This window comes from Gemmatimonadaceae bacterium (assembly GCA_036496605.1).
Classification (GTDB): domain Bacteria; phylum Gemmatimonadota; class Gemmatimonadetes; order Gemmatimonadales; family Gemmatimonadaceae; genus AG2.
The window spans coordinates 57,672-114,610 of the sequence record DASXKV010000029.1; the positions used below are offsets into that span (position 1 = coordinate 57,672).

The 56,939-nt window shown below is 62.9% G+C and carries 61 protein-coding genes (2 of these 61 cut by a window edge); 1 reads left to right on the forward strand and 60 read right to left on the reverse strand.

Features of this window, described 5'->3' with window-relative positions; all coding sequences use genetic code 11:
• The 44 genes from VGH98_09620 to VGH98_09835 form a co-directional block, all read right to left on the reverse strand.
• Positions 1-1,044, reverse strand: the 5' portion of a protein-coding gene (locus tag VGH98_09620; GenBank protein ID HEY2376217.1) for a hypothetical protein. 297 nt of this gene lie to the left of the window's left edge; the window shows 1,044 of its 1,341 coding nt (coding positions 1-1,044); its start codon is at positions 1,042-1,044; the stop codon falls past the left edge of the window.
• Positions 1,045-1,058: 14 nt separating this feature from the next.
• On the reverse strand, positions 1,059-1,625 hold the full coding sequence (gene lptC, locus VGH98_09625) for an LPS export ABC transporter periplasmic protein LptC (protein HEY2376218.1): 567 nt from the start codon (positions 1,623-1,625) through the stop codon (positions 1,059-1,061).
• On the reverse strand, positions 1,622-2,587 hold the full coding sequence (locus VGH98_09630) for a KpsF/GutQ family sugar-phosphate isomerase (protein HEY2376219.1): 966 nt from the start codon (positions 2,585-2,587) through the stop codon (positions 1,622-1,624). Before VGH98_09630 ends, lptC begins: the two co-directional genes overlap by 4 nt.
• Positions 2,584-3,219, reverse strand: coding sequence for an HAD hydrolase family protein (locus VGH98_09635; protein HEY2376220.1), 636 nt, complete (start codon positions 3,217-3,219; stop codon positions 2,584-2,586). Before VGH98_09635 ends, VGH98_09630 begins: the two co-directional genes overlap by 4 nt.
• A complete protein-coding gene (gene kdsA / locus VGH98_09640) occupies positions 3,216-4,085 on the reverse strand; it encodes a 3-deoxy-8-phosphooctulonate synthase (GenBank protein HEY2376221.1) in 870 nt (289 codons plus the stop codon). Before kdsA ends, VGH98_09635 begins: the two co-directional genes overlap by 4 nt.
• Positions 4,069-5,736, reverse strand: a complete 1,668-nt coding sequence (locus VGH98_09645; GenBank protein HEY2376222.1) for a CTP synthase — start codon at positions 5,734-5,736, stop codon at positions 4,069-4,071. The genes kdsA and VGH98_09645 overlap by 17 nt, the downstream gene beginning before the upstream one ends.
• 5 nt (positions 5,737-5,741) lie before the next feature.
• Positions 5,742-6,494: a 3-deoxy-manno-octulosonate cytidylyltransferase gene (kdsB, locus tag VGH98_09650; GenBank protein HEY2376223.1), complete on the reverse strand. Its 753-nt coding sequence runs from the start codon at positions 6,492-6,494 to the stop codon at positions 5,742-5,744.
• A 164-nt stretch (positions 6,495-6,658) separates the two neighbouring features.
• Positions 6,659-8,161, reverse strand: a complete 1,503-nt coding sequence (locus VGH98_09655; GenBank protein ID HEY2376224.1) for a polymer-forming cytoskeletal protein — start codon at positions 8,159-8,161, stop codon at positions 6,659-6,661.
• The gene (locus tag VGH98_09660) at positions 8,158-8,739 is read right to left on the reverse strand and encodes an aminodeoxychorismate/anthranilate synthase component II (protein HEY2376225.1); all 582 of its coding nucleotides are present in this window, start codon (positions 8,737-8,739) and stop codon (positions 8,158-8,160) included. The genes VGH98_09655 and VGH98_09660 overlap by 4 nt, the downstream gene beginning before the upstream one ends.
• Before the next feature lie 39 nt (positions 8,740-8,778).
• Entirely contained in the window at positions 8,779-9,720 is a 942-nt protein-coding gene (gene xerD / locus VGH98_09665; GenBank protein ID HEY2376226.1) for a site-specific tyrosine recombinase XerD, read from the reverse strand.
• A complete protein-coding gene (locus VGH98_09670; protein HEY2376227.1) occupies positions 9,684-10,295 on the reverse strand; it encodes a DedA family protein in 612 nt (203 codons plus the stop codon). Before VGH98_09670 ends, xerD begins: the two co-directional genes overlap by 37 nt.
• Before the next feature lie 3 nt (positions 10,296-10,298).
• The gene (gene ispF, locus VGH98_09675; protein ID HEY2376228.1) at positions 10,299-10,802 is read right to left on the reverse strand and encodes a 2-C-methyl-D-erythritol 2,4-cyclodiphosphate synthase; all 504 of its coding nucleotides are present in this window, start codon (positions 10,800-10,802) and stop codon (positions 10,299-10,301) included.
• Positions 10,799-11,824 carry a cyclic dehypoxanthinyl futalosine synthase gene (gene mqnC, locus VGH98_09680; GenBank protein ID HEY2376229.1) on the reverse strand — a complete coding sequence of 342 codons (1,026 nt, stop codon included), beginning with the start codon at positions 11,822-11,824 and terminating at the stop codon, positions 10,799-10,801. The genes ispF and mqnC overlap by 4 nt, the downstream gene beginning before the upstream one ends.
• A 41-nt stretch (positions 11,825-11,865) precedes the next feature.
• Positions 11,866-12,774, reverse strand: a complete 909-nt coding sequence (locus VGH98_09685; protein HEY2376230.1) for a menaquinone biosynthesis protein — start codon at positions 12,772-12,774, stop codon at positions 11,866-11,868.
• Positions 12,734-13,927, reverse strand: a complete 1,194-nt coding sequence (gene mqnE / locus VGH98_09690) for an aminofutalosine synthase MqnE (GenBank protein HEY2376231.1) — start codon at positions 13,925-13,927, stop codon at positions 12,734-12,736. The genes VGH98_09685 and mqnE overlap by 41 nt, the downstream gene beginning before the upstream one ends.
• A 7-nt stretch (positions 13,928-13,934) precedes the next feature.
• Positions 13,935-15,179 (reverse strand): beta-ketoacyl-ACP synthase II, encoded by a 1,245-nt coding sequence (gene fabF, locus VGH98_09695; GenBank protein ID HEY2376232.1) that lies wholly within the window; start codon positions 15,177-15,179, stop codon positions 13,935-13,937.
• Positions 15,179-15,421 (reverse strand): acyl carrier protein, encoded by a 243-nt coding sequence (locus VGH98_09700; protein ID HEY2376233.1) that lies wholly within the window; start codon positions 15,419-15,421, stop codon positions 15,179-15,181. The genes fabF and VGH98_09700 overlap by 1 nt, the downstream gene beginning before the upstream one ends.
• A gap of 67 nt (positions 15,422-15,488) precedes the next feature.
• Positions 15,489-16,229 carry a 3-oxoacyl-[acyl-carrier-protein] reductase gene (gene fabG / locus VGH98_09705; protein ID HEY2376234.1) on the reverse strand — a complete coding sequence of 247 codons (741 nt, stop codon included), beginning with the start codon at positions 16,227-16,229 and terminating at the stop codon, positions 15,489-15,491.
• Entirely contained in the window at positions 16,226-17,167 is a 942-nt protein-coding gene (gene fabD, locus VGH98_09710) for an ACP S-malonyltransferase (GenBank protein ID HEY2376235.1), read from the reverse strand. Before fabD ends, fabG begins: the two co-directional genes overlap by 4 nt.
• A 1-nt stretch (position 17,168) precedes the next feature.
• Positions 17,169-18,158, reverse strand: coding sequence for a beta-ketoacyl-ACP synthase III (locus VGH98_09715; protein HEY2376236.1), 990 nt, complete (start codon positions 18,156-18,158; stop codon positions 17,169-17,171).
• Positions 18,155-19,183, reverse strand: coding sequence for a phosphate acyltransferase PlsX (plsX, locus tag VGH98_09720; protein ID HEY2376237.1), 1,029 nt, complete (start codon positions 19,181-19,183; stop codon positions 18,155-18,157). The genes VGH98_09715 and plsX overlap by 4 nt, the downstream gene beginning before the upstream one ends.
• Before the next feature lie 2 nt (positions 19,184-19,185).
• Positions 19,186-19,368, reverse strand: a complete 183-nt coding sequence (gene rpmF / locus VGH98_09725) for a 50S ribosomal protein L32 (GenBank protein HEY2376238.1) — start codon at positions 19,366-19,368, stop codon at positions 19,186-19,188.
• Between the two features lie 43 nt (positions 19,369-19,411).
• Positions 19,412-19,984, reverse strand: a complete 573-nt coding sequence (locus VGH98_09730; GenBank protein ID HEY2376239.1) for a DUF177 domain-containing protein — start codon at positions 19,982-19,984, stop codon at positions 19,412-19,414.
• A gap of 133 nt (positions 19,985-20,117) precedes the next feature.
• Positions 20,118-20,549: a nucleoside-diphosphate kinase gene (gene ndk, locus VGH98_09735; GenBank protein ID HEY2376240.1), complete on the reverse strand. Its 432-nt coding sequence runs from the start codon at positions 20,547-20,549 to the stop codon at positions 20,118-20,120.
• Between the two features lie 15 nt (positions 20,550-20,564).
• Complete coding sequence (locus VGH98_09740) at positions 20,565-21,434, reverse strand: CBS domain-containing protein (GenBank protein ID HEY2376241.1); 870 nt, start codon at positions 21,432-21,434, stop codon at positions 20,565-20,567.
• A 7-nt stretch (positions 21,435-21,441) separates the two neighbouring features.
• Positions 21,442-22,314, reverse strand: a complete 873-nt coding sequence (gene sucD, locus VGH98_09745) for a succinate--CoA ligase subunit alpha (GenBank protein HEY2376242.1) — start codon at positions 22,312-22,314, stop codon at positions 21,442-21,444.
• Positions 22,311-23,456, reverse strand: coding sequence for an ADP-forming succinate--CoA ligase subunit beta (gene sucC, locus VGH98_09750; protein HEY2376243.1), 1,146 nt, complete (start codon positions 23,454-23,456; stop codon positions 22,311-22,313). Before sucC ends, sucD begins: the two co-directional genes overlap by 4 nt.
• On the reverse strand, positions 23,453-24,442 hold the full coding sequence (locus VGH98_09755; protein ID HEY2376244.1) for a carbamate kinase: 990 nt from the start codon (positions 24,440-24,442) through the stop codon (positions 23,453-23,455). Before VGH98_09755 ends, sucC begins: the two co-directional genes overlap by 4 nt.
• A complete protein-coding gene (locus tag VGH98_09760; protein ID HEY2376245.1) occupies positions 24,439-26,916 on the reverse strand; it encodes a UPF0182 family protein in 2,478 nt (825 codons plus the stop codon). The genes VGH98_09755 and VGH98_09760 overlap by 4 nt, the downstream gene beginning before the upstream one ends.
• 10 nt (positions 26,917-26,926) lie before the next feature.
• A complete protein-coding gene (locus VGH98_09765) occupies positions 26,927-28,309 on the reverse strand; it encodes a phosphomannomutase/phosphoglucomutase (GenBank protein HEY2376246.1) in 1,383 nt (460 codons plus the stop codon).
• 28 nt (positions 28,310-28,337) lie between these two features.
• Entirely contained in the window at positions 28,338-29,873 is a 1,536-nt protein-coding gene (locus VGH98_09770) for an NADH-quinone oxidoreductase subunit N (GenBank protein ID HEY2376247.1), read from the reverse strand.
• The gene (locus VGH98_09775) at positions 29,870-31,534 is read right to left on the reverse strand and encodes an NADH-quinone oxidoreductase subunit M (GenBank protein HEY2376248.1); all 1,665 of its coding nucleotides are present in this window, start codon (positions 31,532-31,534) and stop codon (positions 29,870-29,872) included. The genes VGH98_09770 and VGH98_09775 overlap by 4 nt, the downstream gene beginning before the upstream one ends.
• A gap of 2 nt (positions 31,535-31,536) precedes the next feature.
• On the reverse strand, positions 31,537-33,750 hold the full coding sequence (gene nuoL / locus VGH98_09780) for an NADH-quinone oxidoreductase subunit L (GenBank protein ID HEY2376249.1): 2,214 nt from the start codon (positions 33,748-33,750) through the stop codon (positions 31,537-31,539).
• Complete coding sequence (nuoK, locus tag VGH98_09785; protein ID HEY2376250.1) at positions 33,750-34,043, reverse strand: NADH-quinone oxidoreductase subunit NuoK; 294 nt, start codon at positions 34,041-34,043, stop codon at positions 33,750-33,752. The genes nuoL and nuoK overlap by 1 nt, the downstream gene beginning before the upstream one ends.
• Positions 34,033-34,584, reverse strand: a complete 552-nt coding sequence (locus VGH98_09790; GenBank protein HEY2376251.1) for an NADH-quinone oxidoreductase subunit J — start codon at positions 34,582-34,584, stop codon at positions 34,033-34,035. Before VGH98_09790 ends, nuoK begins: the two co-directional genes overlap by 11 nt.
• Complete coding sequence (locus tag VGH98_09795; protein ID HEY2376252.1) at positions 34,585-35,079, reverse strand: NADH-quinone oxidoreductase subunit I; 495 nt, start codon at positions 35,077-35,079, stop codon at positions 34,585-34,587. It abuts the gene before it with no gap.
• The gene (gene nuoH / locus VGH98_09800) at positions 35,079-36,398 is read right to left on the reverse strand and encodes an NADH-quinone oxidoreductase subunit NuoH (GenBank protein ID HEY2376253.1); all 1,320 of its coding nucleotides are present in this window, start codon (positions 36,396-36,398) and stop codon (positions 35,079-35,081) included. Before nuoH ends, VGH98_09795 begins: the two co-directional genes overlap by 1 nt.
• Positions 36,395-37,960: a 2Fe-2S iron-sulfur cluster-binding protein gene (locus VGH98_09805; GenBank protein HEY2376254.1), complete on the reverse strand. Its 1,566-nt coding sequence runs from the start codon at positions 37,958-37,960 to the stop codon at positions 36,395-36,397. The genes nuoH and VGH98_09805 overlap by 4 nt, the downstream gene beginning before the upstream one ends.
• 9 nt (positions 37,961-37,969) lie before the next feature.
• The gene (gene nuoF / locus VGH98_09810) at positions 37,970-39,283 is read right to left on the reverse strand and encodes an NADH-quinone oxidoreductase subunit NuoF (protein HEY2376255.1); all 1,314 of its coding nucleotides are present in this window, start codon (positions 39,281-39,283) and stop codon (positions 37,970-37,972) included.
• Positions 39,284-39,832, reverse strand: a complete 549-nt coding sequence (locus VGH98_09815; GenBank protein ID HEY2376256.1) for an NAD(P)H-dependent oxidoreductase subunit E — start codon at positions 39,830-39,832, stop codon at positions 39,284-39,286.
• Complete coding sequence (gene nuoD, locus VGH98_09820; protein ID HEY2376257.1) at positions 39,829-41,142, reverse strand: NADH dehydrogenase (quinone) subunit D; 1,314 nt, start codon at positions 41,140-41,142, stop codon at positions 39,829-39,831. Before nuoD ends, VGH98_09815 begins: the two co-directional genes overlap by 4 nt.
• An 8-nt stretch (positions 41,143-41,150) precedes the next feature.
• Positions 41,151-41,855, reverse strand: coding sequence for an NADH-quinone oxidoreductase subunit C (locus VGH98_09825; GenBank protein HEY2376258.1), 705 nt, complete (start codon positions 41,853-41,855; stop codon positions 41,151-41,153).
• The gene (nuoB, locus tag VGH98_09830; GenBank protein HEY2376259.1) at positions 41,852-42,475 is read right to left on the reverse strand and encodes an NADH-quinone oxidoreductase subunit NuoB; all 624 of its coding nucleotides are present in this window, start codon (positions 42,473-42,475) and stop codon (positions 41,852-41,854) included. The genes VGH98_09825 and nuoB overlap by 4 nt, the downstream gene beginning before the upstream one ends.
• Positions 42,466-42,873, reverse strand: coding sequence for an NADH-quinone oxidoreductase subunit A (locus VGH98_09835; protein ID HEY2376260.1), 408 nt, complete (start codon positions 42,871-42,873; stop codon positions 42,466-42,468). Before VGH98_09835 ends, nuoB begins: the two co-directional genes overlap by 10 nt.
• A gap of 256 nt (positions 42,874-43,129) precedes the next feature.
• Between VGH98_09835 and dcd the strand changes: the two genes are divergently transcribed.
• Entirely contained in the window at positions 43,130-43,684 is a 555-nt protein-coding gene (dcd, locus tag VGH98_09840; GenBank protein ID HEY2376261.1) for a dCTP deaminase, read from the forward strand.
• An 81-nt stretch (positions 43,685-43,765) separates the two neighbouring features.
• On the opposite strand, the gene VGH98_09845 is transcribed toward dcd, so the two are convergent.
• From VGH98_09845 to aroE, 16 genes are all read right to left on the reverse strand, one after another.
• Positions 43,766-44,014, reverse strand: coding sequence for a hypothetical protein (locus VGH98_09845; GenBank protein HEY2376262.1), 249 nt, complete (start codon positions 44,012-44,014; stop codon positions 43,766-43,768).
• A 47-nt stretch (positions 44,015-44,061) separates the two neighbouring features.
• Complete coding sequence (locus VGH98_09850) at positions 44,062-44,835, reverse strand: succinate dehydrogenase/fumarate reductase iron-sulfur subunit (protein ID HEY2376263.1); 774 nt, start codon at positions 44,833-44,835, stop codon at positions 44,062-44,064.
• Positions 44,836-44,913: 78 nt separating this feature from the next.
• Complete coding sequence (locus VGH98_09855) at positions 44,914-46,827, reverse strand: fumarate reductase/succinate dehydrogenase flavoprotein subunit (protein ID HEY2376264.1); 1,914 nt, start codon at positions 46,825-46,827, stop codon at positions 44,914-44,916.
• Between the two features lie 12 nt (positions 46,828-46,839).
• Complete coding sequence (locus VGH98_09860) at positions 46,840-47,520, reverse strand: succinate dehydrogenase cytochrome b subunit (protein HEY2376265.1); 681 nt, start codon at positions 47,518-47,520, stop codon at positions 46,840-46,842.
• A 20-nt stretch (positions 47,521-47,540) separates the two neighbouring features.
• On the reverse strand, positions 47,541-48,470 hold the full coding sequence (mdh, locus tag VGH98_09865) for a malate dehydrogenase (GenBank protein HEY2376266.1): 930 nt from the start codon (positions 48,468-48,470) through the stop codon (positions 47,541-47,543).
• 87 nt (positions 48,471-48,557) lie between these two features.
• Positions 48,558-49,541, reverse strand: a complete 984-nt coding sequence (gene moaA, locus VGH98_09870) for a GTP 3',8-cyclase MoaA (protein ID HEY2376267.1) — start codon at positions 49,539-49,541, stop codon at positions 48,558-48,560.
• The gene (locus tag VGH98_09875; GenBank protein HEY2376268.1) at positions 49,538-49,990 is read right to left on the reverse strand and encodes a molybdenum cofactor biosynthesis protein MoaE; all 453 of its coding nucleotides are present in this window, start codon (positions 49,988-49,990) and stop codon (positions 49,538-49,540) included. The genes moaA and VGH98_09875 overlap by 4 nt, the downstream gene beginning before the upstream one ends.
• Position 49,991: 1 nt before the next feature.
• Positions 49,992-50,234 carry a molybdopterin converting factor subunit 1 gene (gene moaD, locus VGH98_09880; protein ID HEY2376269.1) on the reverse strand — a complete coding sequence of 81 codons (243 nt, stop codon included), beginning with the start codon at positions 50,232-50,234 and terminating at the stop codon, positions 49,992-49,994.
• Positions 50,235-50,332: 98 nt separating this feature from the next.
• Positions 50,333-50,671, reverse strand: coding sequence for an HU family DNA-binding protein (locus VGH98_09885; GenBank protein ID HEY2376270.1), 339 nt, complete (start codon positions 50,669-50,671; stop codon positions 50,333-50,335).
• Between the two features lie 91 nt (positions 50,672-50,762).
• Positions 50,763-51,878, reverse strand: a complete 1,116-nt coding sequence (carA, locus tag VGH98_09890) for a glutamine-hydrolyzing carbamoyl-phosphate synthase small subunit (protein ID HEY2376271.1) — start codon at positions 51,876-51,878, stop codon at positions 50,763-50,765.
• A gap of 14 nt (positions 51,879-51,892) precedes the next feature.
• Entirely contained in the window at positions 51,893-52,306 is a 414-nt protein-coding gene (gene secG, locus VGH98_09895; GenBank protein HEY2376272.1) for a preprotein translocase subunit SecG, read from the reverse strand.
• A gap of 68 nt (positions 52,307-52,374) precedes the next feature.
• On the reverse strand, positions 52,375-53,121 hold the full coding sequence (gene tpiA / locus VGH98_09900) for a triose-phosphate isomerase (protein ID HEY2376273.1): 747 nt from the start codon (positions 53,119-53,121) through the stop codon (positions 52,375-52,377).
• Positions 53,118-54,335 carry a phosphoglycerate kinase gene (locus tag VGH98_09905; protein ID HEY2376274.1) on the reverse strand — a complete coding sequence of 406 codons (1,218 nt, stop codon included), beginning with the start codon at positions 54,333-54,335 and terminating at the stop codon, positions 53,118-53,120. Before VGH98_09905 ends, tpiA begins: the two co-directional genes overlap by 4 nt.
• Before the next feature lie 73 nt (positions 54,336-54,408).
• Complete coding sequence (gene gap, locus VGH98_09910) at positions 54,409-55,425, reverse strand: type I glyceraldehyde-3-phosphate dehydrogenase (GenBank protein ID HEY2376275.1); 1,017 nt, start codon at positions 55,423-55,425, stop codon at positions 54,409-54,411.
• Positions 55,426-55,443: 18 nt separating this feature from the next.
• A complete protein-coding gene (locus VGH98_09915; protein ID HEY2376276.1) occupies positions 55,444-55,971 on the reverse strand; it encodes a phosphoribosyltransferase family protein in 528 nt (175 codons plus the stop codon).
• A gap of 233 nt (positions 55,972-56,204) precedes the next feature.
• A protein-coding gene (gene aroE, locus VGH98_09920) for a shikimate dehydrogenase (protein ID HEY2376277.1) crosses the window boundary here: on the reverse strand, positions 56,205-56,939 show its 3' portion. The gene runs 69 nt beyond the window's last position; the window shows 735 of its 804 coding nt (coding positions 70-804); the start codon falls outside the window, past its right edge — the gene reads right to left on this strand; its stop codon occupies positions 56,205-56,207.

The window sequence follows — 56,939 nt, forward strand, 5'->3', positions numbered from 1 at the left end:
GACGGGGGGTATCGTATCAAACAAGGCGACGATGGTATCACCGCGAAGCCAATTGGTCGTGTCGGGCTTGAACGCCGTCGAATCGGCACGGCCCTCCGCAAATGCCTTGTGCAACGCATGCACCTCATGCACTCGCTGACCCGGCATCTGCACGTCGAGTGAATCGGCGATCATGTTTTGCGTTGGCGACAAGGCCCGCGCCCGGCTCTTCCCCCATGCGAATGCGCGCTCGAGCGAATCTGACTTGATGCGGAGGTCGATCGTGTCGGCGGTGAGCGTAAGATCCTGGCTGTTTGCCTGCGCGCGGGCGCGCGCGATGACGCGCTCGAGCTTCTTGTCCTTCGAGAAGAGATCGATGTTCACGCCGATGAGCCGAAAGGGCCGGCCGTGTGTGCCGTTGACGATCGGGTTGCGCATCAACTGCATGATCTCGGTGCCGGTGTTGATGAAAGATGAATCGGCGCTCGCGTTGACCTCCGGCCGGGTGATGACGACGTTGCCGGAGCCGTAGATCAAGCTATCGCCGTCCATGAAGATCGTGTTGGCGACGACATCGATGGGAGGCTGCTCTTTTCCCGACGTGTCGCGCTGGACGATCGTCACCGTCGGACGACCAGTGGCGAGCGTTTGGGCTCGCGTGCGAATACGTGGAACGAGACGCTTGTAGTCGACCTGTGGCCCCTTGAGCGTCGATCCACTTGGGAGCCGAGCATTCACGTTCCCGGCGGCGACGATACGCTCCTCAGCCGTGTAGTAGGTGAGGTAGTCCGACGTCATGCTGAGGCGCGGCTCGTCGTAGCTGACGTGCCCGACGAGGAAGTCGCGCTTCTCGTCGCCATAGAGCTCGGCGCTGTCGGCCTTGAGGGTGATCTGCCGGCTGGGGCAGACGACCAGCAAGCCTCCCCCGACGAAGGTGTTGTACTCCTTGCTCGGCAGCTGAAGGTTGTTGACCCGCGTGTTCGGCAGCTGCTTCATCGTGCAGCGCGTTCGCTCCTGTGCGCGAGCTGTCGTCGCGAGTAACACGAGCGTCGCTGCGATGGACACTGACGCACAACGCATCAGGAGCCGGGCAGCGTAATCGGCGCGCTGCCGCCGCACATTCGCAAGCACTTGAAGTGCGTGAGATTCGGATCCGCCGTAAACCCTATTCCGCGCTGCTCCCGTTCACCCGCTTTGACTTCGAACGTCGTATCACTTGTGACTTCGTTGCCGAGTTGATTGAACTTGACATGCGGCGACTTAAGCGTTTTTCCATCGAGCGTCGTGATGACGACGTTGCCGAAACCTTCGAGAATCTGCGTGCGGGTGTCGTAGATGCCGCGATTCGCGCGCATCGTACCGTTAGGCACACCCGTTTCGGTATTGAACTTCACGCGCGCGTTGCGGAAATCGAATTTCGTCTGGTCGTTGTAGACGTACATCGTATCCGCTTGCAGCTCGCCTTTCTGAACGCCGTTCGCGGTCAGCAAAGTACGCACGCCATAGCCAATTTGCTCGGCCGTGTCGGCGTCGCCACGGGGACTCACCGGTGGACCTTTGGGCTCGTTGCAGGCTCCGGCGGCACCCACCGCACATCCGACGGCGAGACATAGGGTAAGGTGCCCAACGCGCGTCGACTGCATCATACCACGCGCGCTCGCATCATATCGTGCAGATGTACGACTCCCACCAGTTCCTCTCGCTCGTTCACGACTGGCATTGCCATGATACCGATTTGCTCCATGCGATAGACGACGGCGCTTGCGAGCTCGCCGGTACGCGCCAGCTTTGGAGTGCGAGTCATGACACCGCGTACCGGAGCCGACAGGAAGTCATCGCTGCGCTCGACCAGCCGGCTAAGGTCTCCGGCGGTCAATACCCCGTCGACGTGAGTTCGTGCGTCAACGACTACAGCGATCCCGCGGCGCTCCGCAATCATGACGATTGCCTCCCGCATCGTGTCTCCGTTGCGGAGAATAGGCAGTTGATCCCGCAGCATCACTTCCTCGACCTTGGTGACGAGGGAGCGACCCAGGGAGCCTCCCGGGTGGATCCGCGCGAAGTCTTCGCGGCGAAAGCCCTTTTCCTGGAGGAGAGCGACGGCAAGGGCGTCCCCGAGGGCGAGCGCGGCGGTCGTGCTCGTCGTCGGGGCGAGGTCGTGCGGACAGGCCTCCTCTCTGACGCTGGCGTCGAGGACGACATCGGAGTGCCGAGCGAGAGCAGATTTCACGTCTCCGGTGATCGCGATGGTGCGAACGCCAAAGCCCTTCAGGTGTGCCAGGAGAGCGAGCAGCTCGTCGGACTCCCCGCTCTTGGAGATGAGGATCGCGACGTCCTCGTTGCCGACGATGCCGAGATCGCCGTGGACGCTGTCGACAGGATGAAGGAAGGTCGCCGGCGTTCCGGTAGACGTTAGCGTTGCGGCGATCTTACGGCCGACGAGACCTGACTTCCCGACGCCACACACTATCAAGCGGCCCTTGCACGCGTGCATGAGCTCCACGGCGCGCGCAAATTCGTCGCCGAGGCGCTTCTCCATCGCGGCAAGCGCGTCCCGTTCGAGCCGAAGCACACGTCGACCGCGCTCGAGAATCTCGTCGCGTTTCATCGTCGCTGACCACGACCAGCGCGAGAGCGACGCTTCGACTTCGCGCCGCGCCGGCCATCGCTTCCTTCCACTGACCGTTCGGCGACGTACGCCTCGGTCAGCGTTTCCCACTCACCGCGCGCTTTGAGCAGTAGCTCGGCGAATTCACGAACGGCTCCGCGGCCGCCACCTCTCGAGAGCTGAAATCGAGAGACGCTCAACACTTCGGGAACCGCGTTAGCCACAGCGACGGGCAACCGCACGGTGCGCATGATCGCCAGGTCGGGAAAATCGTCGCCGATGAACGCCGTTTCGTCTGCGCCGATTCCGTGACGCTCGAGGATTCTGCGCAGGGCGGGCAGCTTGCGGGCGTACGAATCCTGGGCGACATCCTCGATCTCGAGTTCGGAGGCGCGAAGCCTAACGCTGTCCGAAACGCGACCGGTGACGATGGCGACGCGAATGCCTGCTTTGCGGAGGAAGTGAATCCCCAAGCCATCCTGAATATCGTAGCGCTTGAATTCGAGCGGCGTCCCGTCGACCGCGCCGAGGTAGATGCCACCATCGGTGAGTACGCCGTCGACGTCGATACCGACGAGACGAATCGCTCGCGCGGTCGCGGCGTCGACCGCCGATGCCGTCTGCGGAGTCATCGCTTTGCGAGCTCCCACAGCTGAATCAGTCGGTGCACGAGTGCATCGAGCTTGTCGAGCGGGATCATGTTCGGGCCGTCGCTTGGTGCGTGGTCCGGATCGGGGTGCGTCTCCATGAAAAGGCCATCGGCTCCCGCGGCGACCGCGGCTTGCGCGAGCGGTGGAATGAACTCCCGCGCGCCGCCACTGGCTCCGCCGAACCCCTTGCCCGGCTGCTGGACGCTGTGCGTTGCGTCGAAGACTATGGGCACGTTGCACGCGGAGCGCATGCGAGCGAACGAGCGCATGTCGACGACGAGATCGCCATAACCGAAGAACGTGCCGCGTTCCGTGAGAGCGATTTCAGGAGTGGCGAGTGGCGAGTTGCGAGTGGCCAGTGCTGCGGACTCGCCTAACGCGGCTGCTCTGACTTTCTCGACGGCGCCCTTCATTCCCTCCGGGTGCATCCATTGTCCCTTCTTGATATTCACCGGTTTTCCGGTCGCGCCAGCGGCGACGAGGAGGTCGGTCTGGCGGCAGAGGAAGGCCGGTATCTGCAGGACGTCGACAACCTCGGCAGCCGCCGCGCATTGCTCGGGGAGATGCACGTCGGTCAACACGGGGAGTCCAGTCTTGTCACGTACGCGCGCCAGCGCTGCGAGACCCTCATCGAGGCCTGGCCCGCGCGTGGCATCCTGATTAGAGCGGTTCGCCTTGTCGAAACTCGCTTTGTAGATAATGCCACCCGGGACGCGCTCGGCGAGGCGGGCTAGGTGCTCGCCGACGCGAAGATTCAGCGCGTCGGACTCGAGTACGCACGGACCGGCAATGAGAAATAGCGCATCGCTGCGAAAGCGGACCATTGCCGCGTCAGTCTGCTGCTTCAACGAGTGGGCGTTCTCCAGCGCGGCTCTCACGACGTCGGCTGGCCTTCGCGGCGGCGGCGATGAAGCCGGCGAACAGCGGGTGCGGACGCGTCGGTCGCGACTGCAGCTCGGGATGGAACTGACAGCCGATGAACCAGGGATGCGAGACGAGCTCGAAGATCTCGACCAGCTGGCCATCAGGTGAGAGTCCACTCAACCGCATTCCATTCTGAACGAAGAGATCGCGATAGCGATTAGAGACTTCGTAGCGATGGCGGTGGCGCTCGCTCACCTCAGCCACGCCGTACACTTCGGCGGCGCGGGAGCCACGCGCGAGGCGGCAAGGATACGCACCGAGGCGCATCGTCCCGCCCATGTCGGTGACGTGCTGCTGCGACTCCATCAAAGAGATGACGGCGTTATCGCATTCGGGAGCGAACTCCGAGGAATGACTGTCCTCGAGATGGCACACGTTGCGGGCGAACTCGATGATGGCGGTCTGCATGCCGAGGCAGATGCCGAAGAACGGAAGTCCTGTCTCGCGGGCAGTGCGAATGGCCTCGACCATCCCTTCGACGCCACGTACGCCGAAACCGCCCGGCACGAGGAGTCCATCATAGCCAGCGAGTAACGACGCGGCGACATCAGGTCCGGTGAACGCCTCGCTCGAGATCCAGTTCACTTCCACGCCGACGTCGTTCGCGATGCCGCCATGAATCAGGGCCTCCAGCACGCTCTTGTAGCTGTCCGCGTAGTCGGTGTATTTCCCGACGACGGCGATACGAACTTGCTTATGCGGCGTGAGTACACGCTGAACCAGCTCGCGCCAGCGGGAGAGGTTCGGCTCCGCGGTGTCGAGGCCGAGCTTCTGCACCACCTTCGCGTCGAGCCCCTGTTCGTGAAAGACGAGGGGAATCTCGTAGATCGTGCGCACGTCCGGACTCTCGATAACGGCCCCGAATTCGACGTTGCAGAACAATCCGATCTTGCGCTTGATCTCGTCGGAGATCGGCCGCTCGGTGCGGACGATGAGGAGATCGGGCTGAATTCCGATCTCCATCAGCTCACGCACCGAATGCTGCGTCGGCTTCGTTTTGAGCTCGCCCGCGGCGGCGATGTATGGCACCAGCGTCAGGTGAATGAAGATCGCGTTCTCGCGGCCGATGTCGTGACGGATCTGACGAATTGCCTCGAGGAACGGTTGGGACTCGATGTCGCCGACCGTGCCGCCAACTTCGACGATCACGATATCGTTCTCGGGCCCCACGCGACGGGCCGCCCCTTTGATCTCGTCGGTGATATGCGGGATGACTTGTACCGTAGATCCGAGATACTCGCCGCGACGCTCCTTCGTTATGACGTTGAGGTAGATCCTGCCGGTCGTCACGTTGTTCGCTTGCGAGAGCGATCGGTCGATGAAACGCTCATAATGTCCCAGGTCGAGATCGGTCTCGGCGCCGTCGTCCGTAACGAAGACTTCACCGTGCTGGAACGGCGACATCGTACCGGGATCGACGTTGAGATATGGGTCGAACTTGAGCATGGTGACGCGCAAGCCACGGTCGACGAGCAATCGCCCCAGCGATGCGGCGGCGATGCCCTTGCCGAGCGATGAGACCACGCCCCCGGTCACGAACACGTATTTCGTCGTCTGCGATCGCGTCGAGTTCATCAGGGTTATTCCTCGAAATCGTTCCAATCAGCGTTTGCTCGTGTTAGATCGTCGGCCGTATCGATACCGATGCGCGGCGCTTCATCTACTAGGGCGACACCCATCGCCAAGCCGGCAGCGAGCGGGCGAAGCTGCTCGAGGCGCTCGATCTGTTCGAGCGGATGCGGCGGTAGAGAGACCCATCGCGCTAGCGCGTCACGCGCGTAGGCGTAGACGCCGATGTGCTGCCAGACTCGTGTGCTGCGCAGGTGTGCCTCCGCCGCGTCACGCAAGAACGGAATGGCCGCCCGCGAAAAATACATCGCTCGGCCATCATCGGCAGCGACGACCTTCACGACGTTGGACTCGTCCAGAATGGCTTCCGGTGCGAGTGCCGCCGCGGTTCCCAGCGGAAACGCGCCTGAGGTGATTTGCCGCACCGCGCCGCGCACCGCCTCCGCGCTCACGAACGGCTCGTCCCCCTGCAAGTTGACGATCGCCTCGAAGCCGCGAAACTCCGGACGTGAAGCGACTTCGGCGACGCGGTCGGTACCGGACGGATGATTCGGTGAAGTGAGCAGTGCCTCTGCACCGTGGGGCCGAACGGCTTCGGCGACCTCGTCACTATCGGTGGCGATGACGCACCGGTCGGCGAGCTGCATGGACTGAACGCGCTGCCACACTCTGACGATCAGTGGGAGTCCAGCGAGGAGTCGAAGGGGTTTTCGGGGGAGGCGGCTCGCACCCAGTCGGGCTGGGATCACGGCGAGCGTCTTCACGCGCGGCGCTCGGGGCGGATTGGGGCCGCGTCAGTCACGATGGGCAATGTATTTGAGAGGGACGGGGGATGCAAATCCGCCTTGTCATTTGTTAGCGGCCAGCCACCAAGCAGGGGACGTTGGATACATCGGCCGCTACGCTCCCTCAGGACGACCGTGGTATCTCATCTCGCCATCGACAACCCAAATCCAAAATCCCACGTCCGCGTCGCGGGATCGACGACGCCATCGAATCGCAGAAAGCTCAGCGCGAGTCTCAATCCGAGATTCTGCTCGAACGACGGCAATCGGCCAACGCCGGCCGAGCCAATCATGTGCCGCAGTGTGATGCTTGGCGCGCCGACGATCGGGAGGTCAATCCAGGGAATCGGCGCGTAGTAATTGCTCTCGATGTAGACGAGCCGATCGCCGCCTAGCGAGAGGAGTGGCAGCGTCGTAATTGTTCCTGATCCACCGAGATAGCTCCAGCGCTGCGGCGGCGCGGTATCACCGAAGGTGTACACGACGTGTGTGCTGAGATAAAAGAATTGCGCGCCGAACGTCGGAAAGCGGACGACACCGTCGAGTGTGGACTGCAGAAAGCGGAGTGAGCCGACGTCGAACGCAGCGGCTTCATTCGTCAGATTGAACGACGTGCGCACGCCCTGCAACTGCCAGTCGAACAAGACGCCGAAGAGTACCGACTCGAGCGTCCCAGGAACGATTGGAGGATTTGGACGCAACATGTCGTCGGCGGCGCGTCGTCCAAAGAAGCTCCACGGCCCGCCGGTAGCGAATGAATCGGGTCGGATCGAGCGATCGCGCTCGGCGCGCAGACCGACGAACGGCGCGAGTTCCGTCATCGACGTCTCGAGGAGCCGATGCAGCGTCACCTCGCCGCGATCGCCACGATAGTAGTTGCGCGTGTCGAGACCCAGCCCCAACACCGCCGAGGAATTCACGAGGTCTGTCCAGATCCAGTCGTCATTGCTGAGCGTCGTCCGTCCGAAGTACGCATGCACTCGTGTGCGCCGGTCGAATGCGAATTCACCGTCGAGCGATGGGTCGAAGGCGCCGATGTTCGAGCGGTACGTGACGATCGGATTGATCTCGAGGTAGCCGGTGTCGAGAGAGATTGTCGGTCCGAACGGCAGCGACAGGCCGTCGGAGCGATCGTACCCAGGAATACGAACTCCATAAACTCCCGGCAGTGACAAGGGCGACGACGGGTGCTCGCGCACGAGCCGGTAATCGAGCAGGTAGCCCTCGCTCGTGCCGTTGGTGCGCGCATCGTAGGTGAAATCGCGATGGCTCTCCACGCCATTTCGCGTGATGGCCAGTCGCGATTCGTATACCGCGCCGCCCACGGCAATGACACGTCCGTCAACGACGGCGCCGGGGCGAAGGAAAGCGTCGCCGCCGACGACGATCACGTCGCCGTGCACGCGTCCTTCGATCACGACGTCGCGATGGAGTACGACGACGGTTTGAGCGTACGCGGAATCGCGCGGCAAGATGGCCGGCGTAGCCGCGGGTCCAATGAGGCGATGTGGCGACGCGAACATCTCGGCAAGCCGGTGTCCGAATGATCCCGGTCCCGCGTCACGGACGATGATCCGTTGAGCATCGAGCCGCGCAGCATTCATCGCGCCGGCGAAGAGCAGCAAGGGCGCGAGGCGTGCGTTCAATGTGACCGCGCGAGCTCTAGAAAATTCCTCAGTAGTGCTTTGCCATGTTGCGTCATTACTGACTCCGGGTGGAATTGAACGCCGTACACCGGATGTTCGCGGTGCCGAACGCCGTGAATTTCGTTTGCGTCGCCCGCTGCTCGGGCGACCACCTGAAGGGAGTCAGGAAGCGAAGTTCGTTCCACGACGAGAGAGTGGTAGCGCATCACCTCGAGCGGCGATGGCAGACCCGCAAACACTCCTGTCCCATCGTGCTCGACCTGCGAGGTTTTTCCATGCATAACGCGGTCGGCGCGCACGACGCGGCCGCCATATGCCTCTCCGATTGCCTGGTGTCCCAGACAGACGCCGAGAGTCGGGATGCTGCTTCCCCATCGCCGAATCGCCTCGACCGTGATCCCGGCCTGTGCGGGCGCGCACGGGCCTGGCGAGAGCACGATCGCCGAGGGATTCAGCGCGCCGATCTCGTCGACTGTGATGGCGTCGTTGCGGCGCACGTCTATCTCCGCTCCGAGTTCGCCGAGGTACTGGACGAGGTTGTACGTGAATGAGTCGTAGTTGTCGATGACGAGCAGCATGATGCCGTTACCCTGTTAGCAACCGCGGTGCAATCACCGTCAGCCCCTCGGATGATATTGCTTGTGCACGGCCCTGAGATACTCGCGGTCCACGTGCGTGTAAATCTGAGTGGTGGAAATATCGGCGTGGCCGAGCATTTCCTGAACGGCGCGAAGATCTGCACCTCCCTCGAGCAAGTGCGTCGCGAACGAGTGTCGTAGTGTGTGCGGAGAAACGTGCTTGGTGATCTGCGCCTTCTCGACGTGATGCCGCAGTATCTTCCAGGCGCCCATGCGCGTGAGGGGCCGGCCTCGCGCGTTGAGGATCAAGACGCCCTTCCCCTCACCTTTTTCGAGCCGCGGTCGCAGTTCACGCAAGTAAATCGCGACGGCACTGATTGCCGAACGGCCGATGGGGACGAGGCGCTCCTTACTTCCCTTTCCAAAAACGCGCACCAGGCCCTCTTCGAAGAGCACGTCACGTACGGCGAGCGTGATCCATTCGGAGACACGCAGGCCAGCGCCATACGCCACCTCGAGCAGCGCGCGATCGCGAAATGTAAATGGCTCGTCGAGGCTCGGTGCGGAGAGCAGCCGTCCGACCTCATCGACGCTCAACACATCGGGAAGTGAGCGCCACCTCTTCGGCGTCTCGAGGCGTTCACTGGGGTCGCGTACGACGAGACCGTCAGCCAACAGGAAACGGAAGTACGTCCGGGCCGAGGACACATTGCGTCGTATCGACGCCGGGGCGAGTCCGAGATCCTTCAGGTGATACACGAACTCACGGAGCAACCGGCTCGAAATATCGGTAGGGACGCGCGCGCCTTTCGTTGTCGCATAAATCGCGAGGCGCTCGAGGTCGCGCCGATACGCCTCCGATGTGCGCGGCGAGGATCCCTGCTCCAGCGCGAGAAAGTCAGCGAATCGCTCGATGAAAAATGCTCGAGCGATGTTTGGATCGATCAGAGCTCGCTGATCTTTCTGCTGCGTGTCCGCCATATCACCGCGCCGACGAGGAGCACGACGGCGGCCATTATCGCGAGTATGCGCCCGTAATCGGTGATCAGGCGCTGGACGCGCGGCCAATTACCGCCGATGGTGAATCCAAGATAACTCACTGTGCCGTACCAGATCGCGGAGGCGGCGGCGATCGCGATTCCCGCGCGTACCGGCGGAACGCGCAGCGCGCCAGCGAAGGGCGGAACGATCGCGCGTACACCTGGAATGAATCGGCTCGCAAAGAGCGCGGCGACGCCGTAGCGACCGTACAGGCGCTCGAGTCGAGACTCGGCCTGTGGCCCTCTCGCCCCGAGGAACCGTTGGTCGAAGCGCGCGGCGCCGTAACGCCGGCCGACGCCATACATGACCATGGCACTCGTCACGTTGCCTAACCACGTAGCGGCAAAGGCCGCGACCACACTCCCCCGACCGCGCGCGGCGAGAAAGCTGCCGAATGCGACGACGGTATCGGCCGGAATGGGTGGAAAAATATTCTCGATCGCCGCGACGAGGGCGAGCGCAACGTAGAGTGTGCCGATCGGCACCGCGGTAAGCCACGCGATGAGCGAATCCACCGCTTACCGTTCTTGTTCGTTAGGTGCGAGACTCGCGACGGCGAGACAGGCGATCCCCTCGCCACGTCCGATCCACCCCATTCCTTCGTTCGTCTTTCCCTTGACGTTCACCGATGTCGACGGCACGCAGAGCACGCGCGCCAGCGTGGCGCACATTGCATCACGATAGGGCGCGATGTGCGGCGCTTCGGCGACGACCGTGACGTCGACCTGCGACACGCTGTAGCCCGCGCCGCGAGCGCGGCCGACGGCGACGCTCAGCATCTCCAGCGAGTCGCGGCCGCGATTCGTCGGATCTCCATCAGAAAAGAGCTGGCCGATGTCGCCGGCGCCGACGGCGCCGAGAATGGCATCAGTGACGGCATGAGCCACGGCGTCGCCGTCCGAGTGTCCAACGAGATGTCGATCGAATGCGATGTCGACGCCGCCGAGCTTGAGAGGTCCGCCGGCACCGAACCGATGTGAGTCGTAACCTAGTCCCACGCGGATGATAGTGGGGCCAATCACGCGGCCGCGCTCGAGATGATTGAATAATCCTGCCGACGACGAGCAGGAGTGAAGCCGGCGTCGCGAATCAGGCGCTGCATCTCGTCCGTTGTGGTTCGGTACGTCGTGTTCGCGGCGGAGACGACGTTCTCCTCGATCATCAACGATCCGAAATCGTTGCAACCAAAACGCAATGCAAGCTGACCGATCTTCATGCCCATCGTTACCCAGCTCGCCTGGAGATTCGGCACGTTGTCGAGGACGACACGCGCAATCGCCACGGTGCGGAGATAGTCGATGGCGTCGGTCTTGGGTTGGTTGCGCATCGACGGCGTATTCTCCGGCTGGAGCGGCCAGCAGATGAAGGCGGTGAAGCCACGGGTTCGCGACTGTACCTCGCGCACGCGTTGGAGATGCTCGAGGCGTTCGGCAAGCGTCTCGCCGATCCCGTACATCATCGTCACCGACGTTTTCATTCCCTCCTGATGGGCGAGCTCCATGATCTCGAGCCAGCGATCTGCCCCCGCCTTTTTCTTTGCCACGAGATCACGAACGCGCTGAACAAGAATCTCTCCGCCGCCACCAGGAATGGAATCGAGCCCGGCTTTCATCAGCTCCCGAATGACGTCGCGTGCGTCCATGCGGAATGTTTTCGCGAAGAAGTCGATCTCGGATGGGCTGAAGCCGTGAATGTGGATCGGATGAAACGTCTTGATGTACTTGAGCAGGTCCAGATACCACTCGAACGGGATATACGGATTGTGCCCGCCCTGCATCAGAATCTGAACGGCACCGAGCTCCTTCGCTTCGTCGATCTTCTTGCCGATGTCCTCATAGGAGAGCGTCCAGCCTTCCGTGTGCTTCGGCCGCCGATAGAACGCGCAGAAGCCGCAATCGGCGACGCAGACGTTGGTGTAGTTGATGTTCCGATCGACGATGAAGGTAACGATGTCGCGCGGATGCTTCTCGCGCCTAACGCGATCCGCCTCGGCGCCAAGCTCGAGGAGCGGTGCGTTGGTGTAGAAGTCGAGAAGGTCCGACATGGGACTTAGGGGCTAGGGATGAGGGCTCGAGCGCACCCGGACTATGCTGCGGGAAGAAAAGCCAATGAGCCGTTGGGTACGCGGCCGGCGAGAACAAGTCGACGGAAGAACTCCGTCAAGCCGGCCAGGTGATGATACGAAAGTCCGTAATCCAGGCCGGATAGGTACTCGAGACAGCTGTGGTGATCGACACCGGTCGTTACAGAAGCCTGCTCCGCCAGCATCTCCAGATGACGCAGGCCCCAGTCACGTGACTCGATGAGCGTGGCGTGCACGCCTAACGCATCGGCGACCGGCGTCGTTCGCTGCGCAACCCACACTGCGAACACGAACGGGAGTCCCGTCCAGCGCTTCCACTGCTCGCCCAGATCGTAGGCGTGTTGATAGCCAGCCGGGACACGGCGATGGGCGCGCAGGCGCGAGCCGAGCAGCAGCGCTGCGTCGCCGATGACGAGGCGTGCGTCGTGCTCGTCGTCACCGAAACGCTCGACGTCGATGATTTCCGCGTTCGCCGGCACGAACTGCGGCTGCACGTCCCATACGTGCTCGAACAACAGCTCGAGGAGTGCAACACTCGTCATCGAGCTGCGGCTCACGAGCACGCGACGGCCGTCCAGCTCTTCAGCCGGCCGCTTGGAGAACAGCAGCACGCTGCGCACCGGTCCGTCGCATGAGATCGCGAGATCGGGGAGCAACACGTAACGCTTCGCTTCGCGCGCGTACTCGACGGCGGACACCACACTGACATCCAGCGCGCCCGCCGCCATCTGCAGATTGAGTTCCGTTGGCACGCCATCAACGAGCGTCGCCTCGAGGCGGACGGCGCCACGATCGACGGCACCGTAGACGGGATAGCAGTTGATGTATGGAATGCGACCAACGCGCAACCGGACGTTAGGCATCGTCATCCTATGCGGCGACTGGAGCGCCGGCATGCGGGGCGACGCCATCGGGCGACGGATCGCCGTCGAACGTGCGGAGGACGCGATAAAACGAATCACGCTCGACCGGCACCTTCCCAGCGCCACGAATGAGGCGCAGAATCGCGTCGAGCGTCATCGCCTGAGCGGTATGCGCACCCGCCTCGTGATAGATCTTCTCACGGACCATGGTCCCCTCCATGTCGTTGACGCCGAAATGCAGTGACGTCTGCGAAATGAACGGAGTGACCATGACCCAATGGGTCTTCACGTGGTCGATGTTGTCGAGAAAGAGGCGGCCGACGGCGAGGTTCTTGAGGTCATCGAAGCCGCTCGTCGCCGTTCCCTCGCGATGCAACGCATGTCCGAGCTCGTTATTGTCCGGGTGGTACGCGAGCGGAATGTACGCAAGGAATCCGCCAGTCTCGTCCTGGAGGTCACGAAGCATGGCCAGGTGCGCTATGCGATCGGCGAAGGTTTCGACGTGGCCGTACAGCATCGTGCAGTTACTGCGGATGCCCAATTGATGTGCGACTCGGTGTACGTCGATCCATTCTTCACCCGCCAGTTTTTTGTCGGCAATCGTCGCCCGCACGCCCGCGCTGAAAACTTCAGCGCCGCCACCGGGCATCGTATCGAGCCCCGCCTCGCGCAGCGCGATGAGCGTTTCACGAATGCTCATCTTCTCGATACGTGCGATGTGTGCGATCTCGACGGCCGTGAGCGCCTTGATGTGCACGTGCGGGAAATTGGCCTTGAGCGCGCGGAACATTTCCGAGTAATACGCGAGCCCGGCTTTCATATCGAGCCCACCGACGATATGAAACTCACGGGTCAGTGTGCTATTGGCGGTCGCCGCTTCTTCCAGCACCTGCTCCAGCGTATAGCGATACGCGCCATCCTCCTTCGGCAGACGCGCATAGGAGCAGAACACGCACGTCCTGCGCAGCGTGCAGACATTCGTCGGATTGATGTGTTGGTTGGCGGCAAACAAAACGCGGTCGCCGTGCTTCGCACGGTTGACCGCGTTCGCCATCGCACCAATCGCGACGATATCGGGCGACGCGAAGAGCGCCACGCCGTCGTCGACCGTCAGCCGCTCGCCCGATTCGATCTTGTCGGCAATCCGGCCTAACGATTCATCGCCAATCAGCTTCCGGTCGAGCGGCACAGCGGCTGGCATCGCGTCCTCAGCCTCGGAACCGCCGCACCGCCAACGTAACGTTGTGGCCGCCGAAGCCAAAGCTATTGCTCAGGGCGATCTCGACGTCGCGGCGCACGGCACGGTTCGGCGTGTAGTTCAAATCGAGCTCCGGGTCCGGATGCTCATAGTTGATCGTCGGCGGTACGACGCAATCGCGCACCGCGAGTGTGCAGATGATGAACTCCACCGCGCCGGCGGCCCCGAGCATGTGACCCGTCATCGATTTCGTCGAGCTGACGTTGATGTCCGGCGCGACATCACCGAAGACGGCCTTGATCGCCTTCGTCTCGTTGAGGTCATTGGCGGGCGTCGACGTGCCATGCGCGTTGATGTAGTCGATGTCCGTGGCTTCGAGGTTGGCGTCGGCCATCGCACGGCGCATCGCACGCTGCGCGCCTTCGCCGTCCGGCGCCGGCGCAGTGAGATGATAGGCATCGCCAGTCGCACCATAGCCGACGATCTCGGCGTAGATGTGCGCGCCGCGCTTCTTCGCGTGCCCCAAGTCCTCGAGCACGACGACGCCCGCACCCTCCCCCATCACAAATCCGTCGCGCGTTTGATCGAAGGGCCGAGACGCCGTCTCCGGCGCGTCATTCCGCTCGGAGAGGGCTTTCATATTTGCGAATCCACCAATCGCCATCGGCGTCACCGTCGCTTCCGATCCGCCGGTGATGACGACGTCTGCGTCCCCATACTGGATCGTCCGGAAGGCATCGCCAATCGCGTGAGCGCTCGTGGCACACGCCGAAATCGTCGCGTAGTTTGGCCCCTTCGCGTTGTATCGCATCGAGACGAGACCGGCCGCGATATCGGCGATGAACATCGGGATAAAGAACGGGCTGATCTTACTTGGCCCGCGCTCGCGGTAGATGTCGTGCTGCTCCTCGAAGCTCTTGAGACCACCAATCCCACTGCCGAGGATAACTCCAACACGGTCCGGGTCGTACATCCCGGGATCGGTGAGCCCGGCGTCTGCCATCGCCTGCGCCGAGCCGGCGAGCGCGTACTGCGCGTAGGCATCGGCGCGCTTTGCCTCCTTGCGATCCATGTACTGCAACGGGTCAAAGCCCTTCACCTCGCACGCGAAGCGCACCGGGAATTTCGAGGGGTCGAACTTCGTGATCGGACCCGCCCCGGGAACGCCGTCGATGAGCGCACGCCAAGCCGCCGCCACGTCGTTGCCGACGGGCGTGATCGCCCCTAGGCCGGTGACGACGACCCGACGCTTCATCAGACCGCAACCTTGTCGTTGAGGTATTTGATCGCGTCGCCGACTGTCCGAAGCTTCTCGGCATCCTCGTCCGGGATGTCGATGTTGAACTCCTTCTCGAACTCCATCACCAGTTCCACGATGTCGAGGCTGTCCGCACCAAGGTCCTCGATGAAGCTTGCGTCATCGGAGAGCTTCTCGCGTTCGACGCCGAGCTCCTTCTCGATGATGTCGCGGACTTTCTGCGCGTTGTTGTCGGCCATGGGCGTGCGTCCTCCCCTCTGCGGTTGACGGTATTACGGGAAATCTACTGTGCCATGAAGGCGGATGTCACATGACCATCCCGCCATCCACTACGATGACTTGTCCGGTGATGTACGCCGCGTGATCCGAGGCGAGAAAACCGACAATTCCAGCAACGTCGTTGGGAGTGCCCAGACGCTCCAGCGGTATCTGGTGCGACAATGCGGTGCGGGCTTCTGGCGTCATTGCCGCCGTCATGTCCGTCTCGATAAATCCGGGCGCGACGACGTTAGCCAAGATATTGCGCGACGCCAACTCCTTCGCCACCGATTTCGTGAGTCCGATCAACCCAGCCTTGCTCGCGGCGTAGTTGGCTTGGCCCTTATTGCCGACGATGCCGACGACGCTCGCGATGTTGATCACCCGTCCCCAGCGGCGCTTCATCATGCCCCGCGTTGCCGCGCGAATCGCGACGAATGCCCCGCGCAGATTCGCGTCGACGACGGCATCCCAATCATCGTCTTTGAGTCGCATCAGCAGGTTGTCGCGCGTGAGCCCCGCATTATTGACCAGAATATCGACAGCGCCCAGCGATTTCTCGACGTCGCTGACGAGCTGCATGACTGATTCGACGTTCCCAACGTCGCACGCGAACCCCTGTGAAGTGCCGGTTGGAAGCTCCGTCGCAACAGCGTCGGCACGCGCCTTATCCCTGCCGACGACCGCGACCTTCGCACCGCTGTGCGCCAACGTCTCAGCGATGGCCCGGCCGATGCCGCGCGTGCTGCCGGTGACCAGTGCCGAGCGGCCGGAGAGGTCGATCTTCACGACGTTACCAGCCCGAGAAGCTGCTCCACTTCGGCGACTGTCCCGCACGACGCAGTCTTCACCGATGGCGCAATCTTGCGTACAAGACCAACGAGGACGGTGCCTGGGCCCATTTCGACGAACAGCGCATTCGGGAAGTCGCAGGCGATCGACTGTACTTCCTCGGTCCATCGCACGGGACTCGTGAGTTGGCTGACGAGCCGCTCGCGTGCATCGGAGGCCGCTGTGACCGGCTTACCGTCCAAATTCGCGTAAACAGGAAATGCGGGATCCGCGACGGCGGTAGCCTCGAGGATCTCGGTGAGCCCGCGCTCGGCGCTCTTCATGAGCGGGGAGTGGAAGGCGCCGCTCACGTTCAAGCGCATCGCGCGCTTCGCCCCGGACTCCTTCGCGAGCGCCATCGCCCGCTCGACGCCATCGATCTCGCCACTGATGACGATCTGATCGGGCGTGTTGTAGTTCGCCGGCACCACGAGCCCCGCGTCCTTCGAGGCGCGCGCACAGAGGTCCTCGATCGGGTCACGGAGCGTACCGAGGATTGCCGCCATGGCCCCGGGTCGTTCGGCACCGGCCTGATACATCAGCTCGCCGCGGCGCCTAACGATCCGGAAGGCGTCGTCCAATGGCAGCGCGGAGGCGGCGTGATACGCGGAGAATTCACCTAACGAGTGACCAGCGGCGGCGCGAACTCGCGAGCCGATGCGCTCGCGGGCCACCGCCCACAGCGCCGCGCCGTGGGCGAGCAGCGCCGGCTGCGCGTTGTGCGTGAGCGTGAGCTGCTCGGCGGGACCCTCGAAGCACAACCGGCTGAGGCGCGCGCCTAACACCTCGTCAGCGCGATCGAAGACCGCGCGAGCCTCTGGAAAGGTCTCGGCGAGATCCTTCCCCATGCCCGGCTTCTGCGATCCCTGGCCGGGAAACAGCAGGACGATGTCCATGCTAGAAGCGCAGTACCATCGACGCCCACGTGAAGCCAGCACCAAACGCGACGAGGAGAACGTTCATGCCCTCCTTGATGCGTCCGTTTTCGAGCGCCTCGTCGAGCGCGATCGCGACCGAGGCCGAAGACGTGTTACCGTAGCGGTCCACGTTGACGTAGACCTTTTCCATCGAGACGTTCGCGTGCTTCGCGGTTGCCTCGATGATACGAACGTTGGCCTGGTGCGGAATGAGCAAGTCGATGTCCTTGCCGGTGAGCTTGGCGCCATCGAGGGCGCGATCGCAGGCATCGGCCATCGAGCGCACGGCGTGCTTGAACACCTCGCGACCGGCCATCTTCACATACTGGCTGCGCGCCTGCAGCACTTCATCCGAGAAGGGCATGCAAGCGCCACCCGCCGGCCTATAGAGCAGATTCGCGAGCGTGCCGTCGCTGCGCATGTACGTGCTCAGAATCCCCTTGTGATGCTTCGCGCGGCGCAGCACCGCTGCGCCCGCGCCATCGCCAAAGAGCACGCACGTCGAGCGATCCTGCCAATCGATGATCGAGCTCATTTTCTCGGAACCGACCACGAGCACTGTCTCGGCGGTTCCGGTCGAGATCATTCCCTCGCCAATCGCGGCGGCGAAGATGAAACCAGCGCAAGCAGCGCCGATGTCGAAGGCCGCGGCTCGAGTCGCGCCGAGCTCCGCTTGCAGGTCGACAGCAGTTGCTGGGAGCAGCCGGTCCGGCGTCGCGGTGCTGAGCACGATCGCGTCGATCTCGCCCTCGCTGACGCCGGCACGGTGCATTGCCTGACGAGCGGCGGCAGCGGCCATCGTCGTCGTCGATTCGCCCTGACGCGCAATGTGTCGCTGCTTGATGCCCGTACGCTCGGTGATCCACTCGTCGGTCGTTTCGATGCCGATCTTCGCGAAATCGAAGTTTGTCATCACGGTCGCGGGGAGACCGCGGCCAGTGCCAGCGATCGCTGCAATGGGACGTCTCATGCCGCTTCTCCCTCGCCGGCAACGGATTGCAGGCCACGTCCGATGTGCTCGTTCATGTGTGACTCCACGGCGCGCACGGCGACGCCGATTGCATTCTTGATCGCACGCGGTGACGACTTGCCGTGTGAGATAATACTCACACCGCGGACGCCCAGGAGCGGTGCGCCACCATGCTCGGAGTAATCGAGGTCCTTGAGGGCAGCCGTTAGGCGCTGGGGCTCGACCCCGGCGCGTTTGAGGATGCCGAGCATCATCGGCGCAACGGCCTCGTAGAACTTGAGCACGACGTTGCCGACAAAGCCGTCGCACACGACAACGTCGATCGCGCCGCGATCGCATTGGCCCGCGGGCAGGTCACGACCTTCGACGTTCCCAACGAAGTTGAGCCCCGCACCCCGAAGCAGCTCATGGGCCTCCTTCACGACGGCGTTTCCCTTCTCCGGCTCTTCGCCGATGCTGAGCAATCCGACGGCGGGGTTGTCGCGGCCGAGGATGTCTTCGACGTACACGGCACCGAGGCGCGCGAACTGCACCAGCTCGTCCGCCGAACAGTCGACGTTCGCGCCGGAGTCGAGCACGACGATGGGCTTGCGCGACGTCGGAAAGATCGTGGCGATCGCCGGTCGCTTCAGCCCTTCGTGCAGCTTGAGGATGATCATCGACGCGGCCATCTGTGCGCCGGTATTCCCGGCCGACACAAAACCGTCCGATTGGCCCTCGGCCTGGAGTCGCAGCCCCACGACCATCGAGCTGTTCGGCTTACTGCGCACCGCCACGCCAGGCTTATCGGCCATATCGATGACCTCCGGCGCCTCGACGACCTCGATGCGACTCCGTAAGTCCCGCGAGTGACCAGCAAACTCGCCGGTGAACAGGTCGTGCAGCTCGCGCTCAACGACGCTCGTCTGCCCAACGAGCTGAATCGTATGAGCCGCCTCGAGCTCGGTGAGCGATTGGAGCGCCCCGGCGACGGTTGCGCGTGGGGCAAAGTCGCCACCCATGGCGTCCAAGGCGATCCGAGCCAAGGCTACGCTTCCCGCGCTTCGACCCGCTGCTCACCGGCGTAGTAGCCGCACTCCGGACAGACGTGGTGCGGGCGCTTCATTGCCTGGCACTGGGGACACTTCTGAAGCGCAATCACCGGCGCCGTCTTGTGCGTGTTGCGGGCGCGCTTCTTTCGCTTTGAGGTGCGTCTCTTCGGAACGGCCATCGTCGTGGAGGTAGTTAGAGAATCGATAATCGAGAGGGAGCGCTCAGCGCGACTCGCCACCGCTCCGTCGCTTCTGCTTCGTCTGCTGCATCGAGGCGTCGTCAGCGTTACCCGTCGTTATGGAACGTAGCGCGTCCCACCGCCCGTCGACCGAGACCTGTGGTGGGCAGGCGCAGTCACCAAGATTGAGATCGGCGCCGCACGTTGGGCAGAGTCCTTTGCAGTTTTCCTTGCAAAGAACAAAGCCGGGAACCGCGAGGAGCCACTGCTCGCGCACTGCAGGCCGGAGATCCACTTCATCGGCTCGCGCGTCGAGCGCGTAGACGTCGGGATTGTCCGCTTCCTCGTCATCGGCGTCGACGAAGATCACATGTTCCTCGGCCGCCACGTGCGCCGATGCGTCCGAGAGACACCGGCGACACGGCATGACCACATCGCCCTCGATGCGGCCGTGCCAGTAGTATCTCCCGGCGCCGGCGGTAGAGAGCCGTCCCGTGACGTGCAGCGGTCCCGACGGTCGTGGGTCCTCGCCCTGCCAAATCGCGTCGTCAGGCGCGAGCATGGCATCGACCGCGACGCCGTGGTGCTCGAGGGACCGAATGTCAAAGGACAGCATAGCCGGGAAAACTATCCACGCGCGGCGCGAGTTACAAGTGAATGAGGGACTAGAGTTTAGGGGCTGAAGGTTAGGGCAGAATTCGGAACGAAGCGTTTCATTCGGTAAATCGCTAGGCCCTAGTCTCTAGCCATTAGCGCCTCGCCCTGATCAGCTCCGTCTCCGAGAAGAAGAATCTGGCCTCCCGCGCGGCATTCTCGTCGCTATCGGATGCGTGAATCGCGTTTCTCTCCTTTGACTCCGCGTAGAGCTTTCGCACAGTGCCTTCGGCTGCCTCCTTCGGATCGGTCGCGCCGATCGCGGCGCGCAACGACGCGACGGCGTCGCGCTTCTCGAGGACCATCGGCATCGCGGGGCCGGAAGTCATGAACGCGACGAGCGGTCCATAAAACGGCCGCTCTCGATGAACGGCGTAGAACTCCTTTGCCTCGTCATCGGTGAGCAGCGTGACGCGCGCGGCGCGCACGCGAAAGCCCTGTTGCTCCAGGTGCGCGATGATCTTTCCTGCCTTGCCGTTGCCAAATGCGTCGGGCTTGATGATCGCGAGCGTGAAATTGCCGGCCATTGTGGGTTCTCGAGATCAGGGTGCAATGAGTTTGCGAACGATGTCGCCGCGCGTGAGAAAGCCGACGAGGCGCCCGCCGCGGACGACAGGTACCCGTTCGACATCCTTGTTGGTCATGAGCGCGGCCACTTCGGCCAACGATTGCTCGGGGGCGACGCAGAGCACCTGACGCGTCATTACGTCGCGCACGGTGCGCGCGCCAGACGCGCCAGGTGGTGTGAAGCGCGAACTCCGCGTGAGCATCGCCGTCGATATGAAATGGCGCATCAGCTCGCGCTCGCTGAGGAGGCCGAGGAGGCCATCGTCTTCGTCGACGACCGGCAGCGCGCTCAATCCCGAGGAGAGCATCTCGCGCGCAGCATCGGGGAGCGGCATATCTGGCGTCGTCGTGCGCGGACGCTCTGTCATGAGATCGCGCACGGTGAGCTCCTCCGGGAGATTGAACTCCTCGAGCGCGCTCAGCGCGGCGAGCTCTTCGGCGCTTTCGGCGGCGAGAATCGAATCGACGGCGTCGGGCTGCGAGAGCAACAGCGCGAACGCACGGACCACTTGCAGGTGCCGGGCCGCCTCACGAGGCGGGGCGACAACGAGTACAACGACACGGGCGTGTGCGTCGTCCGTGCTTCGAACAATCGGCTCGGGCGCGACGCCGAGCGCGACTCGCAATGCGCCAACGCAATCCGCGCGAAAGTGCAAGAGAAACGCACGATCGCCGACGACGACGAGATCCTTGTCGCGGGATTCGTCGAGACGTCGCCGAAGCTTGGCGGCGTCGCGCACCGCCGGCTCGTCCACGCGCGCGAGCAAAGCGTCGGCCGCTTCGACAAGCGTGGATGGGAGCGGTACGACAACGCGCTCGGCGGAAACAAAATCGCCCAGCTTCATGAAGTCGTTAGGCGAGTCGTTCCCGCAGCAAGTCGACGAAGTCCTTCGGCCGCTTGGCGACGCCCATCCCTGCCTGCTCGAACGCGGCGACTTTTTCTGCTGCCGTGCCGGACGAACCCGAAATGATGGCGCCGGCGTGACCCATGCGTCGACCGGGCGGCGCCGTCTGTCCGGCAATGAATCCGACGACCGGCTTCTTCATCCGTTCCCTCACGAAGCGCGCGGCGTCTTGCTCGTCGGTGCCACCGATCTCGCCCATCATCGCGATGGCCTGCGTTCCAGGATCTGCCTCGAAGGCAGCGAGGCAATCGATGAAATTCGTCCCGTTGATCGGGTCACCGCCGATGCCGACGCATGTCGACTGCCCGAGGCCTGCGCGCGTGAGCTGATATACAACTTCGTAAGTCAGCGTTCCCGAGCGGCTCACGACACCGATGTTGCCTGGCGTGCAGATGCGACCAGGTATGATCCCGACTTTCGAGCGACCAGGTGTGATGAGGCCTGGACAGTTCGGTCCAATGAGCCGAGCGCCGTGCTCCTTCACGAACGGATAGACTCTGGTCATGTCGAGGACGGGAACGCCTTCGGTGATGGCAACGATCAGCTTGATGCCGGCGTCCGCCGCTTCCATGATCGCGTCGGCGGCAAACATCGGCGGCACGTAGATCACCGACGTGTTCGCGCTCGTCTCGGCGACGGCGCTCGCCACGGTGTCGAAAACGGGCACCGTGTTCTCGAATCGCTGACCGCCCTTCCCGGGCGTGACGCCAGCGACTACACAGGTGCCGTACTCGAGCATCTGCTTGGCATGGAACGAGCCGTCGCGGCCGGTGATCCCCTGCACGACAAGCGTCGTGCCGCTGTCGATGAAGATGCTCACGCGGCCTTCCCTCCCTTTGCCAGTTCCACGGCGCGCCTCACGGCTTCGTCCATGTCGGTCATCGCGGAGAAGCCATTCTCCTTGAGAATCTTGACCGCGATCTCTTCGTTGGTGCCCGTTAGGCGAATGACAATCGGGAGCTTGAGTGGATTCAGCTTCGTCGCCATGACGATGCCATTCGCAACGTCATCTGTCCGAGTGATTCCGCCGAAGATATTGAAGAGAATTGCTTTCACGCTCGGGTCACTTGTAATGATGCGGAGCGCGCTGACGACCTTCTCCGGATTCGACGAGCCCCCGATGTCGAGAAAGTTCGCGGGCTCGCCGCCGTAGTACTTCACCAGGTCCATCGTTGCCATTGCGAGTCCTGCGCCGTTCACGCAACAGCCGACGTTTCCGTCGAGCTTGATGAACGTCAGCCCTGCCTCACGCGCCTGCACCTCACTCGGCGCCTCCGCCGTTGGATCGCGCAGCGCTTCGATTTCCGGATGTCGCTCGAGCTCGTTGTCGTCGATCACCATTTTCGCATCGAGCGCGACGACGTCGCCGGCCGGCGTCGTGACCAGCGGGTTGATCTCAGCCAACGAACAACCGCTCTGCATAAACGCCATGTAGAGCTGCTGCATGATTTTGCCGGCGGCTCTCACCTTCTTTACGTCTTCGAACAGAAAGAAACCGAGCCGCGTCGCCTGGAACGGCAACAAGCCATAACGCGTATCGACCGGCAGCTTGAGAATCTTGTCGGGCGTCGAGGCGGCGACTTCTTCGATATCGATACCGCCCGCAGGGCTCACCATGAACACCGGTTTCTTCGCCGCGCGATCGACGATGATCCCGACATACGCTTCCGACGCGATGTCGGCGGCGGGCGTGACGAGCACTTGGTGCACCGTCAACCCCTTGATCTGCATGCCGAGAATCTTGGTCGCGATCGCCTTCGCCTCGTCAGGCGTCTTCGCGAGCTTCACGCCGCCAGCTTTGCCGCGGCCCCCCGCGTGCACCTGCGCTTTGACGACGACGGTCCCGCCGAACTCGCGCGCGATCGCCGCGGCCTCGTCAGGCGTCCTTGCTACACGGCCTGGTGGAATCGGCACGCCTACGCGCCGCAGAATGTCTTTCGCTTGAAATTCGTGAATGTTCACACGTGCTCCGCACTCGGTGCTGTTGTCGTAATCGTCGTTCCTGCTTCTCCCCGCACAGCTTCCCGGCCCTTCTCCAACGCGGTGATGATCGCACGGCCGCCCGTGCGGCGCGCGAAATCCACCGCCGCGCGAATCTTCGGCGCCATGCTGCCCTCGCCGAAGGCGCCATCACGGTCCATCTGCACCGCTTCTTCAATTGTGAGGCGCGGCAGCGCCCGCTGTTGCGGCGTGCCCCAGTCGGCGTATACCGCGTCGACATCGGTGAGGATCAGCAACAGGTCGGCGCCGAGATCGCGCGCGAGTACGGCTGCCGCCAGATCCTTGTCGACGACCGCGTCGAGCCCCTCCCAACCTAGTCGAGGATCGTCGTAAATGGGTGCCCCGCCGCCACCGCCAGCGATGACCACGGTGCCCGCGTCGAGCAGCCGACGTATGGATGGGAGCTCGTGAACGGCGAGCGGCCTCGGGCTACCGACGACGCGTCGCAAGCGACCGTGACCGTCAGACTTCACGGCGAAGCCAGCGCGTTGGAGCTCGTCGGCGCGTTCTTCCGGCAGCTCGCGGCCGATGAACTTGGTTGGATTCTGCAGCGCGGGATCGTTGGGATCGACGACGACCTGGGTGACGATGGTCGCGACATCACGCGGAGTGCCCGCCCGGCGAAGCGCGTTGTCGATCGACTGCTGAATCATGTAGCCGATCCACCCCGCCGTGGCGGCGACGAGCACGCCGAGGGGAAGCGGCGGCGCATCGTACCTTGCGATCTCGTTCCGAACGAGCTCATCTCCGACTTGCGGCCCATTTCCGTGAACGACGCAGACGCTCCAGCCGGCGTTCACAAGGTCGACGATCGGGCCAAGGCTGGCGCGCGCGTGCCGGAACTGATCATAGACGTTCGAACGCTCGCCGGCCGGTGCGAGGGCGTTGCCGCCGAGCGCAATCACGGCTGTGCTGACTGACTCGTTAGGCGAGTCAGACTCGCTCATCGCGCTCCATTGCCCGCAAGCAACTTGCCCAGCTCATCGAACGCCTGGCCGAAGCCGGACCAGTCGCCGCGGCGCAAGGCTTCTCTCATCCGCGCGTAGAGCGCCGCGGCACGCGCGCGGACGTCGGTCGCCGTCGAGGTCCTCGCCGCTGCCGGTGGTGCGACCGGCGTGCCCGCCACCTGTGCGAGCGACGCGCCCGTGCGCACGCTGTCGTCCATGAGCACTCCGACGTGAAGGAGCGTGGGCGAACTCTGCGCGCGCCACGAGTACGTGGGCTGTGCAAATGCCACGGTGCCCGGCAGTGGGAGCGCGCGAATCGGCCCGTGAGCAATCGTTGCGTCGCGAACGCTGCCCCCTGACGCGCTATCGACGACATGCAAACGATCGAGCACGGCCGCCCACTTGAGACCGAGTTGCGGGGATTCGTGCCAGAGCGTGCGATGGTCGCTCCCGCCCATGCCGATAATGATTCCGCGCACGCGGTCGTTCGCGTCGACGACGACGAGGCTGACGGCAGTCACCCCGGCACGCGGTAACACGAACTCGGGTGTGCCTCCGGCGAGGGCGCTATCGGCGCCGTCGATCGCGACGAGTCGTCGAGGGACGTCGCTGTCAGCGCGCGTGCCATATTCCGCGAACGCTTCGCCCTGTGCGCGAAGGCCATCGATGGCCGGCGGCACCGCACTGCGCAGGGAGGCGGGCAGCACCGACCACGTCACGAACAAGGTCGGGAAGCGCCTGATCCAGGTCAGGGCGAGCGCCCCAGGGTTCGTGTCGGCGACGACGAAGCTCTCGCCCGTTGCCGCGTATACGATCGCGGTGGCGGCGTGCTGGAAGTATGTGCGCTCGTCGCCTGCGGCCGATATGTGCCGACTCAACGGATATGACGATGACGCGGAGTATAGATCGAGTGCCCAGAAAAGCGAGTCACCGAGCACGATCGGCGTCACGGTTGTGCCTTGCGTGAAGAAGGGCATGAGCGCGCGCAAGCGATCACGTAGATCGCGTCGGCTGACAACCGTCGGTCGCGGGCGCGGCAGATCGCTCGACGCCCAGCGGAGGCGCTGAAAGCTCAACGCGTGCGCGAATCGCGCGCCATCGCTCTCGATCGGCGCACCGACAATGCGCGCGAGTGAGTCCGAGACGATCACGTAACCTCGCGCCCCGGGAAAGACGATGGCGTTCACGAGCTGCGTTTCCTCTTCGCCAGCACGCGTCGGCGGCGCGTGCACCAGGCCGCCATGATCGTCCACCTCCCAGGCAAGGATCCGGGTCAGGCCGAACGTCGCGCGCGTGGTGTCGCTTCCCGCGCGCGGTGGACGTTCAGGCACGTCGGCGACGACTCCCACTGCGGATCCGTGCCAGCCTAACGAGCCTACGTCGGCATGTGTCGTCGTCTCGAGGGACCGGGAAATGGCAGATGCGTCCCAGATCGCGACATTGCGCGAGAGATCGCCGAGCGAAGAAAACATCGTATTGCTGTCGGTCCGGCGGACGGCATCGGTCGCGTACGCGCGACGCGAATACGCGACGCGTGCGTTCTGATACGGCATCTCGCGACGCTGTGGATCCTGCTCTTCGGCGATATGCTCGCCAATGAATGGCGCGACCTCTCGGGTGAGTAACGCGAGAACCATGATGCCGAGGATCGCGGCGCCCGCAAGACGGCCCTGCCCGGTCCATCCCGCCCAGACCACGACGAGCGCCGAGCCGAGTGTCGCGATCGAGAGAATCAGATTGCCAGGAATCAGTACTTTGTGATCGACATATCCGAACGCGCCGTCCGGCCCGCTCCCGCTCGTCAGCACGGCATACATGTCGAGCCGGAAGCTCCACGCGAGGACGAGGAGCACCACCCCGGCGAGTACCGTGAGGTGTCGTCGCACATAACCGGAGATGTAGAGCCGTCCGCGATCCCAGCGGAGACTCGGCGTCAACGCATAGAGGAAGACGACGAGCGCGGTGACGATGAGCAGGGCGATGAGCGACCAGTAGTAGAGCGTTTGCTCAAATGGCAGCCAGTAGACGAAGAACCCAAGGTCGGCGCCGAAGTACGGATCGGTCTCGTTGAACGGAACGTTAGAAAACGCGGTCGTGAACGTGGTCCAGTCGTCCTGCGGCAGACTGAGCACGCCGCCGAGCACGATCGCGATGACGATGACCGCAACCATCAGGTAGCGGCCGGAGACGCGCTCGCGAATCTCGAGGTTTGCCACTTTGCGCGGCAGATCCACCGAGACGATGGAATAGCGAACCGCGTAGAGGTTTACAAAGACGAACAGACCGGCGGCGAAACCCGAGAGCAGGCGCATAACGAGCCCCGCCGCCGTGCGAGCGCGCCACAGCTCGAGCGCGCCTGCGGCCTCGAACCATTGGTAGTCGACGTAGACCTGGGCGACGGCGCGCGCCGCGAGAAGGAGAATCGCCGCGCCGAATACGGCCAGGAGCACCCATCGCCGCGGAGGAGCCGCCATCAGCCGTCCGTTACACGCTCACGCCCTGCGACCGCAGCCACCCTTCCATCTCGCCCCGGATTGCCGCGAGCCGCTGAGGCGATGATGCTTCGTATCGCGCGACGAGCACCGGCTGCGTGTTGGATGCGCGGATGAGACCCCACCCATCGCCGAAGAGTACTCGTACGCCGTCCACATCGATCACGTCGTGTTGCGCGCGAAAATGTTGCACCGCCTTGTCGACGAGCCCGAACTTCTTCTCCTCTGGCACCTCGACACGAATTTCCGGCGTCGATACGAAGTTCGGAACGTCGGCGAGGAGCTGACGCACCGTTTTCCCCGAATCCGCGAGAATGCGCAGCAGCCGCGCGGCGCCGTAGAGCGCATCGTCGTGGCCGTAAAAACCCTCGCTGAAGAACATGTGGCCGGACATCTCGCCGGCAATTGGCGCATGCGTCTCCTTCATCTTGTCCTTGATGAGGGAGTGACCCGTCTTCCACATGATCGGCTTCCCGCCCGCGCGTTGAATGGAATCGGGCAGCGCCTGCGAGCATTTCACGTCGAAGATAATGGGTTGGCCGGCACCCGTACGCGCCAGCACATCACGCGCGTACAGAATGAGGATTCGATCGCCCCAGACGATCTCGCCTTTGTCGTCGACGACGCCGATGCGGTCGGCATCGCCATCGAAGGCGATGCCGATCTCGGCGCCATCCTTATTCACCGCGGCAATGAGATCCTCGAGATTCTCCGGCACCGTTGGATCCGGATGATGATTCGGGAACGTGCCGTCACTCTCGCAGAATAACCCGCGTCCCCCGCCCGTGAGCCCGAGCTTCTCGAAGAGTGTGGGCGCGACAATAGCGCCGGCGCCGTTTCCACAATCGTAAACTGCCTTGATCTTTCGCGAGAGCGTACCGATGCGCCGCACGACGTCATCGATGTAGCGATCCACGATCGAATCGTTACGGACGGCACCCTTGCCACTCGGGATGTCACCCGACTGAATGATCTGATAGAGTCGTTGAATCTCCGCGCCGTGCATCGAGCTTTTGCCGACGGACAATTTGAATCCGTTGTACTCGGGCGGATTGTGCGACCCGGTAATCTGAATCCCGCCGACCACGTCGAGGTGATGCAGGCTCCAATAGTTCAGCGGTGTCGGAACCACACCAATATCGACGACGTCCGCGCCCGCCGCCGTGAGTCCCTCGACTAGTGCGTCGCGAAGCTCCGAGCCGCTCGGCCGGTTGTCGCGCCCGACGGCGATCGCACCAATGCGACCGCTGGCACCCTTCGCGCGAAGATACGCAGCGTAAGCGCCGCCGATCGCGCGTGCTGCTTCGGTCGTTAGGTCACGGCCGACGATGCCGCGAATATCATACTGTCGAAAAATCCCTGGTGCGACGGCCATGCGAGTTCTCCGTACGTCATCCTGAGCATTATCTCGAATAGAGCCGCTCAGCCGTTGTTGTCGCGAGCTGCGGCCGGCCCGCCCACGTCAGTCGAACGACATAATCCGGAACGATGCCGAGCACGAGGAGCAGTATCACCGTCGCTACCAAAACGAGGCGCGTCAAGCCACCCGAGCGTGCCGGTACAGGCAGCCCGTCGAGTCGTGGCCGCATGAACATCACCATCACGACGTACAGGTAATATCCTGCCGAGACAACGGTGGTGAGCACGAGCACGACGACGAGCAGTGTCTGCGGTGCCGGCGACTGAAGCGCGGCCTGAATGACATACCACTTTGCGAAAAAGCCCGCGCCGCCGAAGATCGGAAAACCGAGGAGCGCCAACATCAGGACGGCCATCGAGAACGCTGTCCACGGCTTCACACTCCAGAGTCCGGCGAGCTCGTCGAGCACCACGGTGCTCGAGCCGCTCCGAGTCAGCGAGCTGACGACGGCAAAGCAGCCGAAAGTCGCCAGCGTGTAGATGAGCAAATAGAAAATCATCGCCGACGCGCCCTGCGTCGTCCCCGCGGCCAGAGCAACCAACAGATAGCCGGCGTGGCCGATGCTCGAGTAGGCGAGCATCCGCTTGATGTTCTGCTGCCAGAGGCCAATCGCGTTGCCCAACACCATCGTTGCAATGGCGATTCCCACCACGGCGGGATGCCAGGCATTAAACGCTGCGGGAAACGCCTCGAGCCAGGCTCGCAAGAACGCCGCGAACGCCGCCGTTTTCACTGTCGCCGCCATGTACGCCGTGATGGGCGACGGTGCGCCGTCATAGACGTCCGGTGCCCACATGTGGAACGGCACCGTTGCGACCTTGAAACCGAACCCGACGAGCAAGAGCGCGATGCCGATCAGGAACAGCGGACCGCCGGCGATGGCGCCGCCATCGGCGAGCGCGCGCGCCCCGATCGTCGCCAGGTTCGTTGCTCCGGTCGCGCCATACACGAGCGCGATACCGTACAGCAGGAACGCCGTCGAAAAGGCGCCGAGCAAGAAGTACTTCAGCGCTCCTTCGGCGGAGCGAATGCTGCGGCGATTGATGCCCGCCAGCGCGTACACCGAGATCGACATCAGCTCGATGCCGAGGAAGACGATCATGAGATCGCGCGCCGCGGCGAGCAACATCATGCCTGACGAGGCGAGCAAGACGAGGACGTGCGTCTCCGGTGCGGTAATCAGCTCGCGATCGTTGTCGTCGATCGCAAGCATCAAAGTGAGCATCGTGCCGAGGAGAATGACGATGTCCACCATCCAGCGATAGTTGTCGACGGCGATCGGTCCCGGGCCCGCGCCATAGCCGCCGAGCAGGAAGTAGATCACGGCAACGAGCGACAGCAACGTGACGAGAATGCTCGCCCAGCCAATCGCCCGCTGGTGGCTTGGGCTATCGGGACGCCAAGCTGCCGCGATGACCAGAATCATCGCGCCCGCCACGAGCACGAGATCCGGGATCAAAGCCGCGGTCAGCTCGAGCGGCTTCGAGAGATCGAGCATCGACGGGATCGCGAGCATCATCGCGGTCCTCCCGGTATGCTCGCGTACGACGTCGATGAGCGCGACTGCACCGTCGTCACAAATCGCTCAGCCGAGCTTTGCATGCGGCGGAGCACGGGAGCAGGATATACGCCGAGCCAAACGATCGCCGCGACGAGCGGCGCCATGATCAACAGCTCGCGCACATTGAGATCCGCGATATGCTCGTTTTCCGCTTTACTCAACGCGTTGAAGAGGATGCGCTGAATGGCCCAGAGGAGATAGGCGGCGGCGAAGATGACAGCCGTCGTCGCGACGACGGTGAAGATCGGAACCGTTTTGAACGATCCAATGAGCACGAGGAATTCGCCGACGAATCCATTGGTCCCCGGCAAGCCGATGCTGCTCAACGAGACGAAGGTCAGTATGGCTGCGAACATCGGTACGACGCGCGCGATGCCGCCGTACGCTGCGATCTCGCGCGAATGCCTACGCTCGTAGATCATGCCGATCAATAGAAAGAGAGCACCCGTCGAGATGCCATGGTTGATCATGACCATCAGCGCGCCCTGCACACTCTGTACAGTCAGCGCGAAGATGCCCAGCATGACGAAACCAAGGTGGCTCACCGACGAGTACGCGACGAGCTTCTTGAAGTCCGGCTGCACCATCGAGACGAGGGCGCCGTAGACGATACCGATCACGGCCAGGCCGAGGATGATCGAACGCACCGTGTCGTTGAGCGCCGCCGAAGGAAACAGCGGCACAGCGATCCTGAGGAATCCGAAAGTGCCGAGCTTCAGCATGATGCTCGCCAGCACCACGGATCCTGCCGTTGGTGCTTCGACGTGCGCGTCGGGCAGCCACGTGTGGAACGGGAACATCGGCACCTTCACCGCGAATGCCATGAAGAAGGCGCCGAACAACCAGAGCGCCGCACGGGGCGACACGGCGACATTTCGCAAGATGTAATCGTACGAGAACGTCGGGATTCCAGTCATCGGGTTCTTCGCGGCGAGGCCGATATAGACGATGGCGGCCAGCATCAGCATCGAACCGACCATCGTGTAGATGAAGAACTTGAGACTGGCATAAATCCGCCGTTCCCCGCCCCAGATGCCGATGATGAAGTACATCGGCACAAGCATGACCTCCCACATCACGTAGAACAGGAAGAGGTCGAGACTCATGAAGACGCCGAGCATGCCGGTCGTCAGCACCAGCATGAGGACGTAAAAGCTATGCGTCCGCGTGCGAATGTAAGTCCAGCTACCGAGCGACGAGAGCACCATGATGAACGTCGTCAGCAGGATCATCATCATGGCCATGCCGTCGACGCCGATCGTGAAGCGCACGCCCCACGCCGGGATCCAGGAATGATCGAAGGCGAATTGCCAGCGCGGATCGCCCGGATCGAACGCCCACCACAAGCCTAACGATACAATGAACTCGGCGAGGAAAGTCACGAGCGCAATGATGCGCGGCACCGAGGCGACACCGGTCGCGACCTCGTCCACGGCCGTCCGCGGGTCGACGCCGGCGCGCGCGGCCGCCGATTCCTCGGGCGCCGCCACCGGCGCCGCACCTGCTCTCGAGCCGAACGCGCCGTGAAGCCAGATCACGAGCGCGCCTGCCACCGGAATGGCGAGCAACGCCGTTAAAACCCAGCGATCGTAAGCGATGGAGCTCAAGAAACCGTTCATGATCACCGGATCGTGAAAGCGCCAAGCACGAACAACACACCAACGATCAACACCCAGGCATACGTGCCCACCTGACCGGACTGCAATCGCGAACCGATCCAACCGACGAAGCGCGGAACTTGTCCACCGACGAAGCGCACCATGACGCCGTCGATCAGCCCGTCGTCGATGCCCTCCCACAGCAGCCCACGCGAAACACCAACCGTCGGTTGCACGACCGCGTCGTCATAGATCTCGTCGACGTAATACTTGTTCGCGAGCACGCGCTCGAATCCCTCTTCCGGCTTCGCGTCGCGCTTCGGAAGGAGCCGCCCTGGCTCGAGGACCGTCCACGCGACGATGATTCCCGCAATCGCGATTGCGAGCGCGACACCGATCAGCGCGTACTCGAGCGTCTGGTTCACCTCGGGTACTGTGCCGTGAGTAATTCGCAGCGTGGATTCACCGACGACCGGCTCGAGCCAGCGGTCCAGCAGGCCGATGCGTCCGAGCTTGATCGTTTCCGGCAGGTTGAGCCATCCTCCGACGACGCTCAACGCGCCGAGGACGACGAGCGGCCCCGTCATCACCCACGGCGCCTCGCCGAGAAACTCTCGCTCACGCTCACCGGAGCGGTTCGGCCCGAGGAACGTGTAGATGAGCATGCGCATCATGTACACGGCAGTCATGAACGCGGCTGCCAGACCGAGCGCGTAGCACGCGTAGAGCACGATTCCGCCGGGAATGCCTAACCAGTGCGCGTCCGCCAGCGTCGACCCGCGGGCGCGCAGAAACAGCGTGCCCAGGATCTCGTCCTTCGAGAAGAACCCCGCAAAGGGGAAAATACCCGCAATCGCGAGCGTGGCCGCGAGCATCAGCAGGAACGTCCACGGCATGTACCGCCGCAGGCCGCCCATGTTGCGCATGTCCTGCGCATCGTCCTCGTTGTGCGTCGCATGATAGGCGCGATGCATCGCGAAGATCACCGAGCCCGAGCCGAGGAAGAGGAGTGCCTTGAAGAAGGCGTGCGTCACGAGATGGAACACACCGGACACATAAGCACCTGCCCCAACGCCGACGAACATGTAGCCGAGTTGTGAGACCGTGGAATACGCCAACACCTTCTTGATATCCCACTGCTTGAGTCCGATCGACGCCGCGAAGATCGCGGTGAGCGCCCCGATCACCACGACCGTTAGGCTCGCCGAGGGCGACAGCGCGAAAAGGAAATTGCTGCGCGCGATGAGGTACACACCCGCCGTCACCATCGTTGCGGCGTGAATCAGCGCCGAGACCGGCGTCGGGCCGGCCATGGCGTCAGGCAGCCAGGTGTAGAGCGGGATCTGCGCGCTCTTGCCGGTGCAGCCCAGGAAGAAGAAGAGGCAGATCCAGGTGACGACGTTCGGGGCAAGACTGGCCGCCTGTCCCCGCACGCCCTCGAACTCGAGCGTGCCGACGTTCGCCCACAGCATGAACATGGCGACAAGAAACCCGAAGTCGCCGATCCGGTTCATGATGAATGCCTTCTTGCCGGCGTTCGCATTCGCCTCGTCCAAATACCAGAAGCCGATGAGCAGATACGAACAGAGGCCGACGCCTTCCCAGCCGACGAACATCACCGGATAGCTCGCGCCCATTACGAGCACGAGCATGAACGCGACGAACAGGTTCAGATACGCGAAGTAGCGCGGGTAGCCCGGATCGTCCTGCATATATCCGACGCTAAAAATGTGGATCAACATGCCGACGCCAGTAATGACCAGGATCATTACCATCGACAGTTGGTCCAGCTGAAATGCGGCGTCGATACGGAGATCGCCGACCGGCATCCACTCGTAGTACCGCTGGACGAATGGCGCGTGCAGCTCGGCGCCAGCGCCTCGCATCGCCATGAAGATCGCGACCGCAAGAACGAAGGCGAGCACCATCACGCCCGGTCCAACGATGCTCGTTAGGGTCGCGAAGCGATGGCGGACAATGACGTGATGATCGTCGCCGTGACCGCCGCCGCCGGTGACATCATGGCCCGTGTGTGCCTCGTGCGCTTCCTCTGCCGACGGTTGCGGATCATGCGGATGGGCTCCCGGGTCGGCCGGACCCGCATGATAGGCGCTGAAGATCGATAACGCGCCGTTGAGCACGAACCCCAGCAGCGGCAACAACGGCAACGCCGACATCCAGCGGGCAACTGTGCCGGCGAGCGGCTGCGCGATACCCGTGACGTCCTGGAGAGACATCAGCCCTTCAGCAAGTTGATGTTCTGCAGATCGACCGTCTGTCGATGACGGAAGAGCGCGATAATGATCGCGAGGCCAACGGCGGCTTCCGCCGCCGCCACGGTCATCACGAAGAACACGAACACCTGGCCGCCGACGCCATACACCTGCGAGAAGGCGACGAAGGTCAGGTTCACGGCATTGAGCATCAGTTCCACGCACATGAAGACGATGATCGCATTGCGTCGCGTGAGCACGCCGACGACGCCAATCGTGAATAGCACCGCCGAGAAGAAGAGCGCCTCAGCCAGCATCGGTCACCGACCTCCTTCTTCCGAGCACCACTGCCCCGACAACCGCCGCGAGCAGCAGCACGCTCGTCACCTCAAAGGCGAGGAGATATTCGTTGAAGAGTGAACCCGCGACGGGCGCGATGACGCCGGTGTACTGGATCTGCCGTGCGAGGTAGCCAGGGGCGATTCGCGGCTGCACATGCACGCGCGTGAGCGCGAAGATCTGCGCGAGGAGCGCGATGCCCACCGCGCCGGCAACCAGCCTCCAACCCCGACCACGTGCGTCAGCCACCTCGGACGGATGGCCAAGGTTGAGCAACATGATGACGAACAAGAAAACCACCATGATCGCGCCGGCGTACACCAGTACCTGGATGGCGCCAATGAACTGGGCGTCGAGCATGACGAACAGCGCGGCGAGGGCGAACATCGTCGTCACGAGCCACATTGCCGCGGCGACGGGACTCCGTCGCGTCACGAACAGAATCGCCGCGACGACGGCAACGATGCCGAAGACGTAGAAGTTGAAGGTGTAGAAGAGAGGAAGGTTCTCGTGCAACACTCACTCTCCTTTCGGGTCCGCCGGGTCCCACATCTCGCACACGGGATGCGTCTGCGCCATCAACCGCTCGAGGTCATAGACAAACCCCTCGCGGCTGTATTCAGAGTTCTCGTAATGCCGACCGACGTGAATCGCTTCCTCGGGACACACCTCCTGGCAGTACCCGCAGAAGATGCACCTGAACTCGTCGATCTCGAACAGCAGGGGATACCGATTGCCCTGCTCGTCTTCGCCCGGCACCAACTTGATGCAGTTCGCGGGACACACCGTCGGACACAGTCCGCACGCGACGCATTTGGCTTTCCCATCCTCGGTGGTGAGCATGCGATGCGTCCCACGCCAGCGCGGCGAGAGCGCCCACTTTTCCTCCGGATACTGCACCGTCACCTTCTCCGAGAAGAGATGCTTCAGCGTCAACGCCATGCCGTTCAGCGTCGCGCGTACGTAACTCGTTTGCTCGATCGGACGCTCGAGCACCTTCACGCCAATAGACATCAGTCGCCCGCCTCCGCGGGATGAAAGCGCGCTCGGTCGAGTGCCGCCTGACGCAACTTCTCGAGGTTGCGCCTATCGAGCCGCGAATACGCCGGACTCACGATCCGTCCGCGGTCGAGAATCAGGAACACGATCGCGACGATCAGGATGTTGAGCGCGAGCAACGCGGCGCCGAACTGCCAGGACCCGCGGTAGTAGCCGCCGTAGTTGAGCCCGACGATCGCCCCCGCCATCGCGACGATGTACGTGAGCGCGAGCGGCAAGAGAACCTTCCACCCAAGCGCCATTAGTTGGTCGTATCGAAAGCGCGGCAGTGTCCAGCGCACCCACATGAAGATGAAGACGAAGATCAGGATCTTCACGAAGAAGAACGCTGCGGTGAGCAAGGACGCGACCAGGCTGTGGGCGTAGTTGTCCCACAGTGTGAATGGAATGTCCCATCCGCCGAAGAAGAGCGTCGTCATCAACGCGCTCGCCGTCACCATGTTTGCGTACTCGGCGATGAAAAACATCGAGAACTTCATCGCGCTGTACTCGGAGTGATAGCCCGCGATGAGCTCCGACTCGGCTTCCGGCAGATCGAACGGCAGGCGATTCGTTTCGGCGAACGCCGAGACGAAGAAGATGAAGAAAGCGAACGTACAGCCGAAGATGTTCCACGCGAGCGGCCACTGTCCCGACGTCTGCTGGGAGACGATTGCGCTGAGCGAGACGTTGCCCGAGAGCAGCAACACCGGGATCGTCGCCATACCCATCGCGATCTCGTACGAGATCATCTGTGCGCTCGAGCGCAGGCCGCCCAGGAGTGCGTACTTGTTGTTCGAGGACCACCCGGCGAGCACGATACCGTAGACGCCTAACGACGATATTGCCAGGATGTAGAGGAAGCCGATCGGCAGGGGCGCGATTGACATGTCGATCAGTCCCCAGCGCGAATACCACGGAGCCCCGAACGGGATCACCGCCATCGTCATCAGCGCCGGTATGAACGAGAGCGCCGGCGCGAGGATGAACAGCGGCTTGTACGCCGCGCTGGGGTACGTCTCCTCCTTCATGATGTTCTTGAGACCGTCTGCGGCCGGCTGCAGTAGGCCACCCGGTCCAACGCGATTCGGCCCGAGGCGGTCCTGGATCCATCCGGCGATTTTCCGCTCGAGGAGCGTGAGCATCGCGACGCCAACGAGATAGATACTGAACAACAGGATCATCTTGATGATCGTCGCGATCAGCCAGGCCTTGAAATGTTCGGGCCCTGGGACGATCACCAGTCCCGGCTGCGTCGACGCGGTCTGAAGCGCGAACGGAAAGCTCAGGATCATGCGGACGCCTCTGCGATCGCGCCCGCGATCATCGCGCCCTTCATGCCCAACGCATCGTACGACATCCCGCTGAACTCGGGACGCGCCGCGGCGAGCGCCGCAAATACGTCACTGGGCAGCCCGCCGCCAGCCGAACCGCCTAACGCGGCGAGCAGATCCGAGAACACGAACCAGCTTGGTCGAGCGAAGCCAGGCGCTGCTTTCGCCTGCATGAAGCGCTGGACCCGCCCGCGCAAATTGGTGAACGTGCCCTCTTCCTCGCTCATGTTCGCGATCGGGAGGACGACGGCCGCCGTGTGACGCGCCCAGAACGGAAGCGTGGTACCGACGACGATCGTCGTCGCGGCGCGCGCCGCGCCCGCGGCATCTTCACCAGCAAGCTCCTCGTCGGCGACGAGGAGCACGTCACCAGCGGCGACCTTCTCGAGTGGACGATCACTGCGCGTGAAGCCGAGGACCTCTGCGCCGCGCACGTTCGCGGCGCGATCGGCGCGCAACGAGAGATCGTCGACCCCGGGCAACGGCACCTCCGGCCCCCTCGTGACGCGGAATGCCCCGGCGCCGCCAGTGCGCTTCACGATCTCCGACAACACGAACAGCGCTTCGTTCGAAAGCATCGGCGACGCGAGCACGAAGACGCGCTTGCCGGTGATGAGCTTCGTCGCATCGGCGAGCGCGCGATCCCAATCGCAGCCCGCGAGCGACGCCCCATTGCGCACCATCGGCACGTCGACGCGATCGCGGCGATTCAGCCACCGATAATTCAGGCGGCCGTGGTCGCACATGAAGTACTTGTTGACATCCTCGTTAGGTCGCGGCCGCATACGCACGACCTGATTGTCGCGCGTTTCGATCATCATGTTGCAGCCCTGCGAGCAGTTTGGGCACACGGATGCGGCGCGATCGAGCTCCCACGCGCGCGCCTTGTTCAGCGCGTCCTTGGAGAGCAGCGCACCGACCGGACAGAGATCGATGACGTTCCCGGCCCATGGGTGCGTCATATCCTCGCCCTCGAACTTGCCGATCACCGCGCGATCCCCGCGCTCCGAGACGTTGAGGATCGGATGATGAGCGACATCATCCATGAAACGCACGCAGCGTGTGCACAGAATACATCTATTCGCGACGTAGATAACGTCGCCGCCGAAATCCTCGACGGGATTGAATCGCTTCGGCTCGCGGTAGCGTCCTTCGGGACGCCCTTCCTGATACGTGTAGTCCTGCAGCTCGCACTCGCCGGCCTGATCGCAGATCGGACAATCGAGCGGATGGTTGATGAGCAACATCTCGAGGACGCCCCGCCGCGCCTCGAGTGCCTTGTCGGTGTGCACGCGGACGACCTGCCCTTCGGCGACTGACGTCGCGCACGATGGCGCGAGCTTCGGCGCCTTCTCGACCTCGACAAGGCACATGCGGCATACGCCGGCAACCGGAAGCCCCGGGTGATAGCAATAGTGCGGGATCAGCACGCCCGCCGCTTTTGCCGCCTCGAGGATCGACGTCCCCGCCGGCACTGACACCGCGCGCCCTTCGATCGTTACGTTGACCAGCTTATCTGCCATCGGGCGGCCTCAAGCCACGGCGGGCACGAGATGATGAGTCTTCTTCTTGATCAGCGACTCGAAGTCATTCCTGAATTTCTTCAGGCCCGAGACCACCGGCGTCCCGCACGAATCGCTCAAGACGCAAATCGTCTTGCCTGTCATGTTGTCGGCTATCTCGAGCAGCGTATCGAGATCTTCTGACGTCCCGTCACCCGCAGCGATGCGCTCGAGAATCTTCGTCGTCCACGCGGTGCCTTCGCGGCACTGCGTGCACTGCGCACAGCTCTCGTGCGCGAAAAAGCGCGCCGCCCGCGCGATGAACTTCACGAGATTCTGTGCGTCGTCGATGACGATCACGCCGCCGGAGCCGAGCATCGTGCCTTGAGCGACGAAGCCCTCGTAGTCCATGAGCGACGCTTCCGCCTCGGCGAGGTTCTGAATCGGCACCGAGATGCCGCCTGGAATAATCGCTTTGAACTTTCGCCCTGGCAGCGGGCCGCCGCACAGATCGTACAAGAAATCCCTGAACGGAAATCCCATCGGGACCTCGTAGTTCCCCGGGCGCGCGATGTTGCCACAGACCGAGTAGAGCTTGGTGCCGGTCGATTTCGGGTTGTCGGAACGTGAAAACCTCTTGTACCAGTCGGCGCCGTTGTTGAGAACATGTGGAACGGCAACGAGCGTTTCGACGTTGTTGATCGTCGTCGGCTGCCCGAAGACGCCTGCGACCGCAGGGAATGGCGGCTTGATGCGTGGATTCCCGCGGCGCCCTTCCAACGAGTTCATCAGAGCGGTCTCTTCACCGCAGATATAGGCACCGGCGCCGCGGTGGACCCACACGTTCACTGTTTTGCCCGTCCCCATCGCGTCTTGTCCAAGGATACCGGCGGCATAGGCCTCCTTGATTGCTGCTTCCATCCGTTCGATCGGCTCGGTGAACTCGCCGCGAATGTAGATGTACGCCGTTTCCGCGCCGATTGCCCACGCGCCGATCGCGCATCCTTCCACGAGCGCGTGCGGCGTCCACCGCATGATCTCGCGGTCCTTGAACGTGCCGGGCTCCGATTCGTCGGCGTTGCAACACAGATAGTGAGGCTTGCCATCGCCGGGCTTCATGAACGACCACTTGACGCCAGTTGGGAAGCCGGCGCCGCCGCGACCGCGGAGTCCGGAGTCCTTGACGATATTCACGATGTCGCCAGGCGCCATGCCTAACGCGCGCTCGAGCGCGACGTATCCGCCGCGCTTACGCCAACCTTCGAGAGTGGTCGCGCCTATGTCGCCAAAATGCTGCGACAGGACCGTCGTCTCGCGATCGTGCGGCTTGTGGGGATAGCCCATTTACTTGTATCGCGAAAGGAGCTCGGGGACACCTTCCGGCGTCACCGACTCGATGAAATCCTCATTGACCATTACCGGCGTCGCGAAACCGCATGCGCCGAGACATTCGACCTCGATGACCGTGAAACGCTCGTCAGGCGACGTGACGCCGAGCTCCTGACAGCCGGTATGGCGCAGGAAGGCGTCGACGACTTCTTCGGCGCCGCAGATCTGGCAGGGCGAGGTCGTGCAGACCTGCACGAAATATTTCCCGACCGGATGCTGGTGGTACATCGTGTAGAATGTGACGACGCCCTTCACGTAAGCAGGCGTGAGCTCGAGCAGGTGTGCAACTTCCGTCATCCCCTCCTCGCTCACCCAGCCTCGATCGTGCTGCACCATCCAGAGCGCGGGAAGCAGCGCGGCCATCTTCGACGGATAGCGCGTGAGGAGCTCATCGAGCTCCTGCTTCCGTGTGCCGACGAAGACCGGCTTGTATGGCTCGCTGGAATGACGGCCGTGTACGGTATCCGCGGGGGCCTCGACGCCGCCCATTTCGTGAATACTCATCGATCGATCTCGCCCATCACGATATCGATACTCGCATTGATCGCGATCACATCCGACAACAGATGCCCTTCGACCATCTTCGCGATCGCCGAGAGATTCACGAAGGACGGTGGACGGATGCGCCAGCGTACCGGCTTCGACGTGCCGTCGGAGACCATATAGTAGCCCTTCTCGCCCTTCGGGCTCTCGACGGCGACGTACGACTCACCGATCGGCGGACGCGGACCTTCCATCACTTGCTTGAAATGATGGATCATCGACTCCATGTCGCTCGTTGCCTTGCTCTTCGGCGGCAGAATCACGCGATGATCGTCGATGTTGACGGGTCCATCGGGTAATCGCTTGATCGCCTGTTCGAGGATTCGCGTCGACTGACGCAGCTCCTCCATGCGAACGAGATACCGATCGTAGACATCGCCGTTCGTGCCGACCGGCACATCGAAGTCATACGTCTCGTAATCGAGATACGGGAAGTCTTTGCGTACATCGTAGGCGACGCCGGACGCGCGCACCATCGGACCGGAGAGTCCGTAGTTCACCGCTTCGTCGGCGCTCATGACCCCGAGTCCGATCGTGCGGCCGACCCAAATCCCGTTCCTGGTGACGACGCGGTCGATCTCCTCGACGGTCTTTGGGAAGTCCGTCAGGAAGCCGCGCAGATTCTCCAGCCAGCCATCGGGAATGTCCGCGCCCAGTCCCCCAACGCGGGTGAACGTCGTCGTCAGGCGCGCGCCGATCCAGGACTCGAACAGCTCGTAGATCTTTTCGCGTTTCTCGAACGACCAGAGGAACGGCGTGAAGGCGCCGATGTCGATGCAGGTCGTTCCGAGCCAGACGAGATGTGAGATGATGCGCGAGAGCTCCATCAGCATCACGCGCAGCACCTTGCAGCGTTCCGTGATCTCGATCCCGAAGAGCCGCTCCGCGCCTAACGCAAATGCAACGTTGTTTCCGGGTGAGTTGAGATAATCCTCACGATCGGTCCAGGGGATGATCTGATTGTACTGGCGGTACTCGCCGATCTTCTCGAAGCCGCAGTGCAGGTAGCCGATGTGCGGAATGCACCGCACGACGGTCTCGCCGTCCAGCTCGAGCACGAGGCGGAGCACGCCGTGCGTCGCCGGATGCTGTGGACCGAGATTGATGAGCATGTGCTCACCAGTGAGATCCGGCTCGAGCGACGGCGGTGCCTCGAGCGCGACCGGTGAGCCGCCATCATCGACAACGAGAGGCACGCGCTGCGGCCGCCCCTGCGCGTCCACCCCGCTCGTCGATAGCTCGACTTCGACCGTGCGTTTGGTTGTCGCCATGTCGCCGTCTACTCTCCCGTCTTCTCGCCCGTGCTCAGACGGCGCCGCATGTCGTCAGGTAGATCCTCGAACGCTTGCGCGATCGTCAACTCCTCCTTCGAGTAGCGCGCCTCCGGATTCGCGGCCAACGCCTGCCGCAATTGTTCCGAGCGACTGAATCGCCCGCGCAGCGGAAAGTCCTTCCGCAGCGGAAACCCCTCCTTGTACTGCTCCCACATCAACAGTCGCCGGAGATCCGGATGGCCCGTGAAGCGGATCCCGAACATGTCGTAGCATTCACGCTCGAGCCAATCGGCACCGCGATACACGCTCCACACGCTCGGCACTTCGAGCGCGGCGCCCTTCGCGATCTTCACCTTGAGCCGGAGAAAGCGGCGATACGGAAGCGAACGCAAATGCCAAACGACGTCGATCGGCTCCTCGAGATCGCGATACTCGACCGCCGTGACATCTGACAGGTAGTCGTAGCGCTGTCCGGGATCGTCGTGCAGCCACCGGACGATGTCGAGCAATTGCCCGCCGGCGACGACGACAGTGGTCTCGCCCCAGATGACATCGACGCGCTGCACCGCCGCGCCGAAGCGCTGCTTCAATGCCTCGACACTTGGATTCGGCGCGGCGCCGCGTTGCGCGATTGCCTTTGGCGTCGCCGGTGCTGGTGCGTCGCTTGGCAACGCGTTCCCCGCGACCACCGGAGTGAAGCTCTTGTTCACAGGCCGGAGCGCGTTTGGTGCACCGAGTTCCCGAACGGCTCGGACACCTCGTCGATCACCGACGCCGGGATGTAGAGTTGGCTGCGCGGATCCGGCTCCATCTCATTGCGCAATGATTTATCCTTCGCGCGCTCATTCATGACCTTTTTCTGCAGGAGCAGGATGCCGTACAGCAATCCTTCCGGTCGTGGCGGGCAGCCCGGCACGTACACGTCGACCGGGATGATCGTGTCGATGCCCTGCACCACGGCATAGTTGTCGAACATGCCGCCGCTCGATGCGCACGCGCCCATCGAGATTGACCACTTGGGCTGCGGCATCTGTTGCCAGATGCGCCGTAACACTGGCGCGAGCTTGAACGGCACGCGCCCCGCGCAGATCAGCACGTCTGCCTGACGAGGCGAGAAGCTCTGACGCTCCATGCCGAAGCGCGCAAGATCGTAACGACTCGCCGCCGTCGCCATGAATTCGATCGCACAACACGCGGTGCCGAAAGGCATTGGCCACAGCGAATTCGCGCGTGCCCAGTTCACGAGGAAATCGAGTCGCGTGGTCATCCACGGCTCGCCACCGCCGACGACCTTGGTCGAGCTGAGGTCTGGTCGCGGGCTCAATCCCATTGCAGCGCTCCCTTCTTCCACACGTAGATGAACCCGACGAGCAAGATCACGATGAACACCACCATCTCGGTGAAACCGAACAACGAGACCTCTCCTCGCGGACAGGTCCCACCGACCGCGAGCGGACGCGCGCACGAGAGCTGCCAGAAGTACGCGCCCCAGGGAATCATGAAGACGGTCTCGATGTCGAAGATGATGAACAACACCGCCACCATATAGAATTTCACGGAGAAGCGCTCACGCGCATCGCCGAGCGGCGGAATGCCGGACTCGTACGCCGTCTGCTTCACGGGCGTCGGTCGCGCGCGCAATGTCAGCGCGGACACGCCCAACATCAAAATGGCATTGACTACCACGAATCCGAGAAGCAGCAGAACCGGCACGTACGCGCGTTCCATAATCTCCCGACTTCGTGAAAACTTTCACTAAGTGCCGAAAGTTATCTGAGCCCGAGACGCAGTGTCAACGGCGCGGAGCGATGAGCACAGAGCGTGAAGCGTGCAGCGCAGAAGGCAGGCGACCGCGGGGAAATGTCGTGCCATGCCTTGGTACCGGAGCCGTCTCCGCCTACCTTCCGCCAACCCCTCCTCCGCACGCTCGCGCTCGACGCGCAACGCGCTGCGCTCAACGCTCTCCGCTCCGCGCTCAACACATATGTCTCTCATGTCTGACCGCTGGATCACGCGCATGGCCGCCGAGGCGCGCATGATCGAGCCCTTCGAGCAGAGTCAGGTTCGCGCCGGAGTCATCTCGTATGGCGTGAGCTCCTACGGCTACGACATGCGCGTCGCGCGCGAGTTCCGGATCTTCACGAACGTGCTCAACTCGATCGTCGATCCGAAGGCGTTCGATCCCAAATCGTTCGTCGAGTTCGAGGGGGACGTGTGCATCGTGCCGCCCAATTCCTTCGCGCTTGCTCGCTCGGTGGAGTATTTCCGCATCCCGCGGAACGTGCTCACGGTCACGGTTGGCAAGTCGACCTACGCGCGTTGTGGCATCATCACCAACGTCACGCCGTTCGAGCCCGAGTGGGAAGGCTACGTCACGCTCGAGATCTCGAACACGACTCCGCTCCCGGCGAAGATCTACGCGAACGAGGGCATCGCGCAGGTGCTCTTCTTCCGCGGCGACGAAGAGCCCGCCGTGTCGTACAAGGACAAGAAAGGCAAATACCAGGGGCAGCAAGGGGTGACGCTGCCGAAGTTGTGACGGGTGCGGGAGGTTGACGGATGCGGCGTGGATGAGATAACTCTAACGTTTTTTCCGGCCGCCCGCGCCGCGGCCCGAGACTCAGCGAACGACCCCCAGAAGGTACGCGAGCGCAACGAGCAGCATCAGCGCGACGAGCACGACCGCAACCACGAATGGCGCGCCGCGGCTCGGCACTGTCGCCGATGGACCGCCGCTCCGCGCGGAAGGATCGGTGCCTTTCCCGACGACGTATGTCGTCTTCTCGACCGAGTCGGCGCCGCCGAGCTGAGCCTCGGGGTCGTTATTGAGCGCGCTGGGTTCGGATTTGTCTCGAGAGTGCTCGGTCACGACTACCTCACTCGCCTGGGCGCTTGCGCTTGCACCTCGCGGGCCAATTAGCCCATACCGGCCGCTGCCTTTTCAGCGCGGTGCATAACGCTGGCACGGAGATAATCCCGATTCATTCGCGCGATGGTGTCGATGCTGATCTCCTTCGGGCAGGCCTCCTGGCATTCGCCAAAGAGCGTGCAATGTCCGAATCCTTCGACGTCCATTTGGGCAACCATCCTCAGCGCACGTCGATTTCGCTCCGGCTGACCATGTGGCAAGAGCCCAAGGTGCGAGATCTTGGCCGCCGTGAAGAGTGAGGCCGATCCGTTCGGACATGCCGCGACGCACGCGCCGCAGCCGATGCACGCGGCGGCGTCCATTGCGTCGTTGGCATCCTGCTTCGCGACCGGCAGGGAGTTGGCTTCGGGCGCGCTTCCCGTATTCACACTGATGAAACCGCCGGCCGCAACGATGCGATCGAGCGCGCCGCGGTTCACGACCAGATCCTTCACGACGGGAAACGCTCGTGCGCGCCAAGGCTCGATCCAGACGACGTCGCGGTCGTTGAAGTGGCGCATATGCAGCTGACAGGTCGCCGTCGCTTTCATCGGCCCGTGCGCCACGCCGTTGATCACCATGCCACACGAGCCACAAATGCCCTCGCGACAATCATGATCGAACGCGATCGGCTCCTTCCCACTCGCCACGAGCCCCTCGTTCACGACATCGAGCATCTCGAGGAACGACATGTCGGGACGGATGTCACTCGCCTGGTACGTGACAAAAGAGCCCTTCGCGTCGGCCGTCGCCTGTCGCCAAACGTGCAGTTCAAGATTCATTAAGGCTTGCTTCGCTCGCCGCTTAGCTATATGGAGTCGCTCGCGCGTTGCGCTCGCTCCTGCTCCTCTCACCAATCACTACCGGTAACTTCGCGTTGCCAACGCCACGTTCTCGAACAATAGCGGCTCCTTGTGCAGGATTGGCGGTCTGTTCTCCCCTGCAAATTCCCACGCGGCGACGTAAGCGAATTTGTCATCGTGACGCAGCGCTTCGCCGTCCGGAGTCTGATGCTCGATGCGAAAGTGCGCGCCGCATGACTCCTCGCGTTGCAGCGCGTCGATGCACATCAGCTCCGCGAGCTCGAGAAAGTCGGCGACGCGACCGGCACGCTCGAGCTCTTGATTGAGCTCCTGGCCAGTACCGGGGACAAGCAGATCGCTCCAGAACTCTTCCCGCAGCGCCGGAATGAGCTGCAGCGCCTTCTTGAGTCCCTCCGCGCTACGTGCCATGCCGCAATACTCCCACACGATCTTTCCCAGCTCGCGGTGGAACGACGTCGCCGAGCGCGCTCCACGGATCGACGTTAGGCGATTCGTCCGCTCCCGCACCGACTCAATCGTCGCCCGCACGTCCGGATGATCGTCCGCAATCGCCTCGGGTCGCGACGACGCGAGATAATCGCCGATCGTGAGCGGAATGACGAAGTAGCCATCCGCTAATCCTTGCATCAGTGCGCTGGCGCCGAGACGATTCGCGCCGTGATCGGAGAAGTTTGCTTCCCCGATGACGTGGAGGCCGGGGATCGTGGACATCAAGTTGTAATCGACCCACAGTCCGCCCATGGTGTAGTGGACCGCGGGATAGATGCGCATCGGGACGCGATACGGATTCTCGTCCGTGATACGTTCGTACATCTCGAACAGATTACCGTAGCGCTCCGCGATGCGGTCGGCGCCGAGCCGCTTGATCGCGTCGCCGAAGTCGAGATAGACCCCGCGGCCGCCGGGCCCGACCCCGCGTCCCTCGTCGCAGACTTCCTTCGCGGCGCGTGAGGCGATATCACGGGGCGACAGATTGCCGAAGCTCGGGTATTTGCGCTCGAGGTAATAGTCCCGGTCGCCCTCCGCTATCTCGTTGGGTGCGCGGTTGTCCCCGCTTCGCTTCGGTACCCAGACGCGACCATCGTTGCGGAGCGACTCGCTCATCAGGGTGAGCTTCGACTGATAGTCTCCGGCAACGGGGATGCACGTGGGGTGGATCTGCGTGTAGCACGGATTGGCGAAGGCTGCGCCGCGGCGATACGCACGCCAGATCGCTGTCGCATTCGATCCCTTCGCGTTCGTCGACAGATAGAAGACGTTGCCGTAGCCGCCCGTCCCGAGGATCACGGCGTCAGCGAGATGGGCCTCGATCGCGCCCGTCACCATGTTCCGCGTCACGATCCCGCGCGCCTTGCCATTCACGACGATGACATCGAGCATCTCAGTGCGCGGATGCATGGTCACGTTGCCCTTCGCGATTTCCTTCTCGAGCGCCTGGTAGCAACCGAGCAACAGTTGCTGGCCGGTCTGCCCTCGCGCGTAAAACGTCCGCGAAACCTGCGCGCCGCCAAAGGATCGATTGGCGAGCAACCCGCCGTACTCGCGTGCGAAGGGGACGCCCTGCGCGACGCACTGGTCGATTATGCGAACGCTCAGTTCGGCTAGCCGATAGACGTTCGCCTCGCGCGAGCGGAAGTCGCCACCCTTGATCGTATCGTAGAAGAGGCGGTAAACGCTGTCGCCGTCGTTCTGGTAGTTCTTCGCAGCGTTGATACCGCCCTGCGCGGCAATGCTGTGAGCTCGGCGAGGCGAATCCTGGAAACAGAAGGCCTTGACGCGATAACCCAGCTCACTGAGCGACGCGGCCGCGGCGCCGCCGGCCAAACCAGTGCCGACGACGATGACCGTGTGGCGGCGCTTGTTCGCGGGATTCACCAGCTTCATGTCGAAGCAGTGTTTCTCCCACTTGCGTTCCAGCGGTCCCGACGGGATGCGTGCGCGCAGCTCCATATTTAGCGTGTCTTAGTGAATGACTCCGGCGAGCACACCGAGCGGTACGATCGTGAAGCCGAACCACACAATGGCGGCAACGACGAACGCGATCCGTCGGTGCAACGGGTTCGGCGACGACTTCGCGTAGCCTAACGTGCGCACCGAGCTCCACGCGCCATGATAGAGATGGAGGCCGAGAAAGAGCATCGCCAACAGATAAAACGCCGACACCCACCAGATGCGAAAGCTCGCGACGAGATTGCCGTAGACGTCACGATGTCCGGCTGCATCCACGCCGCCGTAGGCACGCGCCGGATCCACCTGACCAGTCGTGAAATGCAGGATGTGTAGCACGATGAACAGGAGCAGCAACACGCCGCCCCATCGCATCGTTCGCGACGCCCAGGTCGAGACCTGTGGATCCCGCTTCTGATATCCAATCGGACGCGCCGCGTGCGCGCGCCGCGTCAGCTGCCACGCCATCAGTACGTGCAGAACGACGCAGATGATCAACACGACGCGAACGATCCACAGCAACTCGCCCAGCGGACCATGCAGCAGCGCGCCGTACGCGTTGAGCTTGTCGCGTCCGATGAATGTCTGGAGGTTTCCCGCCATGTGGCCGATGACGAAGGCAATGCCGATCAGCCCCGTCGTGGCCATGATGATCTTCTTACCGATCGTCGAGCGATAAAACTGAACGAGCCACATCGCAGCGCCGTTCCAGCCGATTAAAGCTTCACGGCTTTCATCGGCTCGCGAACGGCATCGGCACTCTTCGCGAGCGCGGCACGCTCCTCGGCGGTGAGCTGCACTTCGAGAACGCGCTCCAATCCGCGGCGGCCCAATTTGCACGGAACACCCAGAAAGAGGCCCTTCATGCCATATTCGCCCTCGAGCCATGCTGCGCATGGGAGGACGCGCTTCTGGTCGTTGACGATCGCTTCGACCATCTGCACTGCGCCTGACGACGGTGCGTAGTACGCCGAGCCCGTCTTGAGGTACTTCACGATCTCCGCGCCGCCGTTGCGCGTGCGATCGACAATCGCATCCAGCTGCGAACGTTCGATGAGTTGTGTGACGGGTATGCCGCTTACCGTCGTATAGCTGATCAACGGCACCATCGTATCGCCGTGGCCGCCGAGCACCATTGCCTGGATGTCGCGGACCGAGACGTCGAGCGCTTCGGCGAGAAACGCGCGATACCGTGCCGTGTCGAGTACGCCAGCCATGCCGATAACGCGCTCACGCGGGAAGCCCGTCACCGCCTTCGCGACGTAACACATGACGTCGAGCGGATTGGAGACGACGATGACGATCGCATTTGGCGAACTGCGCTTGATCTGCTGCGAGACATCCTTGACGATACCGGCGTTCGTGTTGAGCAAATCATCACGCGACATGCCGGGCTTTCGCGCGATGCCGGCGGTAATGACGACCACCTCCGAGCCGCTCGTCTCGTCGTACCCGTTCGCACCGATCACGCGGGAGTCGAAGCCCTCGATCGGCGCCGATTGCCACTGATCCAGTCCCTTCCCCTGTGGAATGCCCTCGACGACGTCGACCATGACGACGGTGCGGGCGAGCTCCTTCTCGGCGATACGTTGCGCGGTCGTCGCGCCCACGTTGCCGGCGCCGACAACCGTAATCTTGTTGACCATTTCGATCGCTTGTTGATGAGTTGAATAGGTCGTGCGAGACGAAACCTATTCAGTTCGCGGGGCAGGGTGTAGCTCGTTGCGACTCGCCTATCCACCCACCTGCGACAGCGCTCGCAGCCCGCCCACGCGCAACTGCAGCAGCGCATGCTCCTTCGGCTTCTCCGCGAGCGCGCGACGGAAGTACGACTCGAGCGGCTCATCGGCGCGCAAAGGCGTGCGGAGGTCAACTTCGTGATCGCCGAACAGACACGTGCGCAAACGCCCGTCGGCAGTGAGTCGCACACGGTTGCACGAACCGCAGTACGTGTGTGTCATCGGTGTGATCACGCCAATGGAGCCAGGAGCACCAACGAAATGATAGTATGCCGCGGGCCCGTTGCCGCGTGGCGGACCACCGCCTGGCTCGAGCGATCCGAGCACCGACGCGCGCTCGAGCACTTCCTCACTCGGCACGATGTGCTCGGCGGTGAGCTCGCGTAGTCCCCCGACCGGCATCAGCTCGATGAATCGCACGTGCCATGGATGATTGAGCGTGAGACGCGCGAAGTCCATGATCTCATCGTCGTTCACGCCGCGCATCACGACCACGTTCAGCTTGATTGGTCCAATGCCGGCTGCTTCCGCGGCGCTCGCGGCGACGATTGGATCGAAGCCGAGGTCGCGTCGCGCAATTGCCGCGATGCGCTCGGGCCGCAAGCTGTCAGCGCTGATATTGACGCGATCAAGTCCGGCCGTGCGAAGCGACGTCGCGAGCTCAGGCAGTCGCACGCCGTTCGTCGACAGTGCGATGTCCTCGACTTCCGGGATCCCGCGCAGCATCTCGATCAGGCGCGGCAATGCGGGCCGGATTGTCGGCTCGCCACCCGTTATGCGCAGCCGCCGCAAGCCAAGCGGCGCGAGCTGCGCGACGACCTGATTGATCTCCTCGTAGCTGAGAATGTCGGCCTTGGGCAACCACGTGAGCCCTTCGACAGGCATGCAGTACAAGCAACGGAAATTGCAGCGATCGGTCACCGAGATACGGAGATACTCGATGCTTCGGCCGAACTGATCGCGAAGTGTCTCGCTCACCGATCCTCTCCGGCATCGACGAGTTGTGCGTCGCCACTCGTGGCACGCACCCACTCTCGCGTTCCATCGACGTATTGCTCGCGCTTCCAGATGGGAACGCGGCGCTTCAACTCCTCGATGACATAACGCGCGGCGTCGAACGCAGGTCCGCGGTGTGGATGCCCCACGGCGATTGCCACGCTGCATTCGCCGAGCGCCACCTCGCCCAGTCGATGCTCGACGGCGATGTCATTGCTCCCGGCGAGCGCGGCCGCTTCCTGTACGATCCGTCCGAGCTCGCGCTCGGCCATCGAGCGATATGCCGTGTACTCGATGCCTGTCACGTCGCGTCCGTCATTCACGTCACGCACGGTGCCGAGGAACAGCAAAGCGGCGCCGTTCGACTTGCGGCTCACGCGCTCCAGGATTTGCGAGACGTCGATGGCCGTATCGATGATCGCCGAGTACACCTCAGCCTCCTGCAACTGGCGGAATCAAGGCCACTTCGTCGCCCTCGCGCAGTTCGTGATCACGTGTTGCGTACTCCTCGTTCACTGCCACCATTGGTGCAGCAGGCAGCCTCTTGGCGTCGCCCATTGCACGCACTCGATCTATGACGTGTCGCACCGTCGTGCCCGTCTCGACGTCGAGCTCGATCTCTGATCGGCCGACAGCGTCGGCGTACGAAGCGAAAAGCAGAACCGTGATGGTCATAACGGAGAACCTCTACATCCTACGCCGGCGCGAAACAATGGGAAAGCAGCAAAACAAAAAGCCCGGCGCGTGCCGGGCTCAAATTGATGTCGCACAACTCACTGCGCTATTTCCTCTGCCTCGTCCTCGATGTCGTTCTCCTCAACGCCGGCGACCATCGCGCGCAACTCCTTCGATGGCTTGAACACGGGAACGGGACGCGCGGAAACTTCGACAGGCGAACCGGTGCGAGGATTGCGCGCCATGCGCGTCTTCCGGTGCCGGATCTTGAACGTGCCGAAGCCGCGAACCTCGATGTTCTTCTGGCTCTGCAGCGCCTCTTTGATGGCGTCGAGAAAGGCATCGACGACGCGCGCGCAGTCCTTCTTCGAAATCATCGGACCCGCCGTTCGGGAGATCTGTTCAGTGACTCTCTCGACCAGGTCAGCTTTGGTCATGAAATGTGCCTCGTGTTAGCGCGCCGTTCTGCACCGGATGCTTGCCGAACTTATCGCCGTTAACTCTTGTGTGTCAAGAGTTTGTACCACTTCACGCCGACTGCTTTCTGACCACGTCGAGAAATTGATTGAAGAGCGGACGAGCGTCATGTGGTCCGGGGGCAGCTTCGGGGTGGTATTGAACGGCGAAGATTGGAAGCTCCCGATGCCGCAGCCCTTCGATCGTGCCGTCATTCAGGTTGACGTGCGTGACTTCGAGTTCCGAAACGCCTTTGATTCCCGCCTCGCTCCCCTGTACCGCAAAACCGTGATTCTGCGACGTGATGAGCACTCGACCCGAAGCGAGGTCGCGTACCGGATGATTGCCGCCGCGGTGCCCATACGGCATCTTCACCGTTCCGGCGCCGTATGTGAGACCAATGATTTGGTGCCCGAGGCAGATCCCGAACAGCGGTACATCCTTCGATGCAATCTCTCGGACAATGCCCGGAGCATACTCCACCGCCGCCGGATCTCCCGGCCCATTCGAGAGGAATACGCCATCGGGATCGAGCTCCAGCGCTTCCTTTGCAGACGTCGTTGCAGGAACGACTGTCACGCGACATCCATGGTCGCTGAATAGCCGCAGAATATTGCGCTTGATGCCATAGTCGTAGGCGACGATGTGCCAGCGCGATTGCGGGTTGCCCCACTCATAGCGCTGGCGAGTCGACACGCGCGAGGCGAGGTCCAGTCCCTCCATCGAGGGGCACGCATCGAGCGCTGCCATAGCCTCGACGTCAGGTGAGTCGCCAGCGCCAATCACGCCGCGCATAACCCCGGCGCTGCGCAGGTGCTTCGTCAACCGCCGCGTGTCGACGTTCTCGATGATCGGGATCTGCCTCTCACGCAGCCACTCGCCGAGGTCACCCTCGGCCCGCCAGCTCGAGTAGTTCTTCGAGAGCTCGCGCATGACGACTCCGGCGATCTGGGGCTGCGCCGATTCTGGATCGTCGTCGTTGACCCCATAGTTGCCGATCATCGGTGCGGTCATCACGACGATCTGTCCTTGATACGAGGGGTCGGTGAAGACCTCCTGATACCCGCTCATGTTCGTCGTGAAGACGACCTCGGCGACCGTTGGCTGCGCAGGAGAGGAGAGCGTGCCGTGAAAAAGGGTTCCGTCCTCGAGGAGAAGGAACCCTGGCACTTCGGACCGTTGGGTCACTGAGTGCTCACTCGTTATGGCTTTTTCGCCGGTGCCTTCGTGCCCTGGTTCGGCGTAGCTGGTGAAGGCTGCGGCGCGGGCGTCAGAGGTACGACCGGAGCTTGAGTCCCAGCATTTCCAGGATTCGCCGGCGCCGTCGGCGCGGGGACATTCGGAAAAGCCTGATCGAGCACCGACCGCGGTGCGCGGCTCCGCGATGATGCGAGCGAGAGAAGAAATGCGAAGAAAAGAAAGAGCCCTCCGCACCACCAACTAGCTTTCGTGAGGAGATTGCCCGTTTGACGCGTTCCAAAGAGCGAGCTTGCGGAGCTACTCACACCGCCGAATGTGGCAGCAAGGCCTTGACCCTGGCCGCTCTGAAGCAGGATGGCAAGGATGAGAACAAGACTATCGATTATGAGGAGCACCATCAGGAGAGTGTACAGCATTTTGCGAGAGACTCGAGTGTGAGGCGGGCGGTGTAAGCTTCAAATATCACTGGACTTAGCAGCTTCCGTCAAGTGCGACAAATCTCAGCCCAAGCTTCCGGATCGAGACAGGCGCTGCCGACGAGCAGCCCATCGACGCCATCAGCGCTCAAGAGTGATTTCGCGTTCCCACGATTGACGCTGCCGCCGTAAAGAATCGGTGTCCGATCGGCGTCGGCTTTCGGGTTCTCCCGCAGCGTCTGACGAATGACGCGATGCATCGCCGAGGCATCGGCCGGCGTCGCGCTCCGCCCCGTCCCGATCGCCCAGACCGGCTCATACGCGATGATGAGATCTGTCTGCGCCGCGAGCTCGTCCATTCCCACCGTCAGCTGCTCGACGACGATTGCCTCGGCGTCACCCATTTCCCGCTGATCGAGCGTTTCGCCGATGCAGAGGACGGGAGTAAGTCCGAAGCGCGCGGCGACGACGGTCTTTCGAGCGGCTTCGACGTTCGTCTCGGCGAAGATGTGCCGTCGCTCCGAGTGGCCGACGAGCGCCAGTCGCGCGCCCGCGTCGCGCGCCATCGGAGCCGAGTTCTCGCCGGTAAACGCGCCTTTTTCCTGCGTCCAGATGTTCTGAACGCCGAGCAGGATGTCGCTGCGATCGGCGCGTGCATCACGGACAGTGGTCAGCGAAAGTGCCGGCGGGAAGAGCGCGACGGTGCGATCGTCGTGCGGTGCGAAGAGGCGCAGAAAGGCCGCGATATAGGCACGGGCCTCAGTCGGCCCGTGATTCATCTTCCAGTTCGCGAAGAAGAGCGGTCGTTTCATCATGCGGCTCGACTGCCTCCTCCTGGCCGATCGTCGAGCGCAGCGACGCCGGGCAGCGTCTTGCCTTCGAGCAACTCGAGCGATGCTCCACCGCCTGTGGACACGTGACTCATCGCACTATCGAGTCCGAGCTCGGCGACGGCCGCGGCAGAGTCGCCGCCACCGACGATAGTTGTCGCACCGCTCTTCGTCGCCCTGGCCATCGCTTGCGCGACTGCGCGAGTGCCGGCGTCGAATGGTGGCTTCTCGAACACTCCCATCGGGCCGTTCCAGACGACGGTCTTCGCGTCACCAATGATCTTCGCGAAGGCCTTCGCGCTCTCGGGGCCGATGTCGAACATCCCTTCGCCGCTCGGAATTGCCTCGCGGTTAACGGCGTGCGCGTGTACGCCGTCGTCGAGCTTGGGCGCCACGCAGGCGTCCACCGGAAGCTCGAGCTTCTTGCCGCCGCGCGAGAGCAGTTGCTTCGCCATGTCGACGCGATCGGCTTCGACGAGCGATTTACCAGTCTCTAAACCCATCGCCTTGAAGAACGTGCAAGCCATCGCCCCGCCGATGATCAAGCGATCAACCTTCGGCAGCAGGTTCTCGATGACGTCGATCTTTCCGGAAATCTTCGCGCCCCCGAGCACCGCGACGAACGGTCGCTTCGGATCGGCGACGGCGGCGCCGAGATATTGGAGCTCCTGCTCCATGAGCAAACCCGCAACAGCGGGCTTGAGGCAACGGGCAACGCCTTCCGTCGACGCGTGTGCGCGGTGCGCGGATCCGAACGCGTCGTTCACGTAGAAGTCGCCGAGTTCCGCGAGCGCGCGCGATAGGCGCTCGTCGTTTGTCTCTTCGCCGCCGAGAAATCGGGTATTCTCGAGGAGCACGACGGGCGGTCCCTTCTTCGTCGCCTTCATCGCTTCGTCCGTGTCCGTGCTCTCCACAAATTGCACCTGTTCGTTAGGCATCAACTCCTGGAGACGACGCGCGACGGGCTCGAGCGAGTACTTCGCCTCGGGTTTTCCTTTTGGTCGGCCGAGGTGAGAGAGCAGGATGACGCGCGCGCCCCGATCGCGCAGATACTTGATCGTCGGGAGCGCGGCGCGAATGCGAGTATCGTCGCCGACACGACCATGCTCGTCGAGCGGCACATTGAAATCCACGCGAACCAGAGCGCGCTTCCCGCGCAGATCCGTATCGCGTAAGTCGCGAATGGTTTTCTTATTCATGTAGAATGGGGCCAGGGACGAGGGTCTAGGTTGGGGCTTTCAATTCTAGCCCCTATGCCCTAGCCCCTAGCGATTAATCGCCTAACTGACGACCAACGAAGCGCAGCAGATCAACGCATCGGCTCGAGTAGCCCCACTCGTTGTCGTACCAGCCCGACACCTTCAACAACGTACCATCCACGACATTCGTGCTCTTCGCGTCGAAGATGCACGACGCTGGGTTGCCGATGAAATCGGACGAGACGAGTTCCTCCTCGGTGTACTCGAGAATGCCCTTGAGCGCACCGGATGCCGCGCTACGGAACGCATCGTTGATCGCGTCCACCGTCACCGGCTTTTCAACGACCACCGCAAGATCCGTCAACGAGACGTCAGGTGTCGGAACACGAATCGCGATGCCGTCGATCTTGCCTTTGAGCTCGGGGATCACGAGCGACGTCGCTTTCGCCGCCCCCGTCGTTGTCGGAATGATCGACATCGCCGCCGCCCGCGCGCGGCGCAGATCCTTGTGTGGCAAATCGAGCACATTCTGATCGTTCGTGTAGCTGTGGATCGTGACCATCGACCCTCGCACGAAGCCGAACGCGTCGCGTATCACTTTCACCATGGGTACCAGACAATTCGTGGTACACGATGCATTCGAGATGATCGCGTGCTTTGCCGCGTCGTACTTCTTCTCGTTGACGCCGAGCACGATGGTGATGTCCTCTCCTTTCGCCGGCGCAGAAATAATCACCTTCTTTGCGCCGCCGTCGATGTGCTTCCTTGCGTCGCTCGCGTTCGTGAACCGACCCGTTGATTCGAGGACAATGTCGATACCCAAATCGCGCCAGGGCAGCTTCCCCGGATCCTTTTCGGCGAGCACTTTGATCGGTTCGCCATCGATGACAATCGAGCCGTCGCGTGCCGCGACATCGCCCTTGTACGTGCGGTGCACGGAGTCGTACTTGAATAGATGCGCAAGCGTCTTCGTGTCGGTGAGATCGTTCACGGCGACGAACTCGAGGTCGCTCTTCCCTGATTGCTTCGCCGCGCGAACAACCTGACGTCCAATCCTGCCAAAGCCGTTGATGCCGACGCGAATGGCCATCCCGATCTCCTCGTTCTGTTAGAGTCGATCGCCGATTGCCGGCGCCCGACCAAAGGTGACGTAACTGATCATGCGAACGCCGGCCTCGTGGAGCACGGCCGCGCACGCGTTGAGTGTCGCTGCGGTCGTCACGACATCGTCGACGAGGACGACGTGCGCTCCGCGCAATGTCGTTCGCGCCGCTGCTGTCGCCGAAAACGCGCCATGTACGTTCCGCACTCGCTCCTCCGGTGTCAGGCGCGTCTGCGTTTGCGTCGAGCGGGATCGCACCAGCATGTCGCAGCGCATCGGCACCTTCCACAGCGGCGCGAGCGCACGCGCCAAACACTCACTCTGATTGTAACCACGCTGGCGCTGTCTGGAAGCGGCAAGCGGCACCGGCAACAATGCAGCACGCTCTTCGATCACATCGACGGGCCAGTCGAGTCGCGCCATTCGCTGAGCGGCGCCCTCGGCGACGCGAGACCAACCCTCATATTTGAGTGAGTGGACGATGCGCTGTCCCGTGTCAACCGTCGCCCAGCAGACGCTGCGGGCCGACCTCACGTATGGCGGAAGGCTCGCACACCAGCGGCAAGCGTGACCGCTCGCTGGATGCCCGCAGCGCGAGCAGCGCGGCAGCGGTAGGAGGCGAAGGCGCGCCCAACATCTGCCGCAGATAATGCCTGGCTCGGCGGCATCGACGGCTCGCCCGCAGCCGGCGCAATGAATCGGGAGTACGAAGTCGGCGAGCGCCGAAAGGGCAGCGCGCGCCGACCTGAGCCGATGCGCGAGGGCGCCTAGCGCACCGCCGACCACATGGCGTCCCGGTCGGGCGGAAATCCAAACCACCGCTCGAACGCGGCAGCACCCTGCTCGATGAGCATTACGAGACCGTCGCGCGCGCGAAGTCCGCGAGCACGTGCAGCACGGACCCACGCCGTTTCGCCACGACGATAAACGAGATCCAATACGGCAGCGTCGGCACGGAGCGCTTCCGGATCGATCGGCAATTCGTCATTGCGCAATCCAACGGAGGTCGCATTCACGACAAGATCGCTCTCGCTCGCCAATCTCTTTGGATCACTCACGGTCGCCACGGATGAAAATCGCGCACAAAGCGCGTCGGCCCGGCTCGCGGTGCGGTTGCTGACGAGCGTGCGACTATGCGGCCACGCCGACACGGCGGCGACGACCGCTGCCGCGGCGCCACCGGCGCCCAGCACGCCGACGGTGAGTTGGCTCGGCTCGCGATCGAGCAGCTGGCGCACTGCGGCATTGAAGCCCTCAACGTCGGTATTGTCGCCGACAAGTTCACCGCGCTCGAACCAGAACGTGTTCACTGCACCGACTTGCTGCGCGACCGACGTGAGGCGGTCACACGACTCGTACACCTTTTCCTTGTACGGGATGGTGACATTGCCCGCGGCGCCGTGCGCGGCAAGCTCCTCCAGCGTGTCGTCGAGCGCGCTGGCGGGTACGTCGAGCGTCTCATAGCGAAGCGGAAGCTTCGCCTGCTCGAGCGCGGCGTTCTG

Excerpts from the sequence above, each read along its gene's own strand:
- lptC (HEY2376218.1), bottom strand. The coding sequence starts at position 1,625 with ATGATGCAGTCGACGCGCGTTGGGCACCTTACCCTATGTCTCGCCGTC.
- nuoL (HEY2376249.1), bottom strand. The coding sequence starts at position 33,750 with ATGTCTCTCCAGGACGTCACGGGTATCGCGCAGCCGCTCGCCGGCACA.
- VGH98_09755 (HEY2376244.1), bottom strand. The coding sequence starts at position 24,442 with ATGAGCGAGTCTGACTCGCCTAACGAGTCAGTCAGCACAGCCGTGATT.
- mdh (HEY2376266.1), bottom strand. The coding sequence starts at position 48,470 with ATGGTCAACAAGATTACGGTTGTCGGCGCCGGCAACGTGGGCGCGACG.
- nuoH (HEY2376253.1), bottom strand. The coding sequence starts at position 36,398 with ATGATCCTGAGCTTTCCGTTCGCGCTTCAGACCGCGTCGACGCAGCCG.
- nuoF (HEY2376255.1), bottom strand. The coding sequence starts at position 39,283 with ATGGGCTATCCCCACAAGCCGCACGATCGCGAGACGACGGTCCTGTCG.
- fabD (HEY2376235.1), bottom strand. The coding sequence starts at position 17,167 with ATGGACATCGTCCTGCTGTTTCCCGGCCAGGGATCGCAGAAGCCGGGC.
- VGH98_09730 (HEY2376239.1), bottom strand. The coding sequence starts at position 19,984 with ATGCTGTCCTTTGACATTCGGTCCCTCGAGCACCACGGCGTCGCGGTC.
- VGH98_09685 (HEY2376230.1), bottom strand. The coding sequence starts at position 12,774 with ATGGCGTCGCCCCGCATGCCGGCGCTCCAGTCGCCGCATAGGATGACG.
- VGH98_09795 (HEY2376252.1), bottom strand. The coding sequence starts at position 35,079 with ATGTCTATTGGCGTGAAGGTGCTCGAGCGTCCGATCGAGCAAACGAGT.
- VGH98_09835 (HEY2376260.1), bottom strand. The coding sequence starts at position 42,873 with ATGGAACGCGCGTACGTGCCGGTTCTGCTGCTTCTCGGATTCGTGGTA.
- xerD (HEY2376226.1), bottom strand. The coding sequence starts at position 9,720 with ATGGCGGACACGCAGCAGAAAGATCAGCGAGCTCTGATCGATCCAAAC.
- VGH98_09805 (HEY2376254.1), bottom strand. The coding sequence starts at position 37,960 with ATGGCAGATAAGCTGGTCAACGTAACGATCGAAGGGCGCGCGGTGTCA.
- mqnC (HEY2376229.1), bottom strand. The coding sequence starts at position 11,824 with ATGTCGGACCTTCTCGACTTCTACACCAACGCACCGCTCCTCGAGCTT.
- VGH98_09765 (HEY2376246.1), bottom strand. The coding sequence starts at position 28,309 with ATGGCCGTCGCACCAGGGATTTTTCGACAGTATGATATTCGCGGCATC.
- tpiA (HEY2376273.1), bottom strand. The coding sequence starts at position 53,121 with ATGATGAAACGACCGCTCTTCTTCGCGAACTGGAAGATGAATCACGGG.
- VGH98_09905 (HEY2376274.1), bottom strand. The coding sequence starts at position 54,335 with ATGAATAAGAAAACCATTCGCGACTTACGCGATACGGATCTGCGCGGG.
- VGH98_09660 (HEY2376225.1), bottom strand. The coding sequence starts at position 8,739 with ATGCTGCTCGTCATCGACAACTACGACTCATTCACGTACAACCTCGTC.
- VGH98_09885 (HEY2376270.1), bottom strand. The coding sequence starts at position 50,671 with ATGACCAAAGCTGACCTGGTCGAGAGAGTCACTGAACAGATCTCCCGA.
- VGH98_09860 (HEY2376265.1), bottom strand. The coding sequence starts at position 47,520 with ATGTGGCTCGTTCAGTTTTATCGCTCGACGATCGGTAAGAAGATCATC.
- VGH98_09645 (HEY2376222.1), bottom strand. The coding sequence starts at position 5,736 with ATGAACTCGACGCGATCGCAGACGACGAAATACGTGTTCGTGACCGGG.
- VGH98_09760 (HEY2376245.1), bottom strand. The coding sequence starts at position 26,916 with ATGGCGGCTCCTCCGCGGCGATGGGTGCTCCTGGCCGTATTCGGCGCG.
- VGH98_09740 (HEY2376241.1), bottom strand. The coding sequence starts at position 21,434 with ATGAAGCTGGGCGATTTTGTTTCCGCCGAGCGCGTTGTCGTACCGCTC.
- VGH98_09850 (HEY2376263.1), bottom strand. The coding sequence starts at position 44,835 with ATGAATCTTGAACTGCACGTTTGGCGACAGGCGACGGCCGACGCGAAG.
- gap (HEY2376275.1), bottom strand. The coding sequence starts at position 55,425 with ATGGCCATTCGCGTCGGCATCAACGGCTTTGGCAGGATTGGACGTCAG.
- VGH98_09630 (HEY2376219.1), bottom strand. The coding sequence starts at position 2,587 with ATGAAACGCGACGAGATTCTCGAGCGCGGTCGACGTGTGCTTCGGCTC.
- nuoK (HEY2376250.1), bottom strand. The coding sequence starts at position 34,043 with ATGCTGGCTGAGGCGCTCTTCTTCTCGGCGGTGCTATTCACGATTGGC.
- VGH98_09855 (HEY2376264.1), bottom strand. The coding sequence starts at position 46,827 with ATGGAGCTGCGCGCACGCATCCCGTCGGGACCGCTGGAACGCAAGTGG.
- VGH98_09815 (HEY2376256.1), bottom strand. The coding sequence starts at position 39,832 with ATGAGTATTCACGAAATGGGCGGCGTCGAGGCCCCCGCGGATACCGTA.
- mqnE (HEY2376231.1), bottom strand. The coding sequence starts at position 13,927 with ATGCCAGCCGCTGTGCCGCTCGACCGGAAGCTGATTGGCGATGAATCG.
- VGH98_09775 (HEY2376248.1), bottom strand. The coding sequence starts at position 31,534 with ATGAACGGTTTCTTGAGCTCCATCGCTTACGATCGCTGGGTTTTAACG.
- rpmF (HEY2376238.1), bottom strand. The coding sequence starts at position 19,368 with ATGGCCGTTCCGAAGAGACGCACCTCAAAGCGAAAGAAGCGCGCCCGC.
- fabF (HEY2376232.1), bottom strand. The coding sequence starts at position 15,179 with ATGAAGCGTCGGGTCGTCGTCACCGGCCTAGGGGCGATCACGCCCGTC.
- nuoB (HEY2376259.1), bottom strand. The coding sequence starts at position 42,475 with ATGGGATTGAGCCCGCGACCAGACCTCAGCTCGACCAAGGTCGTCGGC.
- VGH98_09700 (HEY2376233.1), bottom strand. The coding sequence starts at position 15,421 with ATGGCCGACAACAACGCGCAGAAAGTCCGCGACATCATCGAGAAGGAG.
- nuoD (HEY2376257.1), bottom strand. The coding sequence starts at position 41,142 with ATGGCGACAACCAAACGCACGGTCGAAGTCGAGCTATCGACGAGCGGG.
- secG (HEY2376272.1), bottom strand. The coding sequence starts at position 52,306 with ATGCTGTACACTCTCCTGATGGTGCTCCTCATAATCGATAGTCTTGTT.
- ndk (HEY2376240.1), bottom strand. The coding sequence starts at position 20,549 with ATGGCCGGCAATTTCACGCTCGCGATCATCAAGCCCGACGCATTTGGC.
- VGH98_09770 (HEY2376247.1), bottom strand. The coding sequence starts at position 29,873 with ATGATGCTCGCGATCCCGTCGATGCTCGATCTCTCGAAGCCGCTCGAG.
- VGH98_09635 (HEY2376220.1), bottom strand. The coding sequence starts at position 3,219 with ATGACTCCGCAGACGGCATCGGCGGTCGACGCCGCGACCGCGCGAGCG.
- dcd (HEY2376261.1), top strand. The coding sequence starts at position 43,130 with ATGTCTCTCATGTCTGACCGCTGGATCACGCGCATGGCCGCCGAGGCG.
- VGH98_09715 (HEY2376236.1), bottom strand. The coding sequence starts at position 18,158 with ATGAGACGTCCCATTGCAGCGATCGCTGGCACTGGCCGCGGTCTCCCC.
- moaD (HEY2376269.1), bottom strand. The coding sequence starts at position 50,234 with ATGACCATCACGGTTCTGCTTTTCGCTTCGTACGCCGACGCTGTCGGC.